Consider the following 55,563-nt stretch of genomic DNA (forward strand, 5'->3'; position numbering starts at 1 on the left):
CTACCGCGGGGCCCCGCTGGACGGGGCCGAGGACGCCCTCGTCGGGACCACGGAGCACGGCGTGCTGGGCCGGCGGTGGGTCTACGACGGTGTGCACGACCCGGTGCTGGGCACCGAGTTGCTCGCGCTGCTCCAGGGCCGCGCCGAGCCCCAGGCGCAGAGCCTGACCGACACCCCCGACCCCACGGTGGCCGTCCGCTTCGACGGGGCGGAGGTGGTGACCGGTCCCCTCGCGACGACGGTCGCCGACGACGCGGACGGCACCCGTATGACGATGGCCGTCGGGACGGACGCGGGGGACGCGCGGCTGACCGTCCAGGTGTCCCGGGTCCTGCGGCCCGGGGCTCCCCCGCCCGGCGCCGCGACGGGTCAGGTCACCGCCGGGTGGCGGCACACCGACGGGGAGGAGATCCGCGCGGTCTTCGCCTCCCTGCATGTCACCGCGTCGACCGGAGGATGACGCGGTGACATGACGTGGCGTCCGGGACGGGGGGCGGCGGCGGTCCGTGCGCGGGACCGGGTCAGACGCCGGTGCCCGCCTGGAAGACCGTCAGGCGCACGGAGGAGGCGTTCCCGGAGACGGGCACCACCCCACCCGACCAGGCCACCTTCAGGGAGGCCTTCTCGTCGGGCGGCGTGATGAGGAGCGCCGCGGGCCGGGCCGTGCGGGCGCCGCTGACCTCCGGGTTGGAGAAGGTCAGCCCGGCCCAGGCGCTCTTGCCCGGCGCCAGCGTGATCCTCGTGGCGCCGCCGGAGGTGCGCTGGGGGTCGGGTCCCAGCTGCTTGCCCACGGCGTCCACGAAGGCGGCGCCCGGGAAGCCGGTGACGGTGCAGGTGCGGCCGGAGCGGTTGGTCAGGACGAGGGGGAAGTTCTCCTGCCCGGCGCCGGGGTTGTCGGCGCCGACGGAGGCACGCAGCTCGGACGTGTGGCAGCGGGTGCCGGCACCGGCGCCGCCACCACGGGTGGCGCTCGCCGAGGACCCGGTGCCGGAGCCGCCGGACGTCCTGGTGGCCGAGGAGGCCCCGGTGCCGCTCGTGTCGCCCGCGCCGCTCGTGTCGCCCGCGCCGCCGCCGGCGCTCTTGTGGTCGCCGGAGACCGGCTGCGCCGTGCCCGGCAGCTTCTGCGGGGTGCCCGCGGCCCCCTGGCCGGTGCCGCAGGCGGCGGTGAGCAGCGTCAGGGCGGCGACCGCGCCCAGCGCGCCGGCCGCACGTCGTGCCGTGGGAGAGAGGGTCGTGCCGTCGGGGGCCGGACTGGTCGTACCGCGCCGGAAGGTCACCATGTGCGTTGCTCCTTGCCACTCACCGCCCGCGTCGGGCGCGTTCGGACGGTGCCGTGTGCCCCGTCCTCCTTGTCCGATGCTCGGGCGCGCGGAAAAGTTCGCGCGCGTTCGGGCGAGTCCGCGTCGGCGCCGTCGCGGCCGGGCCGCGCGGCGGGACGGGCGTGCACGTCCGGTCCGCCGGCCATCGTGACCCGGCCGCCGCCGCCCCGCAACAGGACGGCGCCGCGATCGACCTCCTGACCAGGGACTTCTCAGGGGAGGACGGCCCGGGGCACGCCACTGTCGGGGGCGGGAGCCCGCGTCCGGCGTCAGCCGGTGACCCGGAGCGAGTCCAGGATCCGGTCGGTCCGGTCGGTACCGCTGTCCTCGCGCACCTGTACGTACACCTGCGTCTTGTCCGGGCCGTGGGCGGGCCGGAGCGCGGCTTCCGTGAGCCGGCCCCCGCCGTCGCAGTCCCGCCAGGTGCGCAACCGCCCCTGGAGCGTCGTGCCGCGGTAGTCGCGGCCGCTCTCCTCGCGGCAGCCGGTGTGGCTGAGTGCCGCCACCGCCCCGCCGAGGTCTCCGTGCTCGCTCAGCGCGACGAACACGCCGTTCACGGGGGCGCCGAGGTCGGGCCAGCGCGAGAGGTCGCCCGCGACGGCGAGGGCGGGCTCCTGCCCGGCGGGCAGGCCGAGGGTCTTCGGGTTCCAGCCGCCGTCGCGGATCTGGTGGGTCCAGGACGCGGGCACGGCGGCCCGCAGGCGCCCGGTGACGTCCTGGACCCGCACGTCCGCCGCCGGGGGCCGCCGCAGCGCCTGCGTGGTGACCACCGCCGCCGAACCGGCGACCACCAGCGCGGCCAGGGCCAGGACCAGGGGCGTGCGGCGCCGGCGGGGCCGACCGGGTGACGGCGCGTGGGCCCGACCCGCCAGCCGGTCCAGTTCGTCCGCGTAGGCCTCGGCGGTCGGCCAGCGCCTGTCGCGGTCGGGTTCCATGGCCCGCATCAGTGCGCGCCCGACCTCGGCGGGCAGGTCGGGGCGGAGCCGGTCGGGGCTGCGCACCCGGCCCGGTGGGGCGGGGACCGTGCCGGTGAGGAGTTCGTAGCCGAGGGCGCCGAGGCTGTAGACGTCGGCGCGGGCGTCGATGCCGGAGCCGGGTTCGATCTGCTCGGGCGGCGCGTACCCGGCGGAACCCGCGGCCATGGTCAGTCCGGACGCCTGCGCCAGGCTCTTGGCCAGGCCCAGGTCCGCGAGGAGCAACCGGGTGGAGCCGTCGGGCCCGGTCCGCACGAGGACGTTGGTCGGTTTGATGTCGCGGTGCACGATCCCGGCGTCGTGCAGCGCCGCCGCGCCGCGGGCCGCCTCGGCGGTGAGGCGCAGGGCCTCGGCCACCGGGAGCGGGCCGTCGGCCAGCCGGTCGGCGAGGGTGCCGCCGTCGGCGTACTCCATGACGAAGTAGGGCCTGCCGTCGGGTAGTTCCCCGATGTCGTAGACCTGCGCCACCCGGCTGGAGCCGGCCCGGCGCAGCAGCCGCGCCTCGGACAGGAAGCGCTCCCGGACGTCGAGCCGGTCCGCCCAGTTCTCGGCGAGCACCTTGACCGCCACGGGCGCTTCGAGGACGTCGTCGTGGGCGAGCCAGACCACACCGAAGGCTCCGCTGCCCAGACGTCGTTCGAGGCGGTAGCGGTCGATACGCTCCAGGGAGTGCATGGAACCATCATGCCTGGCCGACGAACGGGACCGGGAGGAGCTTGCCTTGGGGGACGCGGCGGACACCGAGGAACTGGCCCGGCGCGCGGCCGCGGGGGACGCGGCGGCTCTGGACGCGTTGCTGACCTGCGTGCGGCCCGATGTCGTGCGGCGCTGCGCACGGTTCCTGCCGTGCCGCGAGGACGCCGAGGAGGCGGCGCAGGACGTGCTGCTCCAGGTGGCGCGGAAGATCACCACGTTCCAGGGCCGCAGCCGGTTCAGCACCTGGCTGTACACGGTGGTCGCCAACTGCGCCCGGCAGAAGTACCGGGAGCTGAGGCGGCGGGCCGCCGAGCAGCCCGCGGCCATCGACGCGAGCCGGTACGTGGACCCGCGCACGACGAGTGTCATCGCCGGGTCGCGCATCGATCTGCTGGAGGCCCTGGAACGCCTGGAGCGCGAGCATCCGCACCTGGTGGCGCCGCTGGTGTACCGGGACATCTGCCAGCTGGACTACGCGGAGGCCGCGGAACGGGTGGGTGTTCCGCTCGGCACCCTGAAGTCCCGTCTGCACGAGGCCCGCAAGCAGGTGCGGCCGTGGTTGTCGGGGTCGGCGTGGGGGTGAGGGGGCGGAGCCGCCAGGTCGGCCGGGCCGGGCGGGGCCCGGGGGGCCTGGGATGCCGCCGGGCGGCGGCCCTCGTCAGTGTCCCCTGGTGATCCAGTCCCCGAGGTGCGGGGCCTCCGCCGCGATCGTCGTCGGCGCCCCGTGCCCGGTACGCACCACCGTGTTGGGCGGCAGCGTGAGCAGCCGGTCGCGGATCGAGTCGATGATCGTCGGGAAGTCCGAGTACGAACGCCCGGTGGCCCCGGGGCCGCCCTGGAACAGGGTGTCCCCCGTGAAGACCGTGCCGAGCCCCGGCGCGTAGAGGCAGACGGCGCCGGGCGCGTGCCCCGGGGTGTGCACCACCGTCAGATCCGTCCCCGCCGTCTCGATGACCTGGCCGTCGGCCAGCCAGCGGTCGGGCAGACGGTCGGGGTGGGTCATCCGCCACAGCGGCAGATCGTCGGGGTGCAGCCAGATCGTCGCCCCGGTCCGGTCGGCGAGCGCGGGGGCCGCGTCGATGTGGTCGTCGTGGGCGTGGGTGCACACGATGGCGCGCAGCCGCCGGTCGCCCACGGCCTCGGCGATGGCGTCGGCGTCATGGGCCGCGTCGATGACGACGGCCTCGTGGTCGTCGCCGACGATCCAGACGTTGTTGTCGACCTCCCAGGTGCCGCCGTCGAGGGAGAAGGTGCCGGAGGTGACGAGATGGTCGATGCGCGCGCTCACGTGCCCACTCTCTCATGCGGGCTCGGCGACCCGGCCGATCGTCCGCGACCGGTCACGGGTGGCGTCGCGGCCGGTGCCACGACGCCACCCGCGTCACGCCGCGTCCGGGCGGGTGCCGGTCAGAGCACGACCACCGAGCGCAGCACGTCGCCCTGGTGCATCCGCTCGAACGCCTTCTCCACCTCGTCCAGCGCGATGGTCTCGGTCACGAACTTGTCGAGCGGCAGGCGCCCTTGGAGGTGCAGGTCGATGAGCAGGGGGAAGTCCCGGGTGGGCAGGCAGTCGCCGTACCAGGAGGACTTCAGGGCTCCACCGCGCCCGAACACGTCCAGCAGCGGAAGGTCCAGCCTCATCTCGGGCGTGGGGACCCCGACGAGGACGACCGTGCCCGCCAGGTCGCGTGCGTAGAAGGCCTGTTCGTAGGTCTCCGGGCGGCCGACCGCCTCGATGACGACATCGGCGCCGAAGCCCTCCGTGAGCTGCCTGATCGCCTCGACCGGGTCGGTGTTCCCGGAGTTGACGGTGTGGGTGGCGCCCAGTTCCTTCGCCGTGCCGAGTTTGCGGTCGTCGACGTCCACCGCGATGATCTTCGACGCGCCCGCCAGCCGTGCCCCGGCGACCGCCGCGCCGCCGACGCCGCCGCAGCCGATGACCGCGACCGAGTCACCGCGGCCGACGCCGCCGGTGTTGATGGCCGCGCCGATGCCCGCCATCACGCCGCAGCCGAGCAGGCCCGCCACGGCCGGGGAGACGGACGGGTCGACCTTGGTGCACTGCCCGGCCGCGACCAGGGTCTTCTCCGCGAAGGCGCCGATGCCGAGGGCCGGGGAGAGTTCCTGACCGGTGGCGGCGAGGGTCATCCTCTGCCGTGCGTTGTGGGTGTCGAAGCAGTACCAGGGCCGGCCGCGCCGGCAGGCACGGCACGTCCCGCACACCGCGCGCCAGTTGAGGATCACGAAGTCCCCGGGGGCCACGTCCTCGACGCCGTCGCCGACCGACTCGACGACGCCGGACGCCTCGTGGCCCAGCAGGAAGGGGAAGTCGTCGTTGATGCCGCCCTGCTTGTAGTGCAGGTCGGTGTGGCACACGCCGCAGGCCAGGATGCGCACCACCGCCTCACCGGGACCCGGATCCGGTACGACGATGGTCTCGACCCGGACCGGCTGGTCCTTGCCGGGGGCGATCACGCCGCGTACTTCCTGAGCCATGGGGATGCTGCCTTCCTTCGGTGGTCCGGGCGTTCACCCCACCCGGGCGCGGGCCACCGCGGCCCGCCTTCCCATGATCCTCGCGCGGTCGGCGCCTCCTGTGCACGTGTTCCGCGCGCATTGCGCATGTCCGGTGCGGGGCGGCGGTCCGCCGGACGTGCGTTTGCCGAGGGTCCCGGGGCGGGAGAGGCTCAAGGGGTCAGGCCCTCGGGCGGCCCGGGACGCGGAGGCGGTCACCATGCGAGGACGCCGGCGGCTGACCTTCCAGGTCGGCTCGCGGCTCTCCTGGAGCTTCTCGGCACGGGCGGGACTCGGCCGCCGGGGCCGGGCCCCCCTCTCCCCAGCCGTGCGCTCGGCGGGCGTGCGGGCGTCCCTCGCCCTGCTGCGGTCCGTGCTGCGTGCGGGGCGGGCCCGCCCGTGCCCGCCGCCGCCCGTGGCCCGAAGGCGCCGCCGTGCACTGCGCCGCTGAGCGCCCACGCCCTGCGCACGGCGGCGGGGTGGTCACCGCATCCAGGCGCTGTACGTCAGCACGTCACCGGACCGGAGACCGAACGCCGGGTCGTCGCGGGTCGCGGTGGTCTCCAACCCGAGCACGGCGCCGGTCGCGGGGTCGAGGATCAGCATGCCCCGGCCGGCGTGGGCCGCGTCGTCGTACACGTACGCCTGTCCGGGACGCCCCAGCCGGTCGGTGACCGCGCCGGCCGGCCGCAGGCCCTTCGCCTGCGCGAGGACCCGCAGCAAGGCGGTGGTCTCCGGTGAGCCGAGCGTCCAGTTGTCGAGCAGCTGGGACACCGCGTCCAGGAGCGCGGGCGTGTCGTCGACGCTCGTAGTGGTGTCGATCTCCTCCAGGTAGGAGCGCAGGGTGGACGCGCTGTGCGGCGGCTGCGCCTGGGGCGGGGCGTCGCTCCAGCTCGGCCCGTACGTCTGCCGGTGCAGGACGTGGCCGTCCCGTACCAGGCGGGGGCCGCCGTCGGCGTCGCTGAGGACGGGCTTGCCCGGCTTGCGCGGGTCGGTCGCCACCACGAGTTCGCTGTGGCTGCCGTCCGCCTCCCAGCGGACGATCCGCTCCTCGGGAAGGGTGATCGGGGGCCGCGATCCGGCGCCGTCGCTCAGCCCGAGCGACCAGGTCTGCACATGGGTCCCCTGGCGCAGCGGCAGTGAGCCGTGCCCCGCGGCCACCCGGGAGGCCAGTCCCGCCAGGGGCAGGGGCCGGGATCCCGACCGGATGCTCAGCGGGGGCGGTGCCGCCGCGGCGGGGGTGCCGGCCGGGCCGGTCAGCGGGAGGACGAGGGCGAGGACGGCACCGGCGGCGGTCGCCGCGAGGACCCAGGTCCTGCGGCGTGCCAGGGGGTGCCGGCGCGTGGGCGCGCGATCGCTGTGCAGCAGCCGGTTCAGGGCACGTTCGGCCTCGTGGCCCAGGGGTCCGTCCTGGTAACGGGGGTCCAGGGCGGGCACGGGGTTGGCGTGGCGCAGGGCCGCGAGGTCCTCGGCCATGAGTGCGGCCTGTTCGTCAGCCATGGTCGTTCTCCTTGAAGGCGGCACGGACGCACGCGGCCGGGCGCGCGAGTGGGCTCGGGGTGTCCCGCCGGGGGGCCGGGATGCCGGGGCTCGGGGCGGGGCCGGTGGGGCCGGTGGGGTGGGCGGCGCCCCCGGGTGCCGGAGCGGCACCCGGGCCACCGGGCCCCGGAGCGGGATCAGCGGCTCCCCCACCGTGCTCCGGAGCCGGAGCGGCACCCCGACCATCGGGCCCCGCGGCCGGGTCAGCGCCCCGATCGTCGGGCCCCGGAAGCGGGCCGGCGCCCCATGGGGCAGGAACCGGATCGGGGTCGGTTCTTCGGCTGTCGGGGCCCGGCGCCTGACCTGTCGTTCCGCCGCCGGAGGCCCGGGCGGGGCCGGTGGAGTGGTTGGGGTGGGGGTGGTCGATCTCGGCTCTCAGGCGTTTTCGGGCGCGGTGCAACCGCATCGCCGCCGCCCGGCTGCCGCAGCCGAGGGCGACGGCGAGCTCGTCGACGCCGAGTTCCTCCCACGCCGTCAGCCGCAGCACCTCCTGGTCGGCCGGGGAGAGCCGGGCCAGCGCCTCGTGCACCCAGGCGCCGGCGGGCTCGGTGTCCGGGCTCGCCACGAGGTGCCGGCCGTGCGCGGTCTCGTCGTTGCCCAGGCGGTCGAGGAGCCGTCTGCGGCGGCCCAGGCCGCGTACGGCGTTGGCCAGGCACTTGCGCGCCACGCCGTACAGCCAGGGCAGCGGGGGGTCCGGCAGGTCGTGGCGGCGCCGCCAGGCCACGGTGAACACCTCGGCCACCACCTCCTCGACATCGCTGCTGCCGCCGTCCAGCCGCCGTGCCACGTAGCGGCTGACAGCCCAGTAGTGCGCACGGTAGGCAGCGGCGAAGATCTCGTCGTCGCTCATGTCCCGTTGGTGTCCGAGGGGCCGGGGATCGTCACACCCGCCGGTGTGACGCTCGTCGCGTGGCGCGCAGGTGACGGGTGAGGCGGTGGCGGACAGGGGCGGGGCGGTCGGGGCACGGTCGGCCACTCTCGCACGGCGCGCCCGGCCCCGGGTGGTGGGGGGCTGGGCGGACTGGGACGGTGGTGAGGGGCGCGGGACCGTGACCGTGGGAGCGTGTGATGCGAGAGATCCTTCCGTCGCTGAACGGCTGGTACGCCGCCGGTCGGCCGTTCGGGCTCGCCACGGTCGTCGGTGTCAGCCGCAGCGCCCCGCGCGGGCCGGGCGCGGCGATGGCCGTCGGCCCGCGGGACGAGGTGGTGGGCAGCGTCTCCGGCGGCTGCGTGGAGGGGGCGGTGTTCGAACTGGCCCGGGAGGTCCTGGAGTCGGGCCAGGCCCGTACCGAGACCTTCGGCTACAGCGACCAGGACGCGTTCGCCGTGGGGCTGACCTGCGGCGGTGAGATCACGCTGCTCGTGCGCCGGGTGGCGCCGGAGGAGGATCCGTCCTTCGGGGCCCTGGCCGAGGCGGTGGCCGAGGGAAGGCCCGTGACCCTGGCGACGGTGGTCGACGGCCCGGCGCCGCGCGGGGCGGGGCTCGCCGTGTGGGCCGACGGGGTGACGGGCTCGCTGGGCGCGGCCGGGCTGACCGCGGCGGTCACCGCCGACGCGCGCGGCGGGCTCGCGCTGGGCGCCACCGGGCGACGCCACTACGGGGCGCACGGCGAGCGGCGCGAGGACGACGTCACGGTCTTCCTGCAGTCGTTCGCCCCGCCGCCCAGGATGCTGGTGTTCGGCGCCATCGACTACGCGGCGGCGGTCGCCCGTATCGGGGACTTCCTCGGCTACCGGGTGACGGTGTGCGACGCCCGTCCGGTGTTCGCCACGCCGAAGCGGTTCCCGCCGGGTGTGGAGGTCGTGGTGGACTGGCCGCACCGGTATCTGGGGTCCACGCGGACCGACGGGCGCACGGTGATCTGCGTGCTGACGCACGACCCGAAGTTCGACGTGCCGCTGCTCACGGAGGCGCTGCGCCGGCCGGCCGCGTACATCGGCGCGATGGGCAGCCGCCGTACGCACGAGGACCGGATGGCACGGCTGGGCGAAGCCGGGCTGACCGGGCCCGAACTGGCCCGGCTGCGTTCACCGATCGGCCTGGACCTCGGGGCGCGCACCCCGGAGGAGGTGGCGGTGTCCGTCGCCGCGGAGATCGTCGCGCTGCGCTGGGGCGGCAGCGGGACACCGCTCGGGGCCACGGCCGGGGCGATCCACCAGGACCACACCCCCCGTGAGCTCTCCGGGCGGACGGCGGCGGGAGAGGGCACGTCGTAGCGGGTGGTCGTGCGCCGCGTGCCGGCGTCGGCTCACCCGCGCGCGCCGTCCGCCGGTCCGCGCGCCACGGCGATCTCCGCCCACACCTGCTTGCCGCCGCTGACGGGAAGCGTGCCCCAGGTCACCGACACGGCTTCGACCAGCAGGACGCCCCGGCCGCCCGTGGCCTCCCAGCCGATACGGGTCGGCTTGACCGGCGTGCGCGGCGAGGAGTCCGCGACCGCGATCCGCAGCCGGTGGTCCAGGAGGGTGAGGTCGAGCCGGACCGGTCCGTCGGTGTGGACCAGGGCGTTGGTGACGAGTTCGCTGACGATCAGGAGTGCCGCGTCCGGGTCCGCCGCCGTGCCCCACCCGCGCAGGGTGCGCCGGGTGAAGCGGCGCGCGTGCCGGACCGCCTCGGGCAGGCGCCACACCGCCCAGCTCTCCCGCAGCGGGCGCAGGTCCATCCCGTCGTAGCGCGTCAGCAGCAGGGCCACGTCGTCGCCGCGGTTCGCCTCGGCGAGCACCGCGTCGGCGACGAGCCCGAGGTCCGCGGGGTCCGCGGCGGACAGCCCGGCGGCCAGCCGCGCGAGCCCGGTCTCCAGGTCGACGTCGGCGGACTCCACGAGGCCGTCGGTGGTCAGCGCGAGGACCGTGCCGGGGGTGAGCCGCAGGGGGCTCATCGGGAAGTCGGCCCGGGCGACGACGCCGAGCGGGGGGCCGCCCTCCGACTCGGGGATGTGCGTCGAGCCGTCGGGCAGCCGCAGCACCGGCGGGAGGTGGCCGGCGCGGACGTACCAGGCGGAGCCCTCCTCCATGTCGACGTCGACGTAGAGGCAGGTGGCGAACAGGTCGGACTCCATGCCGACCAGGAGCCGGTTGGCGTGCGAGACGACGACGTCGGGCGGGTGGCCCTCGACGGCGTAGGCGCGCAGCGCGGTGCGCATCTGGCCCATGAGCGCGGCGGCGGCGGCGCTGTGGCCCTGGACGTCGCCGATGACGAGCGCGACGTGGTTGTCCGCGAGGGGGATCACGTCGTACCAGTCGCCGCCCAGTTCCAGGGCCGCGGTGGTGGGCAGGTAGCGGGCGACGGCGTCCGCCCCTGGCAGCCGGGGCAGTCTGCGCGGGAGCAGGGACCGCTGGAGCATGCCGATCAGTTCGTGTTCGGCGTCGAAGGCGTGGGCGCGCACGAGGGCCTGCCCGGCGAGCCCCGCCACGGCGGTCAGCAGGGCACGCTCGTCGGTGCCGAACTCGTGCGGGCTGTCCCAGCCGATCAGGCAGGCGCCCGCCATGCTGCCCGCCGCGGGCAGCGGCAGCACGGCGAGCCCCCCGGGGCCGACGTCCGCGAGGGCGGCTTCCAGGTCGGTGCCGGCGGGCCAGACGGCCGGGCGGCCCTCGCGCAGCGCGGCGGCCAGGGTGGGCATGGCGCGTACGGGCGCGTCGGGCCAGTCCGAGCGCCACTCGGTCCGCCACAGCTCGGGCCATGCCTCGGATTCGGGCGGGTCGAGCACTCTGACGACGAGGCGTTCGGACTCCAGCTCGGCGACGGCGATGCGGTCGGCGCGCAGCGGCCCGCGCAGGGCGGCGACCAGGGCCTCGCTGACGTCGCGGACGGTGCCCGCGGTGGCCAGGGACGCGGCGAGCCGCTGGATCCGGGTGACGTCGCTGACCGCGGGGCGCAGGGTGGAGGCGTCGGCGACGGTGCCGGCGATCCGGGCCGGGCGGCCGTCCTCGGCGGGCAGGACGTGGGCGCGCAGGCGCAGCCACGCGGGTTCGCCCGAGGGTCCGAGGATGCGGAACTCCAGCTCGCGGTGTTCCAGCTCGCGGTCTCCGATGGTCAGGTGGTCGGCCTCGACCACCGACATCAGGGCGGGCAGGTCCTCGGGCACGGTGCGGGCCAGGAGGGTCTCCACCCGGCCGTCGAACGCCTGCGGGTCGATGCCGAACAGCTCCAGCACGTCGTCGTCGACCTCGACCCGGCCGGTGTCCATGGCCAGGGTGAAGGAGCTGCCGCCGGTCTCGTGGGTGACTGTGACGTCCTGGGCCGAGGCCTGGCCGGGGACGGCGTCGGCGATCAGCTCCAGGCAGTCGCGCTCGCCGGCGTCGAAGCCCTCGGGGCGGTCGCTGACGGCGAGGAGGGATCCCCCGTCCTGCAGCGGCAGGACGAGCAGCGTGAAGCTCTCGCCGGGCGGCCGGTCCGCGTGCGCCGTGCGGCCGAGGTCCTCGGCGGCGAGCCGCCGGGGCCGCCCCGAGCGGTGTGCCCTGGCCACGGGGTCCTTGCCGGAGAGCGGGTAGGTGTCGCGCAGGCCGTAGAGCGTGCGGGGCACACCCACCGCCGCGGCCAGGGACAGGCGGTCGGCGTGCTCGTCGGCACTGTAGACGGCGGCGCAGCTCGCCCCGGCGAAGACGAGCACCTGTTCGAGGACGCGGCGCAGGCGCTCCCGCGGATCGGTGTCGGGGCCAAGGGCTCTGAGCGTCTTCAGGGCAAGTCCGGCACGGAGCGTCCTCGATCTGCGTCCCGCAGCGCCCTCACCGCCCACCCCGTCATTACAGCAATTCCCGGCCGCCCGCGCAGCCCCTGTGCACAACCCCGACCCGCCGTGTCGGCACACGGCACGGCTCCCGGTCCGGGCGCTCGGGTGCGGCCCGGCGTCCATCCGCCGTGCGCGATGCCACGCCAGGCGAGAGCCTTGTTGAACGGGGGGCACGTCACAGTGCCCGCCGTGCGAGGAGGTGGTCGGCGTGTCCGACCGGCCGGTGCCGACGCGGGAGCGGTCTTTGACCGCGCCCGTGGCGCACCCGCTGCTCTCGCTGAGCCTCACCGCCCTGCTGGACGACGTCCACGGCCACTCGGGCGCGGTGTATCTGCTCTCCCCCGACGAACCCGTCCTGGAGATGGCGGTCAAGGCGGGGCTCCCCCGCGCCTTCACCACCCCCTGGGAGAGGATCAGTATCGGTGCCCCGCTGCCGGTCGCCGAGGCGCTGCGGCGACGGCGGCTGGTCTGGGTGAGCGGCGAGGAGCAGATGGCGGCCCGCTTCCCGCGGATCGCGGTGGTGCTGCCGTACCCGTTCGCCCTGGCGGCGGTGCCCCTGGTCACCGAGGACACGGCGTTCGGGGCGATCTACGTGACCTGGCCGAGCTCCCATCCGCCCGAGCTGTCCGACTGGGAACGGAACCATCTCACCGCGGCCTGCGCACGCCTGGCCCAGCGCCTGGAGCGGGCCGATGCGGCGAGCCTGCCGATCGGCTCCGAACCCGAGCTGCGCGACCCCCTGACCATGCCGGCCCCCGCGGCCCTGCCCGGCTCGGCCGAGGCGGCCCGGATGGTGGCGCGGCTGCCGTACGGGATGTGCGCCCTCGACATGCACGGCCGGATCGAGTACGCGAACCCCGCCGCGCTCAGCCTGCTGGGTGTCCCGGCCGGCTCCCTGGTCGGCGCGCCGCTCTGGGCCGCGGTGCCGTGGCTGAACGACCCGATGTACGAGGACCGCTACCGGGCGGCCCTGATCAGCCAGCAGACGACGTCGTTCGTGGCGCTGCGCCCGCCGGGCGACTGGCTGTCCTTCCGGCTGTATCCGAGCGGCGACGGGCTGAGCCTGCGGATCACCCGGGCGCGGGCCGTCTCCGAGATGAGCCGCGCCGGGGCACGGCCGGGTGAGGGGCCCCCGCGGCTGGTGACCATCTCGCAGGTGCTGAACCTCGCCAGCGCGCTCACCGAGGCGGCCGGGGTGCAGGACGTGGTGCGGCTGGTCGCCGACGAGATCTCGCCGGCGGTGGGCAGCAGCGCGCTCGCGATCCTCGGGGCGCACGGCGGGCGGCTGCACGTGCTCGGGCACCAGGGGTACGAGGACGCCTCGGTCATCGAGCGGTGGCACGGTGTGCCGCTGACGGAGCCGCTGCCCGGCACGCATGTCCTGACCACCGGGGTGCCCGCCTTCTTCGACTCCTGGCAGCAGCTGGAGCACCTGTATCCCCGGCGGCGGGACTTCCCGGACGGGATGGCCTCCTGGGCGTTCCTGCCGCTGATCGCCTCGGGCAGGCCGGTGGGGACCTGTGTGCTCGCGTACGCCGAGCGGCATGTGTTCCCGGCCGACGAGCGGGCGGTCCTGACGAGTCTGGGCGGACTGATCGCCCAGGCCCTGGAGCGTGCCCTCCTCTACGACGCCAAGCACCAGTTGGCGCACGGGCTCCAGGAGGCGCTGCTGCCGCACTCGCTGCCGCGTCTGCCGGGTCTCCAGGCGGCCGCCCGCTATCTGCCCGCCACGCTGGGCATGGAGATCGGGGGCGACTTCTACGATCTCGTGGCCAGCGGCGCCGGAGCGGTGGCGGTGATCGGTGACGTCCAGGGGCACAACGTGACGGCGGCGGGCCTGATGGGCCAGATCCGTACGGCCGTGCGCGCGTACACGACCGTGGGGCAGTCACCCGCGGAGGTGATGCGCGGGACCAACCGGCTGCTGATCGAGCTGGGGGCCGAGCTCTTCGCCAGCTGTGTCTATCTGCGGCTGGACCCGGGGCGGGGCCGCGTGGTCATGGCGCGGGCCGGGCATCCGCCGCCGCTGCTGCGCGGACCGGACGGGCATGTGAAGGTGCTCGATCTGGCCGGCGGGCCGTTGCTCGGCATCCAGGGGCCTGTCACCTATCCGACCAGCGAGTTCACCCTGACCCCGGGGTCGGTTCTGGCGCTCTACACCGACGGGCTGATCGAGTCGCCCGGCGTGGACATCGAGGACGCCCTGGCGGAGCTGGGTGAGCGGCTCGCCCAGGGCGGCGACGAGCCGCTGGAGTCGTTGGCCGACCGGTTGGTGCGGGACACCGCGACGGCCGACGAGCGGCTGGACGACGTGGCCCTGCTCCTGCTGCGCGCACCGCTGCCCGCGTGAGACGGCGGCGGTCCGGCCCTCCCCGGGGAGGGCCGGACCGCCCGCGGATCCGGCGGCGCCGGACTCCGTCAGTTGCCGGAGGTCAGCGCGGAGCCGTCGCTCGCGCCGTTGCCCATGGACTGGCCGGACTGGTCGCCGGCACCGGACTGGTCACCGGCACCACTCTGGTCGCCCGCGCCGCTCTGGTCGCCCGCGCCCGCACCGCTCTGGTCGCCCGCGCCCGCACCGCTCTGATCACCGGCACCGGCACCGGACTGGTCGCCCGCACCCGCACCTGACTGGTCACCAGCGCCGGCACCGGACTGATCGCCCGCACCCGCACCGGACTGATCACCGGCACCCGCACCGCTCTGGTCGCCCGCGCCCGCGCCACCGCCCGCGCCGAGTGTCGCGCCGGTCGCCTGGAGGGCGGCCGTCACCGGCTGGAAGAAGGTCTCGCCCCCGCTCTTGCAGTCGCCGCTGCCGCCCGAGGTCAGGCCGACCGCGCTGCCGTCCTGCGTGAACAGGGAGCCGCCGCTGTCTCCGGCCTCGGCGCAGACATCGGTCTGGATGAGGCCGGTGACGGTGTCCGTGCCGCCCGGGTTGGTCTCGCTCTGGAAGTTGACGGTGGCGTCGAGGCCGGTGACGGTGCCGTTGTGCAGTCCGGTGGTGCTGCCCATCCGGAAGACCTGCTGGCCCACCACCGCGTCGGCGGCCTTGGTGATCTGGACCGTCTGCCCGTTGCCGGCGTTGACCTCGCTCGGCGCCTGGGTGCCGGGGTCGTCGTACTTGACGAGGGAGAAGTCGTTGCCGGGGAAGGTGGCCTTGTCGACGGTGGCGACCGGCTGGCCGTTCTGCGAGTCGGACCACTGCTTGGCCGCGACGCCGCAGTGACCGGCCGTCAGGAAGGCGGGGCTGCCGTCGCTGGCGGTGACGTTGAAGCCGAGGGAGCAGCGGACGCCGCCGCCGTTCGCCTGGGCGAAGATGGCGTCTCCGCCCGACACCAGCGTCTTGAACGAGCCGCCGGACCTCTTGACCGTGGCCACACCCGAGCCGAGGCTCTTGACCGTCGACTGCAGCGAGTCCCAGTGGGAGCCGCTGACCGTGCTGTCGGCGCTGACCTTGATCTCGTTGGTCCTGGGGTCGACGACCCACGCGGTGCCGGGCATCGTGGCCTTGGCCCGCAGGGTCTTCGCCGCGGCCTTGAGGGCGGCGGTGCTGTTGCGCACCTGGTGCGGGATCGCGCCCGCCTTGGTGATGGCGTCGGCGACATTGCTGTCGCTACCGACCATGTTGACGACCATCTGCTTCTTGCCGGCGTCGTAGTACGCCCCCGCGTAGGCGCCGCCCAGCTGGGACGACAGCTGGGAGGCGAGGGTCGGGACGTCGTTCGCCCGGAACGTCTTCGGAGTGGCGTCGCCCGCCCCGCCCGTCTGGGACGCGTTGGCGTTGGGGAGCAGAAGGGCCGCAGCTCCGAGCGCCGCCACGCTTCCAACCGCGATCGCGGCCTTGCGCTTGGGTATGCGTTTGTGACTCAACTCTTGACCTCCTGGGGACAAGGTCCGTGCCGCCGTGCGGCGGCCGACTGGGGCGCCTGGATGCCTGTTGATACGCACGCCGCGCAGGGGGCGTTCAACGCTGCGCGCAACTGGCCGAGTTGGCGTATGCGAAAGGATGAAATAGGCGGCAAACGCGTCCGCCGGGGCCGCACGGAGGACAGGCACCGACCCCGTTCCGGCCAGACGCTCCGCGTGATCGCCCAGTCACGTTCCGTGCGGCAAACGAAGCGGAATCCATGCTTCAGGGAATCTACACATTGAATACGCAACCAAGTCACCGCGGCGGGGCTATCTCCACAGACATGCGCCGGGCTGCGCGCCATTGGAGCGGACTGTCCCATTCCGCCTACCGGGCGCAAGGGCGCCGGGTACGGCGAGGGCGCCCGGGGTGTGAAGAAGTCGCCGCCAAGCGGTGCGCACTCCTGCACGTCTGACGGCCCCTGGCCCTCAATTGCGCAGGTGGGAGCGTTGCTTGAGTGGAGTCGGCGCGCGGCCCCGTGCTTTGATCCCTAACGCCGCGGGGCCGCTCCACGGGATCCCGGTACCGGGTTCCCCAGTCCTCGCGGCGGCGGCCGACCGTCTGTCCCCCAGAGGGGGGCCGCTCTCCCCCTTGTGAATACCCATATGAAGGGAAGTTCCATCATGAACTTCAACCAGGTTGAGACCGCTGAGATCTCGGACGCCGAGCTGGACGCCGTGTCCGGTGGTCTGCAGCTGAACGCCGTGGGCACCGTCACCGGCCTGGTGGACGGCGTCGCCCCGGTTTCGGCGCTGGCCGGCACGGCCGTCGGCACGGTCGAGGGTGTCACCGGGCTGAACACCGCCCCGGTCACCCAGCTGGTCTCCGGTCTCTGACCGAACCCGTGCACCGCTGAGTCCCGGAACCACTCCCCGGTTCCGGGACTCTCGGACGCCATGACCCTCTTCGACCGCAGGACAGGTGAGGGATAGTCCCGTGCAGTTCCGCCAACAGGCCCTCGCCAAGCTCCAGTCACCCGAGGATCTGGACCTCCCCGTGCGCTTCGCGCGCCCCCAGGGCTGGTTGGTGCTCGCCGTCACGGTGCTCGCCACGGCCGCCGCCGGCGTATGGGCCGTGACCGGCTCGGTGAACTCCACGGTCGGCGCCCCCGCCGTCTTCACCCACGGACAGGGCAGCTACATCCTGCAGAGCCCGGTGTCCGGACAGGTCACCGCCGTCCTGGCCAAGGAGGGCGAACGGCTGCCCGCCGACGCGCCCGTGCTCAAGGTCCGTACGAGCCAGGGCGACTCGCTGGTGCGCACGGTCGCCGCGGGCCGCGTCTCCGCGCTCGCCGCCACCATCGGCCAGATCATCCGCACCGGCGCGAACGTCGCCTCGGTGGAGAAGGTCGCCCACGCCTCGGACCCGCTGTACGCGACCGTCTACGTCCCCGCCCAGAGCGCCGCCTCCATCCCGGCGAACGCCGCCGTCGACCTCACCGTGGAGTCGGTGCCCGCCCAGCAGTACGGGGTACTGCGCGGGCATGTGCGCTCCGTGGACCGTGCGGCGCAATCGGCGCAGCAGATCTCCGCGTTCCTCGGGGACGACCAGCTCGGGCGCCAGTTCACCCGTCAGGGACGGCCCGTGGCCGTCCTCGTGCGCCTCGACCGGTCCTCGGCCACGAAGAGCGGCTACCGGTGGTCCACCGCGGACGGCCCGCCCTTCACCCTCTCCTCCATGACCCTGGCCACGGGTTCGATCCGGATGGCCCCTCAGCGTCCCGTCGATTGGCTGCTGCCATGACCGCACCCCAGGACACCCTGCCCCCGGTGCGGGGCAGACGCCGCGCCGCGCCGCCGCGGCGCACCGTGCCGAAGGGCGGGCACAGGACCGTCCGCACCCCCACCGTGCTCCAGATGGAGGCCGTGGAGTGCGGCGCGGCCTCCCTGGCGATGGTGCTCGGCCACTTCGGCCGCCATGTCCCGCTGGAGGAGCTGCGCATCGCCTGCGGTGTCTCCCGTGACGGCTCGCGTGCCAGCAACCTGCTGAAGGCGGCGCGGAGTTACGGCCTGACGGCCAAGGGCATGCAGATGGACACGGCCGCGCTCGCCGAGGTGAAGGCGCCCGCGATCCTGTTCTGGGAGTTCAACCACTACGTCGTCTACGACGGCATGGGGCGGCGGTTCGGCCGCCGGGGCGTCTACGTCAACGACCCCGGCAAGGGCCGCCGTTTCGTGCCGATGGAGGACTTCGACACCAGCTTCACCGGGGTCGTCCTGGTGATGGAGCCGGGCGAGGGCTTCTCGCGCGGCGGGCGCAAGCCGGGCGTCCTCGGGGCCATGCCGGCCCGGCTGCGCGGCACGTCGGGCACCATGCCCGCCGCCGTCCTGGCGAGCCTGCTGCTGGTCGCCGTCGGTGCCGCGGTGCCCGCGCTCAGCCGCACCTACATCGACACGTTCCTGATCGGCGGTCAGACCTCGCTGCTCGGCGTGCTGTTCACGTCGATGGGCGCGTGTGTCCTGCTCACCCTGCTGCTCACCTGGCTCCAGCAGGCGAACCTGCTGCGCGGCCGGATCATCTCCTCCACCCTGTCCAGTGCCCGCTTCCTGCGGCATCTGCTGCGGCTGCCCGTCACGTTCTTCGCCCAGCGCAGCCCCGCCGACCTGGTGCAGCGCCTGCAGTCCAACGACGCGGTCGCCGAGACACTCGCCCGCGACCTGGCGGCGGCGGGGGTGGACGCGGTCGTCGTCGTGCTCTACGCGGTGCTGCTCTACACCTACGATCCCCAGCTGACGTTCGTCGGGATCGGGGTGGCCCTGCTGAACGTGGTGGCGATGCGGGTGGTCGTACGCCTGCGGGCCACCCGCACCGCGAAACTGCGCGCGGACAGCGCGCGGTTGACCAACACCGCCTACACCGGGCTCCAGCTGATCGAGACGATGAAGGCGACGGGCGGTGAGGACGGCTACTTCCGCAAGTGGGCCGGCCAGCACGCCACCACGCTGGAGGAGCAGCAGCGCCTGGGGGTGCCGAGCGCGTGGCTGGGCGTGGTGGCCCCGACGCTCGCCACGTTCAACAGCGCGCTGATCCTGTGGATCGGCGGACTGCGGGCGATCGAGGGCCACATCTCGGTGGGCCTGCTGGTCGCCTTCCAGGCGCTGGTGACCCGGTTCACCGCGCCCATCACCCGCCTCAACGGCGTCGCGGGCCGCATCCAGGACTTCGCCGCGGACGTGGCACGCCTGAAGGACGTGGAGAACTTCCAGGCCGACCCGCTCTACGGCCGCTCCGGCTCGGGCGACTCGGCCCGGCGGCTGCACGGCCATGTCGAGCTGGAGAACATCACCTTCGGCTACAGCCCGCTCGACAAGCCGCTGCTCAGCGGCTTCAGCCTCACGGTGGGGCCCGGGCAGCAGGTCGCCCTGGTGGGCGGCTCGGGCAGCGGGAAGTCGACGGTGTCCCGGCTGATCTCGGGTCTGTACACCCCGTGGGAGGGCGTGATCCGCATCGACGGGCAGCGCCTGGAGGACATCCCGCGCGGCGCGCTCGCCGCCTCCGTGTCCTTCGTGGACCAGGAGGTCTTCCTGTTCGAGGGGTCGGTCCGCGACAACGTGGCCCTGTGGGATCCCTCGATACCGGACGAGGCGGTGGTGGCCGCGCTGCGGGACGCCGCGCTGTACGACGTCGTCATGCGGCGGCCGGGCGGCATCCACAGCCGGGTCGAGCAGGACGGGCGCAACTTCTCCGGGGGGCAGCGCCAGCGTCTGGAGATCGCCCGTGCCCTGGTGCGCGACCCGAGCATCCTGGTCCTGGACGAGGTGACCAGCGCGCTGGACGCCGAGACGGAGCAGTGGGTGATCGACAGCCTGCGCAAGCGGGGCTGCGCCTGTGTGGTGATCGCGCACCGGCTCAGCACCGTGCGCGACAGCGACGAGATCGTGGTGCTCCAGCACGGCACGATCGTGGAACGCGGGCGGCACGACGCCCTGGTGGCGGCCGGCGGGGTGTACTCCGCGCTGGTCAGGGAGCGATGAGATGACGGCGGTCCACGAGACGGCGCACGAGGGCGACCTCGTGCTCCAGGCCCTCGGCCAGATGGGCACCCCCCTGGACTGCTCCGGGACGGGGCGGCTCGACCTTCAGGGGCCGCAGGTGCTGTGGCTCGTCGCGTCCGGCGCGCTGGACCTGTTCGCGGTGGACGCCGCCGCCCAGGGCCACTGGCACCATCTCGGCCGGCTGGAGGCGGGCTCGCTGCTGCTCGGCCCGGTCGCGGGCCCGCAGCACACCCTGGTCGCCCGGCCCGTACGCGACTGCGTGGTCCGGCGCATCCAGCTGCGGGAGCTGTACCAGCCCGTCGACACCCAGACCTGGTCCTACGACGCCTACGGGAACCCGCAGTACGTTCCGCCCACGACGAGCCCGCTGGAGCACGCCCTCGCGCTGGGCGTCGGCCGCGGGCTGTCCATCCTCTTCCAGGCGCCGATGGCCACCGAGCGGGCCGCCGACATCACCGACGACGACGTGTTCTGGATGCAGGTGCCGCCGGGCAGCGTCCAGTACGGCTCCCTGTACGGCGCGGACGCCGCGGCCGACCTGCTGATGGATCCGGCGATCTGGCAGAGCATGGTCGACCAGCAGTACCGGCTGCTGGCGACCCTCGACCGGTGGATCGAACAGGTGGAGCGCACCCACGAGAGCCGGACGGCCGCCGGGATCAAGGCGGGTGAGGCCGTACGCGTCGAGGCCGACCGCACGCTGCTCGCCTCCATCGGCAAGTCGTCGGCGACGCGGACCACGGCGGCCGACGCCGACGCCACCTACGCGGCCTGCCGACTGGTGGCGGGCACCGCCGGGATCACTCTCGCGGAGCCCTCGCGGGCCGGCGCCGACAGCGACCGTCTCGACCCGGTCGAACGCATCGCCCTGGCGTCCCGGGTCCGTACCCGGGCGGTACGGCTGGACGGGCGCTGGTGGCGCGACGACATCGGGCCGATGGTGGGCCACCGAGCCCTGTCCGGCGCTCCCGTCGCGCTGCTGTGGCGGCGCGGCGGCTATGTCGCCGTGCAGCCGTCCTCGGGCCGGGAGACTCCCGTCGAGAAGGCGAACGCCCCCGAGTTCGAGCCACGGGCCGTGATGTTCTACCGGCCGCTGCCCGAGCGGGGGCTGAGCCCGCTGCGGCTGATGCGCTTCACCCTGTCCGGCACCCGGAGCGATCTGCTCGCGCTGCTGCTCAGCGGACTGGTGACCGTCGCCATCGGCGCGCTGGTGCCGATCGCCACCGGCAAGGTGCTGGGCGCGTACGTGCCGCGGGCCGAGCAGGGTCCGATCGTGCGGGTCTGTCTCGCGCTGATGGTGACCGGTGTGGTGGCGGCGGCGTTCATGCTGCTGGAGAACCTGACGATCCTGCGCCTGGAGGGGCGGATCGAGGCGACGCTGCAGCCCGCTGTGTGGGACCGGTTGCTGCGGCTGCCGACGAAGTTCTTCGCCGAGCGGTCCACGGGCGAGCTGGCCGGGGCGGCCATGGGCATCAGCGCCATCCGGCGGCTGCTCGCGGGGGTCGGGCCGGTGGTGGCGCAGTCGGTGACCGTGGGCGCGATGAACCTGGGGCTGCTGCTGTGGTACAGCGTGCCCATGGCGCTGGCCGCGATCGGCATGCTCGTCGTGATCGGCGGGGTCTTCCTCGGGCTCGGGCTGTGGCAGGTGCGCTGGCAGCGGCGCCTGGTCAAGCTCTCCAACAAGCTGAACAACCAGGCCTTCCAGACGCTGCGGGGGCTGCCCAAACTGCGGGTGGCGGCGGCCGAGAACTACGCCTACGCGTCCTGGGCGCAGGAGTTCGCGCGCAGCCGGGAGCTCCAGCAGAAGGTGGGCCGGATCAAGAACCTGACCACGGTCCTGGGCTCGGTCTATCTGCCGCTGTGCTCACTGCTGCTGTTCATGCTGCTCGCGGGACCGGCCAGGGGCGCGCTGTCGGCGCCGGACTTCCTGACCTTCACCACCTCGGTGACGATGCTGCTGACCTCGGTCACCCAGCTCACCGGCGCGTTCGTGTCGGTGGTGGCGGCGCTGCCGCTGTTCGAGGAGATCAAGCCGGTCCTGGACGCCGTCCCGGAGGTCCGCACGGCGAGCACCCGACCGGGTCCGCTGTCCGGCGGCATCGAGGCGCGCAGGCTGTCCTTCCGCTACTCCGACGACGGCCCGCTCGTCCTCGACGACGTCTCCTTCGACATACGGCCCGGCGAGTTCGTGGCGATCGTCGGCCCCAGCGGCTGCGGCAAGTCCACCTTGCTGCGCCTGCTGATCGGCTTCGACAAGCCGGTCTCGGGCAGCGTTTTGTACGACGGCCAGGACCTGGCCGCGCTGGACCAGTCGGCGGTGCGCCGCCAGTGCGGGGTGGTGCTGCAGCACGCCCAGCCGTTCAGCGGTTCGATCCTGGACGTCATCTGCGGCACCGAGCCCTACACGCCCGAGGAGGCGATGGAGGCGGCCCGCATGGCGGGGCTGGCGGAGGACATCCAGCGGATGCCGATGGGGCTGCACACCATCGTCCAGGGCAGCGGCGCGGTCTCCGGCGGACAGCGGCAGCGCCTGATGATCGCGTCGGCGCTGATCCGGCGGCCGCGCATCCTCTTCTTCGACGAGGCGACCAGCGCGCTGGACAACGAGACCCAGCGCACGGTCATCGAGTCCACCCGGGCCCTGAACGCCACCCGCGTCGTCATCGCCCACCGGCTGTCCACGGTGCTGGACGCGGACCGGGTCATCGTGATGGCGGACGGCAAGGTCGCCGAGCAGGGGCCGCCCGCCCGGCTCCTCGCGGACCCGACGGGCCGGCTGCACGAGCTGGTGCGACGCCAGCTCGCCTGACCCTCAGGTCTCCTGGCCCGGTACGGGCGCGCCCGAGGGCGTCCCGGCCGCGACGTACGCCGCGTAGAACTCCTTCCAGGTCGTGCCCGGCCCGTCGTGCGGCCCCGGGGAGTCCTCGCCCCGGACCACGGCGTCCAGGGCGGCGAGGCACACCTCCCACCCCGCGGCGTTGCGTGCCGCGGCGTTCCCCTGTGCGAGCACGTCGGTCAGCGTGAGGCGGGTCCGCGCCCGGCCCGGTTCCTCCAGGTCGAACCGCAGTTCGTCCCCTCCCCACGCGAAGGAGAGGTGCCGGGGCTCGTCGACGGCCAGCACCGTGCCCGTGGACTCGGGCATGTGCGGGTCCCCGCTGAAGCGTGCGGCGCCGCCGGGGCGCAGCTCGAACTCGGCGCGGGAGGGGAACCACCGGGCGAGGGCGTCCGGATCGGTGACGAGCCGCCAGACGCGGCCGAGGGGCTGGTCGTAGACCCGGTCGAACCGGACGGCGGGCCGGCCGTCCTGAAGGGTGGTGTACGTGCCGGTGAGCTCGACGCCCATGGCGGGTCAGCCCTCGCCCTCGTACGCGCGCCTCAGGGCCGCGATGTCGAGCTTGCCCATCGCGTACATGGCCCGGGTGGTGCGGGTCGCCTTCAGCGGGTCCGGGTCGCCGATCATGTCGACGAGGCCGTCCGGGACGACCTGCCAGGACACGCCGAACCTGTCCTTGAGCCAGCCGCACTGGCCCGGCTCGCCGCCGTCCTCGGTGAGGCGGGCCCAGTAGTGGTCGACCTCCGCCTGGTCGCGGCAGTGGATCTGGAAGGAGACCGCCTCGCTGAACGTGAACAGGGGGCCGCCGTTCAGGGCGACGAACCGCTGGCCGTTCGCGACGAAGTCGACGGCGACCACGGACCCTGCCGGGCCGGGGCCGGCCTCGGTGTAGTGGCCGACCCGTCCCATGCTGGAGTCCTTGAAGAGGGACACGTAGAACCGTGCGGCCTCCTCCGCGCGACCGTCGAACCAGAGACAGGTGGTGAATCCCTCGGCAGCCATGGGTACCTCCCGGAGTGAGATGCGGTGTCACCTGTACAGACCGATACTCCCTCCGGAACTCATCGGCCCGGCACGACACGGCCTGCGGCCCGCACCATGACCGCCCCGGCACGCCAGGGGCGCGGGGAACCGCGCGACCACCCCGAACAGGGGCACGGGGAACTGCGCGAGAACCCCGACCCCGCCCGCGGGACAACGCCACCCTCAGGCACACCCCGCCACCCGCGCGGAGCGCCTAGCATCCGCCCCATGATCTCCAAGCCCGCCACCGCCGCCGTCCACCCCTTCACCCTGTCCGTCCCCCAGGCCGACCTGGACGACCTGCACGACCGTCTCGACCGGACCCGCTGGCCGGACGAGCTGCCCGGCGTGGGCTGGGCCTACGGCGTGCCTCGCGGCTATCTGCGGGAGCTCGTGCGCCACTGGCGGCACGACTACGACTGGCGTGCGGCCGAGGCGCGGCTGAACGAGTGGCCGCAGTTCACGACGGAGATCGACGGCGCCCAGGTGCACTTCGCCCATGTCCGCTCCCCCGAACCGGACGCCACCCCCCTGGTCGTCACCCACGGCTGGCCGGGCTCGATCGTGGAGTTCCTCGACGTGGTCGGCCCCCTGACCGACCCGGTCCGCCACGGCGGCGACCCGGCCGACGCGTTCCATGTCGTGCTCCCGAGCATCCCGGGCTTCGGGCTGTCCGGGCCCACCCGTGACACCGGCTGGGAGGCGGGCCGGATCGCGCACGCCTGGGCGGAGCTGATGGACCGTCTGGGCTACCGGCGCTTCGGCGCGCAGGGCGGCGACTGGGGTGCGGCGATCTCCCGCGAGCTGGGCCGGGTCCGCCCGGACCGGGTGCTCGGCGTCCATCTCAACCTGCTGCCGGGCGCGCAGGCGGTGACCGAGCCGACCCCGGAGGAGCTTGCCGCGCTGAGCCCCGAGGAGCGGGAGCGCGCCCTCACCTCGTGGCGCCGCTGGTCGCAGTGGCAGCGGGAGGGCACGGGGTACGCGGTCCTGCACGCCACCCGGCCGCAGACCCTCGCCTACGCGCTCACCGACTCGCCCGTCGGGCAACTCGCCTGGATCGTGGAGAAGTTCAAGGAGTGGACGGACTGCGACGAGCTGCCGGAGGACGCCGTCGACCGGGACCGGCTGCTGACGAACGCCTCGCTCTACTGGCTCACCGGCACCGCCGGTTCCTCCTCCCGGATCTACTACGAGCGGGCGCACGCCTCGGGCCGGGCCGCCGCTCCGGGCGAACCGTCCACGGCGCCGACCGCGCTCGCCGTCTTCCCGGCCGAGGTGCAGGTCCCGTTGCGCCACCGGGCGGAGCGCACCGAGAACATCGTGCGCTGGACCGAGTTCGACCGCGGCGGGCACTTCGCCGCGATGGAGGAGCCCGACCTGCTGGTGGACGACGTCCGGGCCTTCTTCCGGCAGCTGCGCGAGAAGGGCTGAGCGGGCGCTGCGCTCTCGGCGAATCTGCCCCGGGCAGAGAAACCGTCCGCGAGCACCGCACCCGGTCGACAGTGGGGTCGAGAGGGCATCCGTGCCACGACGACAAGGAGATCCGGTGATGACTGCACCGCCCCCGCTCACGCCCCTGGCCCAGGACGGCGACACACCGCCCAGCCGGTACGACGACCACCTCGCGGCCCAGCTCCTCGCCCAGCGCATCGTGCTGCTGGGCACCCAGGTGGACGAGGTCTCGGCGAACCGGGTGTGCGCCCAGCTCCTCCTGCTCTCCGCGGAGGACCCGCGCAGCGACATCAGCCTGTACATCAACAGTCCGGGCGGCTCGGTCACCGCCGGGCTCGCCATCTACGACACCATGCGGCTCGTCCCCAACGACGTCTCCACGCTGGTGATGGGCTTCGCCGGCAGCATGGGCCAGTTCCTGCTCACGGTGGGCACGCGGGGGAAGCGGTTCGCCCTGCCGAACGCGCGGATCATGATGCACCAGCCGTCGGCGGGCATCGGCGGCACCGCGGCGGACATCGAGATCCAGGCCGAGAACCTGGAGTTCACCAAGAGGGCCATCGAGCGGATCACCGCCGAGCACACGGGACAGGACCCGGAGACGATCGCGCGGGACGGCGACCGGGACCGCTGGTTCACCGCGGAGCAGGCCAGGGAGTACGGGATGGTGGACCAGGTGGTGACGTCGCTCGCCGACGTCCGCCCGGCCGCCGCGCGCCGACGGGTGGGACTGTCATGAGTTCCTACACGGTTCCCCATGTCGTCGAGCGCACCGCGCAGGGCGAACGGTCGTACGACGTCTTCAGCCGGCTGCTCGCCGAGCGGATCATCTTCCTCGGGACGGAGATCGACGACGGGGTGGCGAACGTCGTCATCGCGCAGCTCCTGCATCTGGAGTCGGCGAACCCCGAGCAGGAGATCTCGATCTACATCAACTCCCCCGGCGGATCGTTCACCTCGCTGATGGCGATCTACGACACGATGACGTTCGTGCGGGCGCCGATCTCGACGTTCTGCGTCGGGCAGGCCGCCTCCACCGCGGCCGTGCTGCTGGCGGGCGGCGAGCCCGGGCGCCGGTTCGTGCTCCAGCACGCACGCGTCCTGCTCGGTCAGCCCGCCAGCGGGGGGCGGCAGGGCACGGTCGCCGACCTCAGCCTCCAGGCCAAGGAGATGGTCCGCATCCGCGCCCAGGCCGAGGAGGTGCTGTCCCGGCACACCCACCACGAGGTGCGGATCCTGCGCGCCGACATGGACCGGGACAAGGTGTTCACCGCCGAGGAGGCCGTCGCGTACGGGCTGGCCGACGAGGTGCTCAGCCGGCGGCTCGCCCTCGTCTGACACCACGACGGCCGTCGGGGAGGACGACGGCACCGCCGGTCAGGCGGCCAGGCAGAGCCCGTCCCGGCGTGCCGTGGGCGCGGTGCCCCGGCCCGTCGGACGTGTCACGACGCTGTGCCGCACCAGTTCCCGCTGGGCGAGCGAGAGCAGGTCGGCCAGGCCCAACCCGAGTGCCCGGGCGGCGGCCGCGAGGACCTCCGAGGAGGCCTCCTTGCGGCCGCGCTCCACCTCGGACAGGTACGGAAGGGAGATCCGGGCCTGGTCGGCCACGTCCTGGAGGGTGCGCTCCTGGGCGAGTCGGCGGCGCCGCAGCACCTCGCCGACGACGTCGCGCCACAGGGGCTCCTTGGCGGCCGGGCTCCGGGGCGGTGCGGAGCGCAGGGGGATGGCACGGGCATCGTTCGGCGTCGGGTTGCTCACCCCACTCAGCCTAGGGACAGCGGGCGCCGAGGGAAGGCATCGGCGTTCCGCCCTGGGTGAAGCGGCTTTCGCCCCGGGCGCGCCGCGTGGGGTGTGACGCGCACGACGTGACCAGCGCCACCCGCTCAGGGGAAAATCGCCTGGCATGAGATCCCGGCGACGGGGTAGGCGGGGGTCACGACGCGTGGACAGCGGCCGAGAGGCCGGAAGGCCGAGACTCCCGGGAGAGCCGATGGACACCGCCACGAGCTGGCCGACAAGGACCGCTGTCGCGGTCAGGACCACGACGAGTGAGCAGGACCTGCCGACCGTCGCGGACCCAAGGTCCGTGGCGCCCCGTGACGCGCGGGAGCTGTCCCGTCGGTTCTTCCAGCGGCTGAGCACCCTGGAGGAGGGCACGCACGAGTACCAGTACGCGCGCAACACCCTCATCGAGATGAACATGTCGCTGGTCCGCTTCGCGGCCGGCCGCTTCCGCAACCGCGGTGACGACATGGAGGACATCGTCCAGGTCGGCATGATCGGGCTGATCAAGGCGATCGACCGGTTCGAGATCTCCCGCGAGGTGGAGTTCACCTCCTTCGCCGTGCCGTACATCGTCGGCGAGATCAAGCGGTTCTTCCGCGACACGACCTGGGCCGTCCATGTGCCGCGCCGCCTCCAGGAACTGCGCGTCGAGCTGGCCAAGGCACGGGACGAGCTGGCGACCCGCCTGGACCGCGAGCCGACCGTGGCCGAACTGGCCACCCTCATGAACCTGCCCGAGAACGAGGTGGTCGAGGCGCAGATCGCGGCCAACGGCTACAACTCCTCGTCGCTGGACGCGACGCTCTCCGGCGACGACCAGGTGGGCGAGGCGGTCCTCGCCGACTTCATCGGCGAGGAGGACGACGGCATGCGCCTCGTCGAGGACTTCCACACCCTCGCCCCGCTGCTGGCCGGGCTCAGCGAGCGCGACCGGTCGATCATCCACATGCGGTTCGTGGAGGAGGCCACGCAGGCGGACATCGGGACGCGGCTCGGCTGCTCGCAGATGCACGTCTCGCGTCTCATCAAGCGCATCATCGACCAGCTGCGCAGCGGCATGCTGGACGACGTGCGGCGGGTCGACGCCACCTGACAGGCGGCGACACCGTCGGCGGACGGCTGGGTGATGGTGCGGGAAAGCCCGTGGGCCGACGAGCCCACGGGCTTTCCCTTGCCGCTTCCGTCCTGCGGTGTCGCCTCAGCCCTGCGGCTTCACGAGTTCGACCACGGCCTTGACCAGCTTGCCGACCGGCACGCGCTCACACGTCACCTGCGACGACAGCGCGTGGACGATCTCCAGGCCATGGCGGCCCACGCGCCCCGGGTCCCTCGGATAGCGCAGGGGCAGTGCGGCGCTGCTGTCGTAGACCGACACGGTCACGGCGGTGTCGGTGCCCTCGAGTTCGAGGATGTAGGGGCCCTGGCTGTGCCGCTGCGCGTTGGTCACCAGCTCACTCACCACCAGGAGCACGTCTCCGCAGGTGCGCGCGTCGATGTCGGCGCACCACTCGGACCGCAGCTGCTCCACGAACAGCTCGCCGAAGGTCCTGGCCTCGGCTATGGACCCCGGCTCCCCGGCGTAGTGCGCCGCCCGTCGCAAAGGCTCAACGGGCATGTCGAACTCGGTCGGTATCACCGCTCCGTCCAGGTGCTCCATCATGCGGTCTCTCTCGGCCAGCCGGGTCTCGTACGGCGCGGCGCCCCTGGACGGAGCACCGCATCAGTGCTCGTACCCAGCCACGCGCCCCCCACTCACCGGTCCCTGTGACCGGTGAGAGTGAAGACGCGCACACCCGGCCGCGCGGTTGCGCATCTTCATCCCCGTGCAGGGCATTCGCAGGGTACGGCGCCGGCCGGATGCCGCCGGAGCCGGGGTACCGGAGGTGGCCGTGAGCTGGTGGATGTGGCCGGTCCTCGTGGTGGTGGCGGTGGCGGTGCTCGGCGGGCTGCTCCTGTGGGTGCAGGCGCGCCGGCGTGCGGGCACGGTGATCGCCGTCCGACGAGGTGGCAAGCCCTGGGGACGGGGCGCGGGATGAACGAGCTGATGGGAGCGCGTGGGCTGTCCGGACGGCCCGTGGTGACGCTGGGCGGCGACGCGGTCGGCCAGATCAAGGACACGGTGTTCGACGGGGCGGCGGGCCAGGTGTCCGGGTTCACGCTCAGCGGCCGGGGCCTGCTCGCGGGACCGCTGCGCGAGAGCCTGCCGTGGGCCGCCGTGCACGCGCTGGGCCGCGACGCGGTGATGATCCGCGACCGGGAGGCGCTCGCGGAGCGGTCGGTGGTGGTGGCGCGGGGGGAGGCGTCGCACGGCGGGGTGCTCGGCGCGCGGGTCCTCACCGACGAGGGCGCCGAGATAGGGGTGGTCCTGGACGTCGTGGTCGAGGCGGGCACGAGCGGCCGGGTGGCCGGCTTCCGGATCCAGGCACGCCGCTCGCTGGTGCCGGGATCGCGCAGGCGGCGGCGCGACGTGTTCGTGCCGCGCGGCGAGGCCCTCGCCGTGTCCGGGCGGGCCCTGGTCGTCCCCGCGGACGCCGTGCGGTTCGTCGCCGACGACCTCACCGGGTTCGCCGCACGGGTGGCGGCCTTCCGTGCCCGGGGCGCCGACGAGAAGGCGGCACCCGAGCCGGCCGCCCCGGACCCGCTGGATGGGGCGGCCCCCGGCCGAGGGACGCGGAAGGAACCTCTGTCATGACGGCGCTCTCCGAGGTGCGCGGGCTGCCGGTGGTGACCCTCGACGAGGCGCGCGAGGTGGGGGTGTTCGACTCCGTGGCCCTCGACGCGCCGGCCGGACGGATCACCCATGTGCGGGTGACGGGACGGCGCCGTGGCAGCCGGACGGCGCTCGCCTGGCACTGCCTGCACGCGATCGGGCCGGACGCGGTGCTGGTGGAGTCGGAGGTGCCGCCGGGCTCCGAGCAGCCCGCCGCACCGGGCGAGGTGCTGGGGAGCCGGGTGCTGTCCGAGGACGGTGACGACCGCGGGACGGTCCGGGACGTCGTCTTCGACCCGGCCACGGGCCGGGTGGAGAAGGTCCTGACCACGCTGGGCGAGGTGTCGGGCGACCGGCTGCTGGGCCTTGGGGAGTACGCGCTCGTCGTACGGCGGGACTGATCCCGAATGCGGCCGGCGCCGTGGACGCGGTCGGCCCTCCCGGCGGGCGGAACACGGACGGGCTGCTTAGCGTGGCAGGATGAGCGCCCCGACCCCGTCCGACGCAGCCGTCGTCCGCGGCGGCCCTCGACCCGGCGTTTCGCACGGCTGGGTGCGGGCCGTGGCGACGGTGCTGGCCGGGCTGTTCGCCATGGGTGTGCTCGCCGCGCTCGGACTGTGGGCGGCCGGGGGGACGGACCTTCCCGAGGGCGGCTTCCCCCGGGCGGTCGTGGCCACGGTCGTCGTCGCCGTGGGAGGCACCGTCAGGCTGGCGGGCGACGCGGGCGCCCTCGCCGACACGCAGGCGGAACTGACCGCGATGCCGCTGTCGGTGACGCTCGCCGGGGCGCTGGTGATCGCCGCGGGGTTTCTGCGTCCGCTGCGCCACCGGGCGGTGGCGGGGGCGCGCGAACTGGCCCTGTGGGCCGGTCGGATCGGCGCGGTGTGGCTCGTGGCCCTGATCGCCCTCGCACGGGGGGCGCGCCAGACGTTCACGGTCCCGCTCGGTGACGGGGCGATCGGCGATCTCGGTGACCTGTTCGGCCTCAGCCCGAAGATCGGCTACACGACGGATCTGCCGCTCACCCTGCTGTTCGGACTGCTGTGGCTGGCGGGCGTGTTCGTCCTCGCGCTGCTGGTGTCGCGCGGGGCGCCGCTTCCGCCCCGGCTGGTCAAGCCCCAGGAGTCGGTGCGGCCCGCCGCGTTCGCCATGGTGGCGCTGCTGCTGGCGTGTGTCGCGCTGGGCGTGGTGATCGCGCTGGTCGTGGCGGTGACGCGGGAGCGCCCGGCCGAGACGGTCGCCGTGATCCTGCTCGGGCTGCCGAACGTGGTGTGGCCGGCCTTCACTCTCGGTCTCGGGGCGACCTGGACCGGCCGCGTGGACGGGCCTCTGGCGCTGCCGCTGCCGCATCTGCTGGACGAGGTGCTGCGCACCAGGGACCTGGCGACCCTGGACCTGGGCACGCTCGCCGCGCACGACGGACGGGTGTGGTGGCTGGTGGTCGTGGACACGGTGCTGGTCCTCGCGGCGGCCGTGGTGATGGCCGTACGGTCGCCGGCCCGGATCCGGCCCTGGCGGCACGCCCTGCACATGGCCGCGGCACTGGCGCTGACCGCGCTCGTGATCGGTCTGGTCTGCCGGGTGTCGGCGCACTACGGGCTGTCGTTGATCGGCGTCGGTGACCTGAACGGCGGGCTGTCGGGCGTGCTGTTCCTCACGGCGCGGCTGTGGACCGCGATCGGGTTCGCCGCGCTGTGGGGACTGGTGGCCGGGTTCGTCGGGGCGCTGCTCGCTCTCGGGGTGCGCCGCCGGGGCGAGGTGCCCTGACGGGGGCGGTCCCGGACGCCGCTCGTGGTGTCACGGTGTCACCTCCTCATGACCGCGGGTTCGTGGCGGCGCAGCAGGCGCACCACGGCGAGGGCGCACAGGGCCGAGAGGGCGGCGAGCATGCCCATGTCGCGAAGCCACGCGCCCGGTTCGCGCCGGAACAGCGGATCCGTCCGGTCGGGTGCGAGGCGCGCGAGGTCGGTCGTGCCCGCCATCGCGCCGAACGCCCAGCGCGAGGGCACCAGCCAGGACAGCTGGTCGAGCACGGCCACCCCGTCGAGCGTCAGCAGCGCGCCGCAGAACACCACCTGGACGATGGCGAGGAGCACGAGGAGCGGCATGGTGACCTCCTCCTTGCGCACCAGGGCGGAGACGACCAGGCCGAGTGTCATCGCCGTGAAGGCCAGCAGGGCGACGGCCAGGGTGAGTTCCACCAGGGGCGGCATCAGCACCCCCTCGCCCCGGGGCACCCCGAGGTCGACGCCGAGCAGCGCGACCAGGGTGAGCACGACGGCCTGGAGCACGGTGACGGCGCCCAGTACGACGATCTTCGACATGAGGTACGCCGATCGGGACAGGCCGACGGCGCGCTCCCGCTGGTAGATCACGCGTTCCTTGACCAGTTCGCGCACGGCGTTGGAGGCGCCGGTCAGGACGGCGCCGACGCACAGGATCAGCAGCGCGTTCAGCGCCGTCTCCTGGGTGAACCGGCCCTTGGCCAGGGCTCGGGCCATGGCGCCCATCACGAACGGCAGGGCCACCATGATGACGAGGAAGGTGCGGTCGGCGCCCAGGGCGGCCGCGTACCGCCGGACGAGGGTGCCCAGTTGGGCACCCCAGCTCTGCGGCTTCGGCGGTGCGGCGACGGCCGGCGCACGGTCGGGGGCGCGCAGCCGGGGCTGCGCGGAGGAGCCCACGACGTACTGGCGGTGGAGCGCCGACCGCCGGTACTCCCCCGCCCAGTCCCGCTCCCGGTCCCGCTCGAAGGCTTCGAAGGCCTCCGGCCACTGGGGGAACCCGAGGAAGGGCAGGGCTTCGTCGGGCGGCCCGTAGTAGGCGATCCTGCCGCCGGGCGCGAGGACGAGCAGCCGGTCGCACCCGTCGAGGCTGAGCACGCTGTGGGTGACGACGATGACGGTGCGCCCGTCGTCGGCCAGCCCGCGCAGCATGTGCATCACCGAGCGGTCCATGCCCGGGTCGAGGCCGGAGGTCGGCTCGTCCAGGAAGAGCAGCGACGGCTTGGTGAGCAGTTCCAGGGCGACGCTGACGCGCTTGCGCTGGCCGCCCGAGAGGCTGTGGATGGGCTGGTCGGCCCGCTGCCCGAGGCCGAGTTCCTCGATGACCTCCTCGACCCGGGCCCGGCGCTCCTCCTTCGCCGTGTCCTGCGGGAAGCGCAGTTCGGCGGCGTACAGGAGAGCGCGGCGCACGGTGAGTTGAGTGTGCAGGATGTCGTCCTGCGGGACGAGCCCGATGCGCTGGCGCAGTTCCGCGTAGTCGCGGTACAGGTCGCGGCCGTCGTACAGGACGGTGCCGCTGTCCGCGGGGCGCTGCCCGGTGAGGGCGCCCAGCAGGGTCGACTTGCCCGCGCCGCTCGGGCCGACCACGGCGAGCAGGCATTTCGCGCCGACGGGGAACGACACGCCGTCCAGCAGGGTCCTGCGCCCTCGGTCGACGGCCACGGTCAGGTCCTGCACGTCGAGGGAGACCTCGCCGGTGTCGACGTACTCCTGGAGTTCGTCGCCGACCAGGCAGAACACCAGGTGGCCGATTCCGACGATGTCACCGGCGGTGACGGGGGCGCGGCTGACGGGCCGTCCGTTGAGGAAGGTGCCGTTGTGGCTGTCGAGGTCGACGATCTCGTAGGCGCCGTTCGCGTGGGCCCGCAGCTCCGCGTGGCGGCGTGAGACGACGAGGTCGTCGATCACCATGTCGTTGTCGGCGCCGCGGCCGATGCGGATCGTGCGGCTGAGCAGGGGGCGTACGTTCGTCGGCTGCTTGAAGGTGCCGGTGGCGGCGGGCTGGGAGACGAGGGAGGGCCACCGGGTGCTGCGGTCCACGAGGACGGCGCGGGGCCCGTCGGCCGGATTGCCGAAGTGCACCACCGTGCCGGCGCCGACGGCCAGTCGGTGGACGCGGCGGCCTTCGGTGAAGGTGCCGTTGGTGCTCTGTTCGTCCCGGAGCACCCAGTGGCCGTCGGCGGCGTGCAGGGTCGCGTGCCGCCAGGAGACCCGGGCGTCGTCCAGCACGATGTCGTTGGAGGGGTCGCGGCCTATGCGGTAGGCGCGGTCAGGACTCATCACCGTGGAGCCCGTCTCGGTCTCCAGGACCAGGACGGGCGCGGTCGGGGCGGCCGGCCGCTCGATCATGTCCGGAATTCTAGCCATTCGCTCCCATGAACGCCCCTGTTTCGACGGAACCTTCGGGCTCAGGCGGCCGGCGCGGAGAGCGCGGGGACGAACCGCTGCATCCGGAGCGCGTCCACGGACTCCGCGAGCAGCTCGTACTCCGTGGTGTCGTCGCTGACGGCGACACGGATGAGCCGCCCCGCGGCCAACTCATCCGCGGCCCGACCCTGTTGGCGACGGTCGACGCACCAGCCGCGCAGGATGCCCGGCACGTCGGGGACGGTGGCGGCCACCGGAGCCAGGGAGCCGGGCGGGAAGGGAGGTCCGCCGGGGCGCGGGTCGAGGCGTTCGGCGATCCAGGTGGCCCGATCGCGCATCCACCACAGCGCCAGGGCGAGGGTCGGGGCGCGATAGGTGCCCAGCGGCACGCCGACGCGGTGACCGCCGCAGATGCCGTACGCCGTGACATGGCACAGGAATTCGTCGTGCACGATCGTCCCCAATGCGGGTACTCGATGCCGCTCTTCGGGCGTGGCCGCCTCACCCTGTCGCTACGAGTATCGACACTCCTGACACAGTGTCACCACGCCATTTCGGCCAGTCTCGTGGCATATTCACGGGCGCGGTCCGGGTCCGCGCTTACCTGGCGGGTCATCGACGCCCCGTGCGCGGCCGGGCAGAGTGGCGTCACCGGCTCCCGACGGGCACCGCGCCCCGGGTTCCGGTTTCCGACCAGCGCACACGACCTCGTTGGAGGCTGATCCGCCATGTCCGCAGACACCGACCGCTACGAGTCGGCCGCCGCCCGCTACCTCAGGGCGTGGAACGCCGCCGACCCGGGAGCCCGCCGCGAGGCCGTCGCCGCCGCCTGGGCCGAGGACGGCGGCTACACCGATCCGCTGGCCGACGTCCGGGGGCACGCGGAGATCGCCGCCGTGATCGCGGGGGCCCGGGAGCAGTTCCCCGGATTCGGCTTCCGGCTGTCGGGCCGGGTCGACGGGCATCACGACATCGCCCGGTTCGCCTGGGAGTTGGTGAGCGAGACGGACGGGTCGGCGCCTGTCGCCGGGTTCGACGTGGTCACCCTGGACGAGGAGGGGCGCATCCGGTCGGTGCACGGGTTCCTGGACCGCCTTCCGTCGTGATCGACCGGAACCTCACTCCTCGGGCGTGGGCTTGAGGGACAGGGCCAGGTCGTCGTCCTTCACGTCGGCGACGACCGTGTCGCCCGGGCTGAGCGTGCCGTCCAGGAGCATGTTCGACAGGCGGTTGTCCAGTTCGCTCTGGATGGTGCGGCGCAGCGGACGGGCGCCGAACTCCGGCTGGTGGCCGTGCTCCGCGAGCCACTCCTTGGCGGCCTCGGTGACCTCCATGCCGACGTCCTGCGCGCGCAGCCGGCGCCGGGTGCCGTCCAGGAGCAGGTCCACGATCTGCACCAGGTCCTCGCGCACCAGCGCGTGGAACACGATGACCTCGTCGATCCGGTTGAGGAACTCGGGGCGGAAGTGCGCCTGGAGCTCCGCCATCAGATCGTCCCTGATCTCCTCGACGTCGCCCTGGTGGTCCAGGATGTGCTTGGAGGCGATGTTGCTGGTCATGATGACGACGGTGTTGCGGAAGTCGACGGTGCGGCCCTGGGCGTCGGTGAGCCGCCCGTCGTCCAGGACCTGCAGGAGCAGGTTGAACACATCGGGGTGGGCCTTCTCCACCTCGTCGAAGAGCACCACGCTGTACGGCTTGCGGCGCACCGCCTCGGTGAGCTGCCCGGCCTCCTCATAGCCGACGTATCCGGGCGGGGAGCCGACGAGCCGGGAGACGGTGTGCTTCTCCTGGAACTCGCTCATGTCGAAGCGGATCATGCGGTCGGGGTCGCCGAAGAGCAGTTCGGCCAGGGCCTTGGCCAGTTCGGTCTTGCCGACGCCGGTCGGGCCGAGGAAGAGGAAGCTTCCGGTGGGCCGGTCGGGGTCGCCCATGCCGGCCCGGCCGCGCCGAACGGCCTGGGCCACGGCCATGACGGCCTGGTCCTGGCCGATGACGCGCTCGTGCAGCAGGTCCTCCAGCTTCATGAGCCGCTCGCGCTCGGTCTCGGTGAGCTGGGAGACCGGGATGCCGGTCCGCGCGGAGAGCACCTCCGCGATGTCGTCGACGGTGACGGTGAGGGCGGGGGCGCCCTCCTCGCCCTGGTCGGCGAGTTGCCGCTCCAGTTCCGCGATCTGCCGCTTGGCCTCACCGGCCCGCTCGAAGTCCTCGGTGCTGACGGCCTCGTCCTTCTCCCTGCGCACCCGGGCGAGGCGCTCCTCCAGCTCCGAGGTCTCGTCGGTGGCGCCGACGCCGCGCAGCCCGACGCGGGCGCCGGCCTGGTCCATCAGGTCGATGGCCTTGTCGGGCAGGAACCGGTCGCTGATGTAGCGGTCGGAGAGGGCGGCCGCGGCGTCCAGCGCCTCGTCCGTGTACCGCACCTGGTGGTGGGCCTCGTAGGAGTCACGCAGCCCGCGCAGGATCTCGACCGTCTCGTCCACGCTCGGCTCGGGCACCATGACCGGCTGGAAGCGCCGTTCGAGCGCGGCGTCCTTCTCGACGTGCTTGCGGTACTCGTCGATGGTGGTGGCGCCGACGACGCTGAGGTCGCCGCGGGCCAGTGCGGGCTTGAGGATGTTGCCCGCGTCCATGGAGCCGTCGCCGGTGGCGCCGGCGCCCACGACCTGGTGCATCTCGTCGATGAAGAGGATGATGCCCTTCTGCGCCTGGGTGACCTCGTCGATGACCTTCTTCAGGCGTTCCTCGAACTGCCCCCGGTACTGCGCGCCCGCGACGAGGCCCGCCATGTCCAGGGAGACCACGCGCCGGTCCTTGAGCGCCCTCGGCACCTCGCCGCCCACGATGCGCTGGGCCAGGCCCTCCACGATGGCGGTCTTGCCGACGCCCGGGTCCCCGATCAGCACGGGGTTGTTCTTGGTGCGGCGGGAGAGGACCTCCACGGTCTGCTCGATCTCGCCGGCCCGGCCGACCACCGGGTCCAGACGTCCGCCGCGGGCCTCCTCGGTGAGGTCCCGCCCGTACTCGTCCAGCGTGGGCGTGTCGGAGGGACCGCCGCTCTGCTGACCCGGGCGTCCGGTGCCGCCGAGCGCCCCCGGCGAGGCGCCCTCCGCCTTCAGGAGCCGGGCCAGCGGGGAGCGCGGATCGTCCAGGAGGCCGGCGAGGATGTGCTCGGGGCCGATGTAGGAGGCCCCGGCCGCCTGGGAGCGGGCGTGGGCGGCCAGCAGTGCGCGCTTGGCCGCCGGCGTGAGCGCGGGCTCCCCCTCGCCGGTGCCCGAGGGCAGTGCCTGTTCCAGGTCGGTGGCGAGCCTGTGCGGATCCGCTCCCGCCTGCTCCAGCACCTGGCGCGCCGCCGGGACCTGGGTGGCCGCCCACAGCAGGTGGGTGGCGTCCAGGTCGCTGCCGTCCGCCGCCGCCCGCGCGCCGGCGGCGGCGAGCAGTTCCTGCGAGGAGTCGCTGAGCAGGCGTCCGATGGGGACGCGCTGCACCGCCGGCGGGGAGGTGGCCGGGCTCATGCCGAAGAACCGGTTGAAGAGTTCGGAGAACGGGTCGCCAGACCCGAAGGGCGAGATCGTCACGATTGACCACCCGTCCGGCGGGCGACACACGGCCGCGCGTCGCCCGCCGTAGTCGATGTGCCCCTACCCGTCCAGTCTTGGCCAGCGCGTGGCGTCCCACAACCGCACACGGGTGCGGCGCGCGTCGGCCGCCCGCGTCCTCACGCGTGCGGCCGCGGCCGCTCCAAGGGCCGCACGATCGCGTCGACGCGCGCGAGCTCCTCCGCGTCGAAGTCCAGGTTGCGGACGGCGGCGACGCTGTCCTCCAGCTGCCGGGCGCTGCTCGCGCCGACCAGGGCGGAGGTCACCCGGCCGCCGCGCAGGACCCAGGCGAGGGCCAGCTGTGCCAGCGACTGGCCGCGCTCCCTGGCGATGCCGTCGAGCGCGCGCAGCCGCCGTACGAGGTCGTCGGTGACCGCGTCCGAGGTCAGGAAGGGGCTGTCGCTCGCGACGCGTGAGTCCGGGGGGACGCCGTCCAGGTAGCGGTCGCTGAGCAGTCCCTGTTCCAGCGGCGAGTAGACGATGGAGCCCATCCGCAGCTCGTCCAGGGTGTCCAGGAGGCCGTCCTCGGGGCGGCGGTCGAGCATCGAGTAGCGCGGCTGGTGGATCAGCGCCGGGGTGCCCAGCGCGCCGAGGACGCGGGCGGCCTCGCGGGTCTGCTCCGGGGAGTAGTTGGACAGGCCGACGTAGAGCGCCTTGCCCTGCTGGACGGCGGTGTGCAGGGCGCCCATCGTCTCTTCCAGCGGGGTCCGGGGGTCGGGGCGGTGCGAGTAGAAGATGTCGACGTACTCCAGGCCCGTCCGCCGCAGGCTCTGGTCGAGGGAGGACCGCAGGTGCTTGCGCGAGCCCCATTCCCCGTGGGGGCCGGGCCACATGAGGTGGCCGGCCTTGGTGGAGACGACGAGTTCGTCGCGGTGGGACGCGAAGTCGGCCCGCAGCGCGTCGCCGAGGGCGGACTCGGCGGCGCCCGGCGGGGGCCCGTAGTTGTTGGCGAGGTCGAAGTGCGTGACACCGAGGTCGAACGCGCGGCGCAGGATCTGCCGCTGGGTCTCCACCGCTCGGCCGGGGCCGAAGTTGTGCCACAGGCCGAGGGACAGCGCGGGCAGGTCGAGGCCGCCGCGTCCGGCACGGCGGTAGGGCATGGTCCGGTAGCGGGCGGGGTCTGCCGTGTACAACGTGCGCTCCCTGTTCCATGTGGGGGTGGCCTTCGACGATCCGCCCCCACTGTGGCCCGCCGCCCGAGCAGCGGTCCAACAGGAGAATCGGATGAGATTGAGCGGTTAGGCTGCTCAATCATGGAACTGCGCCACCTTCAGCACTTCGTCGCCGTCGCCGAGGACCGCCACTTCACCCGGGCGGCGGAACGGCTGATGGTGTCCCAGTCGGGCCTGTCCGCCTCCGTGCGCGCGCTGGAGCGGGATTTGCGGGCCCCGCTGTTCGTCCGCACCACCCGCAGCGTCACGCTCACCGAGGCGGGCCGGGCCCTGCTGGTGGAGGCCGAACGCGTGCTGGCGCAGGTGCGCGCGGCGCACGAGGCGGTGGCCGCCGTCCAGGGCGTGCTGCGCGGCACGCTCGCGCTGGGCACCGAGCAGTGCATCGCCGGGGTGGACGTGGCACGGCTGCTCGCCCGGTTCCGGCGCGGCCACCCCGATGTGGAGATCCGGCTGCGGCAGGCGGGGTCGGGCGCGCTGGCCGAGGAGGTGGCGGCGGGCCGGCTGGACCTGGCGTTCGCGGTCCGTACCGGGGACGGCGGCGAACAGCTGCGCTCGGTCGCGCTGACGAGCGAACCGATGACCGTGCTGTGCCGTCCCTCGCACCCGCTCGCGCGGGCAGGCACGGTCACGCCCGAGGATCTGGGCGGTGAGGCGTTCGTGGACTTCCACCCGGACTGGGGGCCGCGCCGCACGACCGACGCCGTCTTCGCCGGGGCGGGTGTGCGGCGGACGGTTCCGCTGGAGGTCAGCGATGTGCACAGTCTGCTGGAACTGGTCCAGGAGGGGCTCGGTATCGCCGTCGTGCCCCGCCACTTCGGGTCCAAGCGGGAGGCCGCGGGCCTGGTGTCGCTTCCGGTGAAGGGCGCCGCCGTCTACGAGACCGTGGCCGTGCTCCCCCCGGAGGAGGCCACCAGTCCGGCGGCCCGGGCGCTGATGGGCCTGCTCACCGGCGACACCGAGGACGGTTCGGGCGCCGCGTGACCGGTCGGCCGCACGAGGGGTCCGCGGGCGCGGCCCCGCGGCACGCGCGGCCCGCCGGCCGGGAACGGCGGACGGGGACGGTCTTGATGCGCGATGGTGGAGGCATGCTCGCAAAGGACATCCTCATCGACGCGTACGGCCGCATCCAGGAAGAGGTCCACTCCGCGGTCCAGGGCCTGGACCCGGACGCGCTGTGCCACCGGCCGGGAGGCAGCGGCAACTCCATCGCGTGGCTCGTCTGGCACCTGACCCGTGTTCAGGACGACCACGTCGCCGATGCCGGCGGCTTCGAACAGCTCTGGCTCTCGCAGGACTGGGCCGAGCGCTTCGGACTCGACCTGCCCCGCGCGGACACCGGGTACGGGCACACCTCGGGGCAGGTGGCCAGGGTGCGGGTGGAGTCGGGCAGTCTGCTCACCGGGTACCACGACGCGGTGCACGAGCGCACGGTCGACTTCCTGCGCGGGCTGACCGCCAAGGACTTCGAGCGCGTCGTGGACGAGCGCTGGGACCCCCCGGTCACCCTGGGCGTGCGCCTGGTCAGCGTCCTGTCCGACGATCTGCAGCACGTCGGACAGGCCGCCTATCTGCGAGGGCTGCTTCAGAGCGCGGCCTCGTAGCCGGGCAGGATCACCTCGCGGAGGAGGGCGTTGCGCTCGTCGAACGGGATGAAGGCGCTCTTGACCGCGTTCACCGTGACCGTGCGCAGGTCCTCGACCGTCCAACCGGCCTCCTGGACCAGCAGGGACATCTCGCGGGTCATGCTGGTGCCGGAGACCAGACGGTTGTCGGTGTTGAGGGTGACCCGGAAGCCGAGGTTCTTCAGCTCCGTGATCGGGTGGTCGGCGATCGAGGTGGCGGCGCCGGTCTGGAGGTTGGAGGTCGGGCACATCTCCAGGGCGACGCGGCGGTCGCGCACCCAGCTCGCGAGACGGCCGAGCTTTCCGTCCACGATGTCCTCGGTGATGCGGACACCGTGGCCGATGCGCTGGGCCCCGCAGACCTGGAGGGCCTGGTGGATGCTGGGCAGGCCGTGCGCCTCACCGGCGTGGATCGTGAACGGCACGCTCTCGGCGCGCAGGTGCTCGAACGCGGCGAGGTGGTCGGCGGGCGGGAAGCCGTCCTCGGCGCCCGCGATGTCGAACCCGACCACACCGGCGTCGCGGTAGGTGACGGCGAGTTCGGCGGCCTCACCGACGCGGTCGAACATCCGCATGCCGCAGAGCAGGGTGCCCACCCGGACGGGGGTGCCGGCCGCGGCGGCCTTGGCCATACCGGTGGCGAGGCCCTCCTGCACGGCCTCCACGACCTCGCCCAGCGACAGCCCGCCGTTGGTGTTGAGCTCGGGGGCGTAGCGCACCTCGGCGTACACGACGCCGTCGGCGGCGAGGTCCAGCACGTACTCCTCGGCCACGCGCAGCAGGCCCTCGCGGTTCTGCATGACGGCGAGGGTGTGCTCGAAGGTGGCGATGTAGCGGACCAGGTCGCCGGAGTTCGCGGCCTCGTAGTACCAGGCGGCCAGCTCGTCGGCGTCGGTGGTGGGCAGGGTGTGCCCGACCTCGGCGGCGAGCTCGACGACGGTGGACGGACGCAGTCCGCCGTCGAGGTGGTCGTGCAGGACGACCTTGGGGAGGCGGCGGATCACGTCGGCGTCTACGCGCGTAGCAGTCATGGTGGGTCTTTCCTTGGGCGGGCGGTTCGAAACGGCGGGAGGGCGGGTCAGCCGGCGGGCTGGAGCAGGTCCCAGCGGTTGCCGTGGAGGTCCTCGAAGACGGCGACGGTGCCGTAGGGCTCGTGCCGGGGCTCCTCCAGGAAGGTCACGCCGGCCGCGACCATGCGGGCGTGGTCGCGGGAGAAGTCGTCGGTGTGCAGGAAGAAGCCGACGCGTCCGCCGGTCTGGTCGCCGACCCGGCCGCGTTGGCCGTCGTTCTTGGCGCGGGCCAGCAGCAGGCCGGTGCCGTGGCCGGGCTCGCCGGGCTCGACGACGACCCAGCGGGACCCGTCGGGCCGCGGTTCGTCGGCGGCGAGCCGGAAACCGAGGGCGTCGGTGTAGAAGCGGATGGCCTCGTCGTAGTCGTCGACGAGGAGGGTGACCAGGGCGATACGACGCATCGGACCTTCCAGGGCGGCGGGGTTATACGTAACACGTAGCGTACGACATCCAGCCGCCGAGCCGGGCGCGCGGGGTGTGCGATGCGGCACAGCGCCGACCCGGCCCCCAGGGCCCCGGCCCGGCCGGGACGACGGCGAGCCGCGGTCGGGGCCGGTGTCCGGCGTCTCGGGAGGGCCACGGCGAGCGTGAACGGCCACGGCGGGACCACGGGTGGCGGCATCGCGGACGGGTGCGCCGCAACGGGTGCGTCGAGGGGGCTGCCGCACGCGAGGGGCGTCACGGACGGCGGGAGGGAGGCGCGGAAGGGGCGGAGGTCACCCCTCTTCGGGTTCCAGCAGGTCCCGCAGGACCCGCTCGTCGTCCTCGGTCAGCTGGGCCACGAAGCGGGCCAGCACCGTGCGCCGGTCGCTGTCGCGGTCGAGTTCGGTGTGCATGCGCCGGGCGGTGAGGCCGTGGGCGTCCTGGACGGGACGGTAGGCGTAGCCCCGGCCCTGACGGCTGCGGTCGACGACGCCCTTCTCGTGCAGCCGGGACAGGATGGTGGTCACCGTCGTCCGGGCGAGCCCCGCGCCGAGGCTCAGCTGCACCTGCCCGGGGGTCTGCGGGACGCCCGCGGCCCACAGGGCGGCCATGACGCTCGCCTCCAGTTCGCCCGCCGGACGGCGCTCGTCCTTCGCTTCGGCCATGGGAACCTTCCTCACCCCGCATTCGTCTACATCTCCGTAGACCGTCTACAGAATTGTAGTCTTCATGGACCCGGCCGTGACCGGTCCGTCCACCATTATGAGAGGAGCCCTATGACCAGGGGTGCGGCTTCGCGCACGGCGGCGGTGGTCGCGCTGGTGGCGTTCGTGCTGCTGACGGCGGCCGTGGCGGCACACGGCGGAGCGCCGGTGTACGGCGACGAGGCCCTGCTGCGCTGGTCCGTCGGCCATCGCCCGTCCACGGCCCTCGCGGCGGCCCGCGCGCTGACCGCCACGGGCACGGGGCTGGTCCCCTATCTGCTCGCGGTCCTGGCGGGCCTGCTGGCGGCGCGCTCATGGCGGGGGCGCGCCGGCGCGATCGCCACCTGCGTCGCCTGCCTCGCCCTGGGCCAGCTCGTGCGCTACGGCCTGATGTCCCTGATGGCGCGCCCCCGCCCGGCGACGGCGGACCGGGCCGTCGAGACCTGGGGCTCGTCGTTCCCCTCCGGGCACGCGACGACCGCGGCGATGGCCGCAGGCCTGGTCGTCCTGGCGGTCCTGGCGCGCGCGCCGCGCGGCGGGCCCTTCATCGTGGCCGCGGTCGTCGGCTGGGGCGCCCTGATCGGCCTCACCCGGGTGTACCTGGGAGTCCACTGGCTCTCCGACGTGATCGGTGGCTGGCTGCTGGCCGTGAGCTGGCTCGGCTTGTGGGCCTACGCCGCCCGCCGGCTGCCGCGCCCCCGCGAACCCGGCGGGGGGAAGCCGGGCCCGGCACACCGCGCACAGCACCACGACACGCCCACGGACTAAAGTGCTGGCGCACACGCAGGTACGCGTGCGGCCCGTTCGCGCCGCACGCCGACCGACCCACACGATCGAGGAGCAACCGTGACCGACCTGGCGTCCATATCCGTGCAGCAGGACATCGCCCGGGACCTCCAGGTGAGCACGTCCTTCGACGCGGAGCGGGAGATCGAGCGCCGGGTGGCCTTCCTCGCCCACCAGCTGACCTCGACCGGCCTGCGCTCGCTCGTGCTGGGCATCAGCGGCGGCGTGGACTCCACGACCACCGGCCGCCTGTGCCAGCTCGCGGTCGAGCGGGTGCGGGCGGAGGGCGGGCAGGCGACGTTCGTCGCGATGCGGCTGCCGTACGGCACCCAGGCCGACGAGAAGGACGCGCAGCTCGCGCTGGAGTTCATCCGGCCCGACCGGACGCTGACGGTGGACGTGCGGCCCGCCGCCGACGCCGCGCTGCTCGCCGTGGTCGACGCCGGCACCGCCTTCCGCGACGAGCACCACCGGGACTTCGTGCACGGCAACATCAAGGCCCGGCAGCGCATGATCGCCCAGTACGCGGTCGCGGGCGCGCAGGAAGGCCTGGTGGTGGGCACCGATCACGCCGCCGAGGCGGTCTCCGGCTTCTTCACCAAGTTCGGGGACGGCGCGGCGGACGTCGTGCCGCTCACCGGCCTCACCAAGCGGCGCGTGCGGGCCGTGGCACAGGCTCTCGGCGCACCGTCCGAGCTGGTCGGCAAGACCCCGACCGCGGATCTGGAGACCCTGGACCCGGGCAAGCCCGACGAGGACGCCCTCGGCGTGTCCTACGACGACATCGACGACTTCCTGGAGGGCAAGCCGGTCGGCGAGGCCGCCTTCTCCACCATCGCCGGGCGCTACCGGCTGACCGAGCACAAGCGGCAGCCGCCGATCGCGCCCTGACCGGTCCCGGTGCCGCGCCGGGCGACGTTCGCCCCCCGTCGCGGTGCCCGGCACGCTCCCCCGAGCTCCACGCGCAGGAGATCCCCCTCGCCGCGCCGGCCGAGAACCCGAGTACGACCCGTACGAGGGCTTCCGGCCGGGCGCGCCGGGAGCACCCACCGGGCACCGCTCCCCGACGGGCGAACCGTGCCTGCCGCGGCCCGGGGACGCGGTGCGAGACCGGGCCGGGGCCCGCGAGCGGACCCGGCTGCCCTCCTCTCACCGCCTGACGGCCTCCGCTCAGGCCGCGGGGGCCTGGGGTCGTGCGGCGGCGAGGCGCGTCAGGTCGTCCTGGGTGAGTCGCAGCTCGCCGGCGGCCACGTTCTCCCTCAGATGCTCCGGGTCGCCGGTGCCCGGGATGGCCAGCACCTGGGGTCCCAGCTGGAGCGTCCACGCCAGCCGGACCTGCGCGGGCGTGGCCCCGTGCGCCCGCGCGACGGCGGCGACCGCCTCGTCCACGCCGCCCTGGGCGGCCTCGGCCGCGCCGTGCTCGGCGCCCTGCCCGGCGAGAGCGAAGAAGGGTACGAACGCGATCCCCTGCTCGCCGCAGAGCCGCAGCAGTTCCTCGGTGCCCGGGTCGGGCGCGTGGAGTCCGTACTCGTTCTGCACGCACACCACCGGTGCGATCCGCTGCGCCTCGGCGAGGTGCCGGGGCTCGACGGCCGAGACGCCGAGGTGCCGGATCAGCCCGGCCTCCCGCAGTTCGGCGAGCGCGCCGAAGTGCTCCGCGATCGAGTCCCAGCTGCGGGCCCTGCGCAGATTGACCACGTCCAGGTGGTCCCGGCCCAGCTGGCGCAGGTTCTCCTCGACCTGTCCGCGTAGTTGGTCCGGCCGGGCCCAGGTGCCCCACTCGCCCGAGGGGTCGCGGTGCGGGCCGACCTTGGTGACGATGACCAGATCGTCCGGGTAGGGCCCGAGGGCGCTGTTGATCAGCTCGTTCGCGGAGCGCAGCGAGGAGAAGTAGAAGGCGGCCGTGTCGATGTGGTTGACGCCGAGCTCGACGGCCCGGCGCAGCACGGCGATCGATCGCGTACGGTCGCTCGGCCTGCCGAGGTGGAAGGCGGCGCTGCCCGTCAACCGCATCGCGCCGAAGCCGACGCGGTGGACGGGCAGGTCGCCGCCCAGGTTCCAGGTGCCCGCGGCTCTCGCGGTGATCATCGTCGAGGACATCAGCGGATGATGGCACATCAGGACCGCCGTGGCACAGGCGTCGCGCGGAACCGGGCACCCGGCGGGACGGGGACGGAACCTGACGGAGCCTGACGGAACCTAGGGGTAGGTGTAGGTGTTCAGGAGGTTCACGGCCGACGTCGGGTCGCCCAGGTCGTAGCGGTCGACCGCCAGGTAGTTGGGCTTCCTGCGGGCGGCGGGCTGGCAGAACCGCCGGGCCCGGTCGGCCAGTTTGGTGTTGTCGGTCTGCGCGGTGGGCGCGATGGTCACATCGCGGAAGTGGTTCATGACGAACAGCGGGTCGAAGCCGGGCTCGGTGCGGGTGAGGGGCACGCCGCCCCAGCGGCTCACGCAGGTCCAGTCGGAGGTGCCGATGCCGGACCCCATGGACCAGTAGTTCTCCACCGTCCAGTCCCGCTGGTACATCACCCCGAAGCTGTCGCGGGTGAGCCCGGCGGCCTCGTCCGCAGCCCGGTCGTGGTCGCTGAAGATCAGCAGCCGGTGGCCGGAGGCGATCATGTCGGCCACCTTCGGCCAGCCGTTCTGGCGCACCCCGGCCTGGTCGGGCCTGAAGAGCACGTCCTGCAGTCCGTTCACCCGGGTGATCTCGCCCCGCAGGACGCCCGGGTCGACGTAGTCCTCCAGGAAGACGGTGGCCACCTGGTCGGGGTGCGCCTTGAGGAAGGACACGATGCGCTGGAGGTCCACCCACAGGGCGACCGGCCTGCTGACCAGGAAGCAGCTGTCGTGGCAGAGGATCGCCCCGTCGGGGGTCTGATGGATGTCCAGCATGAACCCGCGTACACCGTCGGCGAGTTGCCGGTCGATACCGCGTGTCTGGTTGGGCACCAGGTTCACGAAGGGGGGTGCGAAGCCGCCGTCGACGCCGTTGGCGTACGCGTTGTGGGCGGTGAGGAAGGTGACCTGGTCCAGGGTGCGCCGGTCGGCGGAGGGCATGGGGCGCGTGGGCGGGTCGACCGGCGTCAGGTACCAGGAGGCGAGGTCGCCCGGGGAGCCGACGGCGAGTTGCGCCGGGGAACCGGCGCCCACGGTGAGATAGCGGTCGCCCGCCGGGTCCTTGAGCGTGTACCGGTCGTTTCCGACGGGTGCGATGTCCCAGACCGCGTCCGGGCTCGCGCAGGCGACGGTGCGGGCCTGGTCGCCCGAGCGGCCGAGGCAGCTGCCCGCGGTGTCCGCGTTCTCCAGGACGGAGGACGTCGCCGGGGACGGCGCGGGTCTCAGGTTCCACCGCTGGTGGTCCTCGTCGCCCTTGGGGCTGTGCTGTTCGACGGTTGCCCCGTTGGCGGCCGCGTCGAGGCCGGTGACGGCGCTCTGCACGTAGTAGCCGCCCGTGGTGGGGACCGCGGCGGCGGCGGTGACGGCCGGGGGCGCCGCGATCGCGGCGGCCAGCGCGGCGGCCGCGGCGATCAGGGCGTGGGGAGTGCGCATGTGGTGCCCCTTCGTTCGGCTTTTGGTCAGGGGCATGACATCACGGGCACCGGGTGGACGTCAGCAGTCGTGCGTGGCATACCAGGCCGGACTCTCCGGGTGGTCGCCCTTCGGGGTGAACGGGCTCAGGAGCCGGGAGCCGTCCACCGTGCGGCCGTTGACCCGGACGAGGGACAGATCGACGTAGCTGAAGGGCCCGCGACTTCGGAGGTCCGAGATGCGCGTTCGTTCCCGTACCGGCTGCGTGGTCCCCCGAACTGACGGTGCGCGTGGAGCCTGGTCGCTGCCGTAAAGCCTGCGCCTGGGTGACCTGACCTATATTCAGTTGACGACGTGCAATCAGCGATGAAACGCTGATACAGCGTCACAAATGGGGCGCTCGTACAACACCAACTCCTCTTGACCACGAGGAGAACAAAGGGGGAACACATGCTCCACAAAACTGCGGCCAAGGCAGGGCTTGCTGCTACTGCCGCCTTATCGGCTCTGCTGATCCCGGCAGCCGGTTCCGCGTCCGCCGCGTCCCCCGTCGGGGCTTCCGTCACCGCACGGGCCGACAGCTATGACACCACGTGCAGGAGTCACAGCCGCACCTATGTCCTGAAGAAATACTACCGTCGGGTACCCGTTGGCCCTCCCACCTTCTACACCCTGCGCTGTGGCACAAGCACGTGGGGATGGAAGCACATCAAGGCGCGGCACGGCTGGAACAGCACGATGGACCGGAAAATAAGCGCTGCCATCGGCAACGGGAGCCCCAACGGCCGCGGCGGTTACTCCACCTACCTCAATCAGTGCCCGCGAGTGGAGAAGTTCCGCACCATCATCGGTACCCCGGCTGGGAGCAACGACCTCCTGACGGCCTACAACGTCGACCAACCGGCCGCCGCCGGCGCAGCTCGCTGCTGACTACGGTGCCGGAGGGCGGGCCGAGGCGAAAGGGCGGATACCCATGGAGGAACAGACACCAGCCGAGCAGGCTCTGAGCCGTTCGTACGTCGCCGCTGACGGACTCCGGTTCGAGGTCATCAGAATGACGGTCGAGCATCATCCGGACCGCAGCGCGACGTTGAGGTACTGGCTGACTGTGCGCCGCCAAGACCAGCCGGATGAACGTTGGGTCGTCACCCTCCTCTGGGAGGACAAGTCCTGGGCGGATGTGCTCGGCTCACCCGCGCCCCCTCCCGACCGGCTGCTGCAGCTCGTGCACCTCGTCCACGCCCATCTGGAAGAGTGGTGGGACACGAAGGGACACAACCGGCAGTCAGCAAAGATGGGACGGCGGCTTACCTGACCCGTCCCGCCCACGCAGCACCGCTCTCCTTCTTCCTTCCGCCGAAGTCGCCTGCCCGGCGCTCTGCGGCTTCGAGGCCTCTACGGGCGGGCCACGTCATGGCTCGCCCGTAGAGGCGATGGCCGGGCTGCGGGGCAAGATCGGGCTGTTACTCGCTTCCAGGTGACGTCCCTGGCGGCAGAGGCCGCCGCAGGGGTGCCGCCCGGCCTGTGCAGTCCAGCGCCAACACGGACCCGGCGCCTTAAGGGCTGTCCCGCAACGTTGAGGTGGTCGGTTGAGAGACCGAGAGGTTCGCCGCTTATCGTCCTGTTGTGCAGTTGCCTCGGGATCCGTCGAACGCCGCCCACGTCCTGATGGCGGCGTTTCCGACCCGTCTTGCCCGTGACGTGCAGAGTGTCCTGGCGGTCATGCCAGAGGCCAGCTCCGCACCGATGACGCCCTTCGAGGTCGAGGTGCGGGGCGAGACCGTGGTCATCCCGTCGCGCATCTACAACGAGGAACCGGCCACCGGATTCGAGCGGGCCCTGTCCGGAACCCAGCAGATGATTCTGCACGGCCTGTACTCCCGGCACCACGATGGCCGGGTCCGCCAGCGGCACCTCGAGCAGATCACGGCGTCGGGTGAGCCGTGGGCGGTCCCGTTCGTGGTGCAGTTGGCTGGCGAGTACGTGCTGGAGATCATTGAGTCGATCGAACGGGGGCTGCCCGGGCTCGCGGAGCCGGGCTCGACCCAGCGCAAGCTCTACGGCGAGTTCATCGCTCGCAACCCGGCCTTCTTCGCACGCATTGAGCGGCGCGTGGTGAGCTACTGGTCGTGCTATTACCGCTGGAAGTACGGAGCGTTTGGGATGTATCCCGGATGCGTCCTCTTGGAGGCGTTCCGGGCCGCTGTCGTGGAGCAGGTGGGCGCGCAGTGGCCGAGGCACACGCCGCCCCCACTGGCGGACGCGAGTGGGAGACCTGCGTGAGCAGTTTATGATCATCCTGCCCCCGCCCCGTGCGCGGTACGCCCTCCGCTATCGGGCTTTGCCCCAAGGCCGTCCTCACCCTCCATTTGACCGGCTCGGAGTGAAGGGCTCAGAGTGAAGATGGAAAGGCTCAGCCCCAACTCCTCCTCCCCGTCCATGACCGCAAGTCGGCGCGAAGCCGGCGTCATCTGGTTCTCCGCGATTTGCGTATCGCGATCGCGACGCCTGCCCCGGCGATAATTCCAAGGACGACCAGGATTCCGAGTGGAAATTTCGGCATCGCGAGGTGAGCCAGATAGATGCCGCTCACGCCAGCAATGGCAGCGACAAGGGATCCGATACGGTCCGGTTTACGATCTGGTGAGCGCATTCGTGTCGTCTTTTCAGCCCCATCGGTAACTGCCCATTCCGGCTGCGCAGCCGGAGCCGCCGGTGACCCCGGCCAAGCCCCAGTCGACTGACCCAGCCCGGAAACCATATGTGATGACCGGCCCAGCTCCGGCTCAGCCCCACCACGCGGATTGCGCAGCACACGGCCGCCCCAGCCCACAACACCGTCATAGGCTCGACGCACCTTGAGGACTGTGGGCGCAACCGAGGTGTCGCCGCGCAGGTTGGCGAACTACACGTCACGCGCCCACCCGGGACGGCAGGGCCCGGCCGCGGGCCCGCGGGGCTCTGTCTCCACCGGTCCGGGGCCGGACGCCGACGGCAGGGCCCGGCGGCCGACCCGCGCGGCCCTGTCCCTGCCGGTCCGGGGCCGGAGGCGGGCGTCATGCTGCCCCTCCCGGCGCCCTGAACGGCCGGGCGGCGCACCGGATGTGACCGCTGGTCAGTCGCCCTCGCGGGCCGGGACCACCACCAGGAACGCGTCCGACTTCAGGTCCATGACGACCTTGGCGGGCTCTCCCTCGGCGCGGCGCGCCGCCGCGTACTCCTCAGCCGGCCACGACCCGCGGGGAGACCCCGCGGGAAACTGCTCCAACACCTTCGCACCCATGGCGGAACACACCTCCATCGTCCGTGGACGGACTCGCCCGAACGACCGCTTTCGTGGGAATCCGGTTGCCCCCGCTCGACGCGAACATGTCGTACGGGGGCGACCTGACTCCGGGCGCCACCCCGCCAGGTGGCGTAGGGATGCATCCGCGGCGGCCCCCGGCGGGGAAGAGGTTCACGAGGGCGGCATACACGGCACGGGAGGAACGGGACCGATGAACGGCGACGAGGCACGACCGGGGCCGCTGTGCCTGGTGACCGGGGCGACGGGCTACATCGGCGGCCGGCTCGTCCCGGAGCTGCTCGACGCGGGCTTCCGGGTGCGCTGCCTGGTCCGCTCGCCGAGCCGGCTGCGTGACCATCCCTGGGCACGTGAGGTCGAGGTGGCGGCCGCCGACGTCTGCGACGCCGACTCGGTGGACCGGGCGATGGAGGGCGTCGACATCGCCTACTACCTGGTGCACTCCCTCGGCACGGGCAGGGACTTCGAGAAGACCGACCGCGAGGCCGCGCGTGTCTTCGGCGGCCGGGCCCGGGCGGCGGGCGTGCGCCGCATCGTCTACCTCGGCGGGCTCACCCCCCAGGGCGTCCCGGAGCGGGAGCTGTCCCCGCATCTGCGCTCGCGCACCGAGGTCGGGCGCATCCTGCTGGGCTCCGGGGTCCCCACCACCGTGCTGCGGGCCGCCGTCATCATCGGCTCGGGGTCGGCCTCCTTCGAGATGCTGCGCTACCTCACCGAACGCCTGCCCGTCATGGTCACCCCGAGCTGGGTGCACACCCGGATCCAGCCCATCGCGGTGCGGGACGTGCTGCGGGTGCTCGTCGGCAGCGCGACGATGCCCGAGGAGGTGAACCGCGCCTTCGACATCGGCGGACCCGACGTGCTGACCTACCGCGACATGATGATCCGCTATGCGGCGGTCGCGGACCTTCCGCCCCGGGTCATCCTCTCCGTGCCGGTCCTCACCCCCGGCCTGTCCAGCCTCTGGGTGGGCCTGGTGACGCCTGTGCCGAGGTCCATCGCCCGACCGCTCACCGAGTCCCTGCGCCACGAGGTCGTCTGCCACGAGCACGGCATCGAGGAGTACGTGCCCTCGCCCGCCGGGCATCCCGTCCCGTTCGACGAGGCGGTGCGCCTCGCGCTGCGGCGGGTGCGGGAGGCCCGGGTGACGACACGCTGGTCCTCGGCCTCGCTGCCCGGCGCGCCCAGCGATCCGCTGCCCACCGACCCGGGCTGGGCCGGCGGCAGCCTCTACAGCGACCGGCGCCAAATCCTGGTCGACGCGCCGCGCGAGGCCCTGTGGCGGGTGATCGAGGGCATCGGCGGCGACAACGGCTGGTACTCCCTGCCCCTGGCCTGGGCGGCGCGCGGCTGGCTGGACCGGCTGGCCGGCGGGGTCGGGCTGCGCCGGGGCCGGCGCGACGCGCAACGGCTGCGGGTCGGCGACTCGCTGGACTTCTGGCGGGTGGAGGAGATCGAGCCCGGGCATCTGCTGCGGCTGCGGGCCGAGATGCGGCTGCCCGGGCTCGCCTGGCTGGAGATGTACGCCGAGGGGAACGGCGACGGCGCTTCGCGCTACCGGCAGCGTGCCCTGTTCCATCCGCACGGGCTGCTCGGGCACGCCTACTGGTGGAGCGTGTCCCCGTTCCACGCCGCCGTGTTCGGGGGCATGGCCCGCAACATCGCCCGCGCAGCCGCCCGGTACGAGAGCGCCCGCCAGGAGGAGCACCGGACGGCGCGCTGACGTCCGCATCCGCCGGGGGCCGCCGTACGGAAGCAGTCCACAGTCCACCGTCCGCGTACCCGGAGCACCGCCATGAACGTCTCGGTCGTCCTGTTCACCGCCGATCTGCGCCTGTACGACCACCCCGCGCTGCGGGCGGCCCTGGACGGCTCGGAGCAGGTGGTGCCCCTGTTCGTACGGGACCCGGCCGTGGACGCCCTCGGGTTCGCCGCCCCCAACCGGCTGGCGTTCCTCGCCGACTGCCTGGAGGACCTCGACCGCGGTCTGCGCGCCCGCGGCGGCCGTCTCGTCGTCCGCTCGGGCGACGTCGTCGACGAGGTGTGCCGGGTGGTGGCCGAGGCGGACGCGGACGAGGTGCACATGGCGGCCGACGTCAGCGCCTACGCCCACCGGCGCGAGGCGCTGCTGCGGCGCGCCCTGGAGGAGCGGGGCCGCCGGCTGCACGTCCACGACACGGTGACCGGCGTCGTGCCGCCGGGCGCGGTGACCCCGGCGGCCCGGGACCACTTCGCCGTCTTCACCCCGTACTTCGGGCACTGGTCCCGGCAGCACCCCCGCGACGTCCTCGGCGCGCCGCGCGTCGTCCGGGTACCGGAGGCGGTCGGCTCGCAGGGGCTTGGCTCGCGCCGCGAGCTGACGGGGCTGTCGCCGGGGCTCGCGCGCGGCGGGGAGCGGGAGGGCAGGGAGCGGCTCACCGCCTGGCTGCGCGACGGCGTCGCCGGCTACGAGGACCGCCACGACGACCTCGCGGGCGACGCCACCTCCCGGCTCTCGCCGCACCTGCACTTCGGCACCCTCTCCCCCGTCGAACTCGTCCACCGGGCGCGGCGTGCGGGCGGCCCGGGCGCCGACGCCTTCGTACGGCAGCTGGCCTGGCGCGACTTCCACCGCCAGGTCCTGGCTGCGCGACCGGACGCGTCCGGCACCGACTACCGCACCCGGCACGACCACTGGCGGTCCCCGCGCGAGGCGCGGAGCGACATCGAGGCGTGGAAGCAGGGCCGGACGGGCTACCCCGTGGTCGACGCCGCGATGCGGCAGCTGCTCCACGAGGGCTGGATGCACAACCGGGGCCGGCTGCTGGTCGCGAGCTTCCTGACCAAGACCCTGTACGTCGACTGGCGCGTCGGCGCCCGCCACTTCCTCGACCTGCTGGTGGACGGCGACGTGGCCAACAACCAGCTGAACTGGCAGTGGACCGCCGGAACCGGCACCGACACCCGCCCGAACCGGGTCCTCAACCCCCTCGCGCAGGCCAGGCGGTTCGACCCCGACGGCGCGTACGTGCACCGCTGGGTGCCCGAGCTCGCCGGGCTGGACGCGCCCGCCGTGCACGAGCCGTGGAGGCTGCGCGGTGCGCGGCGGGCCGCCTACGACGCCTATCCGGACCCGGTCGTGGACCTCTCCGAGGGGCTCGCACGGTTCAAGCGGGCCCGCGGGCGCGCCTGACGCGCCCGCGCTGTCCGCACCCCGGGAGCGGCCGGGTCACCTCGGGGCCGGCGGCTGGGTGAGGCGGCCCTCGTGCCCGGCGGTGAGCACGGCCAGGGCCTCCGGCAGCCCGGTCGGGCGCACGAAGCCCTCCAGCGGGCACCCCGCCCAGCCGGGACCGCCGAGCACCACCAGGGGCCGGCGCCGTGCGCCCTTGAGCCCCCACTCCGCCGCCGCCATGTGCCGGGCCAGCGGCACGCTCGCCGTCCCGCGCGCCTGGGCCCACAGGACCAGGGCCGTCGGGCCCAAGCGCCGTACCGCCGCGACGAGCGCCTCGGCGGGGACCGACGCGCCGAACATGCGGGTGGGCACGCCCTGTTCGCACAGCCCGGCGTTGAGCGCCTCCAGCGGCAGGGTGTGCTCCTCGCCCGGGGCGCAGGCCAGCACGACCGGACCCGCGCCCGGGCCGGTGAACGGCGCGGGCGGCGGGGTGCGGCGCCGCAGCGCCGTGGAGACATGCCAGGACAGCAGGTGCTCGACCTCGACATAGCGGTCCTGGGACGAGGCCCATCGGCGGCCCACGGCGTGCAGGGTGGGCACCATGACCTCCTGCCAGGCGACGGTCAGCCCGTGCCGGGTGAGGGCGGACGCCAACTGCTCGTCCACGGCCGCGGAGTCCAGCCGTACGGCCGCCCGGGCCAGGCCCCGGCACTCCCGCCGGACGTCGCCGAGCGGGAGGGCGCCCGCGGCCCGCGAACGGGGACCCGGTACGGGCGGATCGTGGTCCGCCTCCTGCGGCGCGCCGTCCTGCGGCCGCTCCCGTGCGGCGCGCGCCGCCTCCGCGGGCGGCACGCCGGCCGAGGTGAGCCGGCACATCGCCTCCAGCATCGCCACGTCCCCCGGCGTCCAGCGGCGGTGCCGTCCCTCGGACCGGACGGCGGGCCCCAGACCGTAACGGCGGTCCCAGGAGCGCAGCGTGGTGGGTGAGACCCCGAGCCGGCGGGCGAGCGCACCGGTCGTCATCGACGGGTCCGTCTCCCTGCCGAGGGGGCCGGTCCCGTCGCCGTCGTGGACGCTGTCGGGAACGCTGTCGGATGCGCGCATACCACGACTGTACGACGCAGAATCGATGCGAGTTGTCCTCACGCACGGCGGGCGCGGACCATGGCAGCACACCGGGGCGTGTCGGCGCGCCTCGGTGCCACAGCACGGTCCGGCCGCCGCCGGCCGCGCGAGGTGAGGAGCCGTCGTGATGCCCGTTTCCGCTGGTCCCGCCGGTGCGGAGCGCCTCACCGACGAGGAGGTGGCCCTGGGCCTGAGGGCAGGTGACGAGGCCTGCCTCACCGAGGCCTACCGCCGGTGGTCGTCCCTGGTGCACACGCTGGCCTGGCGCGCCCTGGGGGACGCCAGGGAGGCCGAGGACGTCACCCAGCAGGTGTTCCTCGGGGTGTGGCGGGGCCGGGGCGGCTACCGGCCGGACCGCGGCACGCTTCCCGGGTGGATCGTCGGCATCGCCCGGCGCAAGAGCGCCGACGCCCTGTCGGCGCGGACACGCCGGGGTGAGCTGGTCGACTGCGTGGCATCGGCACTCGAAGCGGCCGAGCCGCCCGGCACGCGCCCCGAGGCGGTCCTGGACCGGGTGGTCGTACGCCGTGAGCTGACCCGGCTGCCCGCGCCGCAGAGGCGGGTGCTGTGCCTGGCGTTCTACGAGGATCTGACGCAGACCCAGATCGCGGCGCGCACCGGCTGGCCGCTCGGGACGGTCAAGAGCCACGCCCGCAGGGGGCTGCTCCGGCTGCGCCTCACCCTCGCGCAGGAGGTCTCCTGCTGAGGGCCGCCCGGGTGACACGGCGGCCCTCCACGAGGCCTTTCCCCGCCCGGTGAGGGAATGCGGTGGAGGGAGAGCGCCGCTTCGCCCGGGACCGGACGCGCACTCGGCGGACGCCGGCGGCGGCACGCACAGCGGCACGACGGCCACGCGCGGCGTGGCACGGAAGGAAGGACAGGCGTGGAAGGACACGCTTCGCTGCCTCGCAGGAGGCGGCCATGGCTTCGGCGGGTCGGCGCGCCGTCCGGTATCCGTACACCCAGGAGCGTCGCGCACGCGTTCGCCCAGGCCCGCCCCTCGGGACGGACCCTGTGGCAGGCGCTCCGGCGCACCCCGGTGGCCCTGTGGCGGGACGACGTCTCGGACTGGGCCGCCGCGCTGACGTACTACGCGATCCTCGCCCTGCTGCCCATGCTGGTGATGACCCTGTCGCTGATCGGCGCGATCAGCCCCCAGCTCATGGACGCGCTGATCGCGCAGGTCACGGCGTGGGCCCCCGCGGAGGCGGGCACCGCCCTGCACACCACGCTGCTCCGGCTGGCCGGTGAGCGGTCCGCGGCGGTCACGGTGGCCGTGGGCGGCGGCGCGAGCGCGCTGTGGTCGGCGTGCAGTTACCTCGCCGTCTTCCGCCGAGCCCTGCACGACCAGCACGACGTGGCCGACACCCGGCCCGCCCTGCGCAAGGCGCACCGCATCCTGCTCACGGCGGTGACCCTGCTGGCCCTGTGGTTCTGCAGCGCGCTGCTGCTGG

At 73.5% G+C, this 55,563-nt stretch carries 51 protein-coding genes and 1 pseudogene (2 of these 52 only partly in view); 29 read left to right on the forward strand and 23 right to left on the reverse strand.

Translation table 11 applies throughout. From position 1 onward, the window contains the following. Positions 1–460: the 3' portion of a 1,4-alpha-glucan branching protein gene (locus tag AB0C59_RS24315; RefSeq protein ID WP_363007944.1), read on the forward strand. The gene continues 221 nt to the left of window position 1, outside the view; only the last 460 of its 681 coding nucleotides appear in the window; its start codon lies off the left edge, out of view; it ends in the stop codon at positions 458–460. Between the two features lie 61 nt (positions 461–521). On the opposite strand, the gene AB0C59_RS24320 is transcribed toward AB0C59_RS24315, so the two are convergent. Next, the gene (locus tag AB0C59_RS24320) at positions 522–1,280 is read right to left on the reverse strand and encodes a DUF4232 domain-containing protein (protein WP_363007946.1); all 759 of its coding nucleotides are present in this window, start codon (positions 1,278–1,280) and stop codon (positions 522–524) included. 308 nt (positions 1,281–1,588) lie between these two features. Continuing rightward, the gene (locus AB0C59_RS24325) at positions 1,589–2,968 is read right to left on the reverse strand and encodes a serine/threonine-protein kinase (protein ID WP_363007948.1); all 1,380 of its coding nucleotides are present in this window, start codon (positions 2,966–2,968) and stop codon (positions 1,589–1,591) included. Positions 2,969–3,014: 46 nt separating this feature from the next. Here AB0C59_RS24325 and AB0C59_RS24330 point away from each other — a divergent pair, with 46 nt between their 5' ends. Continuing rightward, a complete protein-coding gene (locus tag AB0C59_RS24330; protein WP_363008055.1) occupies positions 3,015–3,572 on the forward strand; it encodes a sigma-70 family RNA polymerase sigma factor in 558 nt (185 codons plus the stop codon). Between the two features lie 75 nt (positions 3,573–3,647). Here the strand turns inward: AB0C59_RS24330 and AB0C59_RS24335 are convergent, their stop codons facing one another. Then, positions 3,648–4,277 carry an MBL fold metallo-hydrolase gene (locus tag AB0C59_RS24335; protein ID WP_363007950.1) on the reverse strand — a complete coding sequence of 210 codons (630 nt, stop codon included), beginning with the start codon at positions 4,275–4,277 and terminating at the stop codon, positions 3,648–3,650. A 119-nt stretch (positions 4,278–4,396) separates the two neighbouring features. Beyond that, the gene (locus AB0C59_RS24340) at positions 4,397–5,485 is read right to left on the reverse strand and encodes an S-(hydroxymethyl)mycothiol dehydrogenase (RefSeq protein ID WP_363007952.1); all 1,089 of its coding nucleotides are present in this window, start codon (positions 5,483–5,485) and stop codon (positions 4,397–4,399) included. Positions 5,486–5,723: 238 nt separating this feature from the next. On the opposite strand from AB0C59_RS24340, the gene AB0C59_RS24345 reads away from it, so the two are divergent. Continuing rightward, the gene (locus AB0C59_RS24345; protein ID WP_363007954.1) at positions 5,724–5,954 is read left to right on the forward strand and encodes a hypothetical protein; all 231 of its coding nucleotides are present in this window, start codon (positions 5,724–5,726) and stop codon (positions 5,952–5,954) included. Positions 5,955–5,986: 32 nt separating this feature from the next. Here AB0C59_RS24345 and AB0C59_RS24350 read toward each other — a convergent pair whose 3' ends face one another. Both AB0C59_RS24350 and AB0C59_RS24355 read right to left on the reverse strand, forming a co-directional pair. Further along, positions 5,987–6,979, reverse strand: coding sequence for a CU044_5270 family protein (locus AB0C59_RS24350; protein WP_363008057.1), 993 nt, complete (start codon positions 6,977–6,979; stop codon positions 5,987–5,989). Between the two features lie 424 nt (positions 6,980–7,403). After that, positions 7,404–7,892: pseudogene (locus AB0C59_RS24355) on the reverse strand (sigma-70 family RNA polymerase sigma factor); the annotation flags it as partial. 218 nt (positions 7,893–8,110) lie between these two features. Between AB0C59_RS24355 and AB0C59_RS24360 the strand changes: the two are divergent. Continuing rightward, positions 8,111–9,259 (forward strand): XdhC/CoxI family protein, encoded by a 1,149-nt coding sequence (locus tag AB0C59_RS24360; RefSeq protein ID WP_363007956.1) that lies wholly within the window; start codon positions 8,111–8,113, stop codon positions 9,257–9,259. Between the two features lie 32 nt (positions 9,260–9,291). Here the strand turns inward: AB0C59_RS24360 and AB0C59_RS24365 are convergent, their stop codons facing one another. Continuing rightward, positions 9,292–11,778 carry a SpoIIE family protein phosphatase gene (locus AB0C59_RS24365; RefSeq protein WP_363007958.1) on the reverse strand — a complete coding sequence of 829 codons (2,487 nt, stop codon included), beginning with the start codon at positions 11,776–11,778 and terminating at the stop codon, positions 9,292–9,294. A gap of 202 nt (positions 11,779–11,980) precedes the next feature. Between AB0C59_RS24365 and AB0C59_RS24370 the strand changes: the two genes are divergently transcribed. Then, positions 11,981–14,122, forward strand: coding sequence for a SpoIIE family protein phosphatase (locus AB0C59_RS24370; RefSeq protein ID WP_363007960.1), 2,142 nt, complete (start codon positions 11,981–11,983; stop codon positions 14,120–14,122). 68 nt (positions 14,123–14,190) lie between these two features. On the opposite strand, the gene AB0C59_RS24375 is transcribed toward AB0C59_RS24370, so the two are convergent. After that, a complete protein-coding gene (locus AB0C59_RS24375) occupies positions 14,191–15,639 on the reverse strand; it encodes a S1 family peptidase (RefSeq protein ID WP_363007962.1) in 1,449 nt (482 codons plus the stop codon). 663 nt (positions 15,640–16,302) lie between these two features. On the opposite strand from AB0C59_RS24375, the gene AB0C59_RS24380 reads away from it, so the two are divergent. The 4 genes from AB0C59_RS24380 (at position 16,303) to AB0C59_RS24395 (ending at position 22,483) form a co-directional block, all read left to right on the forward strand. Continuing rightward, a complete protein-coding gene (locus AB0C59_RS24380) occupies positions 16,303–16,515 on the forward strand; it encodes a type A2 lantipeptide (RefSeq protein WP_363007964.1) in 213 nt (70 codons plus the stop codon). Positions 16,516–16,615: 100 nt separating this feature from the next. After that, positions 16,616–17,422 carry an HlyD family efflux transporter periplasmic adaptor subunit gene (locus AB0C59_RS24385; RefSeq protein WP_363007966.1) on the forward strand — a complete coding sequence of 269 codons (807 nt, stop codon included), beginning with the start codon at positions 16,616–16,618 and terminating at the stop codon, positions 17,420–17,422. Then, the gene (locus tag AB0C59_RS24390; RefSeq protein ID WP_363007968.1) at positions 17,419–19,653 is read left to right on the forward strand and encodes an NHLP family bacteriocin export ABC transporter peptidase/permease/ATPase subunit; all 2,235 of its coding nucleotides are present in this window, start codon (positions 17,419–17,421) and stop codon (positions 19,651–19,653) included. The genes AB0C59_RS24385 and AB0C59_RS24390 overlap by 4 nt, the downstream gene beginning before the upstream one ends. A 1-nt stretch (position 19,654) precedes the next feature. Beyond that, entirely contained in the window at positions 19,655–22,483 is a 2,829-nt protein-coding gene (locus tag AB0C59_RS24395; RefSeq protein WP_363007970.1) for an NHLP bacteriocin export ABC transporter permease/ATPase subunit, read from the forward strand. Positions 22,484–22,486: 3 nt separating this feature from the next. On the opposite strand, the gene AB0C59_RS24400 is transcribed toward AB0C59_RS24395, so the two are convergent. Then, complete coding sequence (locus tag AB0C59_RS24400; protein WP_363007972.1) at positions 22,487–23,017, reverse strand: SRPBCC family protein; 531 nt, start codon at positions 23,015–23,017, stop codon at positions 22,487–22,489. A gap of 6 nt (positions 23,018–23,023) precedes the next feature. Continuing rightward, positions 23,024–23,509 (reverse strand): VOC family protein, encoded by a 486-nt coding sequence (locus AB0C59_RS24405; protein WP_363007974.1) that lies wholly within the window; start codon positions 23,507–23,509, stop codon positions 23,024–23,026. 249 nt (positions 23,510–23,758) lie between these two features. Here AB0C59_RS24405 and AB0C59_RS24410 point away from each other — a divergent pair, with 249 nt between their 5' ends. The 3 genes from AB0C59_RS24410 to AB0C59_RS24420 all read left to right on the forward strand — a co-directional run bounded on the left by AB0C59_RS24410 (position 23,759) and on the right by AB0C59_RS24420 (position 26,320). Then, a complete protein-coding gene (locus tag AB0C59_RS24410) occupies positions 23,759–24,961 on the forward strand; it encodes an epoxide hydrolase family protein (protein WP_363007975.1) in 1,203 nt (400 codons plus the stop codon). A 118-nt stretch (positions 24,962–25,079) separates the two neighbouring features. Further along, positions 25,080–25,721, forward strand: a complete 642-nt coding sequence (locus AB0C59_RS24415; RefSeq protein ID WP_363007976.1) for an ATP-dependent Clp protease proteolytic subunit — start codon at positions 25,080–25,082, stop codon at positions 25,719–25,721. After that, entirely contained in the window at positions 25,718–26,320 is a 603-nt protein-coding gene (locus tag AB0C59_RS24420) for an ATP-dependent Clp protease proteolytic subunit (RefSeq protein ID WP_363007978.1), read from the forward strand. Before AB0C59_RS24415 ends, AB0C59_RS24420 begins: the two co-directional genes overlap by 4 nt. A gap of 39 nt (positions 26,321–26,359) precedes the next feature. On the opposite strand, the gene AB0C59_RS24425 is transcribed toward AB0C59_RS24420, so the two are convergent. Continuing rightward, the gene (locus AB0C59_RS24425) at positions 26,360–26,740 is read right to left on the reverse strand and encodes a helix-turn-helix transcriptional regulator (RefSeq protein ID WP_363007980.1); all 381 of its coding nucleotides are present in this window, start codon (positions 26,738–26,740) and stop codon (positions 26,360–26,362) included. 232 nt (positions 26,741–26,972) lie between these two features. Here AB0C59_RS24425 and AB0C59_RS24430 point away from each other — a divergent pair, with 232 nt between their 5' ends. Further along, positions 26,973–27,860 carry an RNA polymerase sigma factor SigF gene (locus AB0C59_RS24430; RefSeq protein ID WP_363007982.1) on the forward strand — a complete coding sequence of 296 codons (888 nt, stop codon included), beginning with the start codon at positions 26,973–26,975 and terminating at the stop codon, positions 27,858–27,860. Between the two features lie 105 nt (positions 27,861–27,965). On the opposite strand, the gene AB0C59_RS24435 is transcribed toward AB0C59_RS24430, so the two are convergent. After that, entirely contained in the window at positions 27,966–28,427 is a 462-nt protein-coding gene (locus AB0C59_RS24435; RefSeq protein ID WP_363007984.1) for an ATP-binding protein, read from the reverse strand. A gap of 229 nt (positions 28,428–28,656) precedes the next feature. Between AB0C59_RS24435 and AB0C59_RS24440 the strand changes: the two genes are divergently transcribed. The 4 genes from AB0C59_RS24440 (at position 28,657) to AB0C59_RS24455 (ending at position 31,244) form a co-directional block, all read left to right on the forward strand. Continuing rightward, positions 28,657–28,803 carry a hypothetical protein gene (locus AB0C59_RS24440; protein WP_363007986.1) on the forward strand — a complete coding sequence of 49 codons (147 nt, stop codon included), beginning with the start codon at positions 28,657–28,659 and terminating at the stop codon, positions 28,801–28,803. Beyond that, positions 28,800–29,459 (forward strand): PRC-barrel domain-containing protein, encoded by a 660-nt coding sequence (locus AB0C59_RS24445; protein WP_363007988.1) that lies wholly within the window; start codon positions 28,800–28,802, stop codon positions 29,457–29,459. Before AB0C59_RS24440 ends, AB0C59_RS24445 begins: the two co-directional genes overlap by 4 nt. After that, complete coding sequence (locus tag AB0C59_RS24450; RefSeq protein ID WP_363007990.1) at positions 29,456–29,878, forward strand: PRC-barrel domain-containing protein; 423 nt, start codon at positions 29,456–29,458, stop codon at positions 29,876–29,878. Before AB0C59_RS24445 ends, AB0C59_RS24450 begins: the two co-directional genes overlap by 4 nt. 79 nt (positions 29,879–29,957) lie before the next feature. Further along, the gene (locus AB0C59_RS24455; RefSeq protein ID WP_363007992.1) at positions 29,958–31,244 is read left to right on the forward strand and encodes a streptophobe family protein; all 1,287 of its coding nucleotides are present in this window, start codon (positions 29,958–29,960) and stop codon (positions 31,242–31,244) included. A 38-nt stretch (positions 31,245–31,282) separates the two neighbouring features. Here the strand turns inward: AB0C59_RS24455 and AB0C59_RS24460 are convergent, their stop codons facing one another. Both AB0C59_RS24460 and AB0C59_RS24465 read right to left on the reverse strand, forming a co-directional pair. Continuing rightward, positions 31,283–33,610, reverse strand: a complete 2,328-nt coding sequence (locus AB0C59_RS24460) for an FHA domain-containing protein (RefSeq protein ID WP_363007995.1) — start codon at positions 33,608–33,610, stop codon at positions 31,283–31,285. Positions 33,611–33,669: 59 nt separating this feature from the next. Continuing rightward, the gene (locus AB0C59_RS24465; RefSeq protein ID WP_363007996.1) at positions 33,670–34,080 is read right to left on the reverse strand and encodes a hypothetical protein; all 411 of its coding nucleotides are present in this window, start codon (positions 34,078–34,080) and stop codon (positions 33,670–33,672) included. Positions 34,081–34,356: 276 nt separating this feature from the next. Between AB0C59_RS24465 and AB0C59_RS24470 the strand changes: the two genes are divergently transcribed. Further along, positions 34,357–34,734: a nuclear transport factor 2 family protein gene (locus tag AB0C59_RS24470; protein WP_363007998.1), complete on the forward strand. Its 378-nt coding sequence runs from the start codon at positions 34,357–34,359 to the stop codon at positions 34,732–34,734. A 12-nt stretch (positions 34,735–34,746) separates the two neighbouring features. Here the strand turns inward: AB0C59_RS24470 and AB0C59_RS24475 are convergent, their stop codons facing one another. Both AB0C59_RS24475 and AB0C59_RS24480 read right to left on the reverse strand, forming a co-directional pair. Continuing rightward, positions 34,747–37,203, reverse strand: a complete 2,457-nt coding sequence (locus AB0C59_RS24475) for an ATP-dependent Clp protease ATP-binding subunit (RefSeq protein ID WP_363008000.1) — start codon at positions 37,201–37,203, stop codon at positions 34,747–34,749. A 140-nt stretch (positions 37,204–37,343) separates the two neighbouring features. Further along, the gene (locus tag AB0C59_RS24480) at positions 37,344–38,357 is read right to left on the reverse strand and encodes an aldo/keto reductase (RefSeq protein ID WP_363008002.1); all 1,014 of its coding nucleotides are present in this window, start codon (positions 38,355–38,357) and stop codon (positions 37,344–37,346) included. A 120-nt stretch (positions 38,358–38,477) separates the two neighbouring features. Here AB0C59_RS24480 and AB0C59_RS24485 point away from each other — a divergent pair, with 120 nt between their 5' ends. Further along, entirely contained in the window at positions 38,478–39,377 is a 900-nt protein-coding gene (locus AB0C59_RS24485; RefSeq protein WP_363008004.1) for a LysR family transcriptional regulator, read from the forward strand. Between the two features lie 104 nt (positions 39,378–39,481). Continuing rightward, positions 39,482–39,997, forward strand: a complete 516-nt coding sequence (locus tag AB0C59_RS24490) for a DUF664 domain-containing protein (protein WP_363008006.1) — start codon at positions 39,482–39,484, stop codon at positions 39,995–39,997. Here the strand turns inward: AB0C59_RS24490 and AB0C59_RS24495 are convergent. From AB0C59_RS24495 to AB0C59_RS24505, 3 genes are all read right to left on the reverse strand, one after another. Continuing rightward, positions 39,979–41,049, reverse strand: coding sequence for an adenosine deaminase (locus AB0C59_RS24495; protein ID WP_363008008.1), 1,071 nt, complete (start codon positions 41,047–41,049; stop codon positions 39,979–39,981). The genes AB0C59_RS24490 and AB0C59_RS24495 overlap by 19 nt on opposite strands. A gap of 47 nt (positions 41,050–41,096) precedes the next feature. Then, entirely contained in the window at positions 41,097–41,489 is a 393-nt protein-coding gene (locus tag AB0C59_RS24500; protein WP_363008009.1) for a VOC family protein, read from the reverse strand. Between the two features lie 315 nt (positions 41,490–41,804). Continuing rightward, complete coding sequence (locus AB0C59_RS24505) at positions 41,805–42,176, reverse strand: BlaI/MecI/CopY family transcriptional regulator (RefSeq protein WP_363008010.1); 372 nt, start codon at positions 42,174–42,176, stop codon at positions 41,805–41,807. A gap of 111 nt (positions 42,177–42,287) precedes the next feature. On the opposite strand from AB0C59_RS24505, the gene AB0C59_RS24510 reads away from it, so the two are divergent. After that, complete coding sequence (locus AB0C59_RS24510; protein WP_363008012.1) at positions 42,288–42,983, forward strand: phosphatase PAP2 family protein; 696 nt, start codon at positions 42,288–42,290, stop codon at positions 42,981–42,983. Between the two features lie 78 nt (positions 42,984–43,061). Further along, positions 43,062–43,892, forward strand: coding sequence for an ammonia-dependent NAD(+) synthetase (gene nadE / locus AB0C59_RS24515; RefSeq protein WP_363008014.1), 831 nt, complete (start codon positions 43,062–43,064; stop codon positions 43,890–43,892). A 279-nt stretch (positions 43,893–44,171) separates the two neighbouring features. Here the strand turns inward: nadE and AB0C59_RS24520 are convergent, their stop codons facing one another. Both AB0C59_RS24520 and AB0C59_RS24525 read right to left on the reverse strand, forming a co-directional pair. Continuing rightward, positions 44,172–45,101 carry an aldo/keto reductase gene (locus tag AB0C59_RS24520; RefSeq protein WP_363008016.1) on the reverse strand — a complete coding sequence of 310 codons (930 nt, stop codon included), beginning with the start codon at positions 45,099–45,101 and terminating at the stop codon, positions 44,172–44,174. 99 nt (positions 45,102–45,200) lie between these two features. Further along, positions 45,201–46,550: a PI-PLC domain-containing protein gene (locus AB0C59_RS24525; RefSeq protein WP_363008018.1), complete on the reverse strand. Its 1,350-nt coding sequence runs from the start codon at positions 46,548–46,550 to the stop codon at positions 45,201–45,203. Between the two features lie 429 nt (positions 46,551–46,979). Here AB0C59_RS24525 and AB0C59_RS24530 point away from each other — a divergent pair, with 429 nt between their 5' ends. From AB0C59_RS24530 to AB0C59_RS24540, 3 genes are all read left to right on the forward strand, one after another. Continuing rightward, positions 46,980–47,459, forward strand: coding sequence for a hypothetical protein (locus AB0C59_RS24530; RefSeq protein ID WP_363008020.1), 480 nt, complete (start codon positions 46,980–46,982; stop codon positions 47,457–47,459). 43 nt (positions 47,460–47,502) lie between these two features. Then, entirely contained in the window at positions 47,503–47,844 is a 342-nt protein-coding gene (locus AB0C59_RS24535; protein ID WP_363008022.1) for a hypothetical protein, read from the forward strand. A 311-nt stretch (positions 47,845–48,155) separates the two neighbouring features. Then, positions 48,156–48,812: a hypothetical protein gene (locus tag AB0C59_RS24540; RefSeq protein WP_363008024.1), complete on the forward strand. Its 657-nt coding sequence runs from the start codon at positions 48,156–48,158 to the stop codon at positions 48,810–48,812. A gap of 832 nt (positions 48,813–49,644) precedes the next feature. Here AB0C59_RS24540 and AB0C59_RS24545 read toward each other — a convergent pair. Further along, complete coding sequence (locus tag AB0C59_RS24545; RefSeq protein WP_363008026.1) at positions 49,645–49,812, reverse strand: hypothetical protein; 168 nt, start codon at positions 49,810–49,812, stop codon at positions 49,645–49,647. A 214-nt stretch (positions 49,813–50,026) separates the two neighbouring features. Between AB0C59_RS24545 and AB0C59_RS24550 the strand changes: the two genes are divergently transcribed. Together AB0C59_RS24550 and AB0C59_RS24555 are read left to right on the forward strand one after the other, a co-directional pair. Then, entirely contained in the window at positions 50,027–51,556 is a 1,530-nt protein-coding gene (locus tag AB0C59_RS24550; protein WP_363008028.1) for an SDR family oxidoreductase, read from the forward strand. Positions 51,557–51,628: 72 nt separating this feature from the next. Continuing rightward, positions 51,629–53,005, forward strand: coding sequence for a deoxyribodipyrimidine photo-lyase (locus tag AB0C59_RS24555; RefSeq protein WP_363008030.1), 1,377 nt, complete (start codon positions 51,629–51,631; stop codon positions 53,003–53,005). Between the two features lie 36 nt (positions 53,006–53,041). Here AB0C59_RS24555 and AB0C59_RS24560 read toward each other — a convergent pair whose 3' ends face one another. Next, positions 53,042–54,007 (reverse strand): cobalamin B12-binding domain-containing protein, encoded by a 966-nt coding sequence (locus AB0C59_RS24560; RefSeq protein ID WP_363008059.1) that lies wholly within the window; start codon positions 54,005–54,007, stop codon positions 53,042–53,044. Positions 54,008–54,236: 229 nt separating this feature from the next. Here AB0C59_RS24560 and AB0C59_RS24565 point away from each other — a divergent pair, with 229 nt between their 5' ends. Next, entirely contained in the window at positions 54,237–54,815 is a 579-nt protein-coding gene (locus tag AB0C59_RS24565; protein WP_363008033.1) for a sigma-70 family RNA polymerase sigma factor, read from the forward strand. A gap of 177 nt (positions 54,816–54,992) precedes the next feature. After that, a protein-coding gene (locus AB0C59_RS24570; RefSeq protein WP_363008035.1) for a YihY/virulence factor BrkB family protein crosses the window boundary here: on the forward strand, positions 54,993–55,563 show its 5' portion. Its footprint extends 431 nt past the window's final position; only the first 571 of its 1,002 coding nucleotides appear in the window; the start codon lies at positions 54,993–54,995; the stop codon falls past the right edge of the window.

The sequence above is a fragment of the Streptomyces sp. NPDC048664 genome (assembly GCF_040650555.1).
Lineage (GTDB): Bacteria > Actinomycetota > Actinomycetes > Streptomycetales > Streptomycetaceae > Streptomyces.

Excerpts from the sequence above, each read along its gene's own strand:
- AB0C59_RS24325 (WP_363007948.1), bottom strand. The coding sequence starts at position 2,968 with ATGCACTCCCTGGAGCGTATCGACCGCTACCGCCTCGAACGACGTCTG.
- AB0C59_RS24360 (WP_363007956.1), top strand. The coding sequence starts at position 8,111 with ATGCGAGAGATCCTTCCGTCGCTGAACGGCTGGTACGCCGCCGGTCGG.
- AB0C59_RS24500 (WP_363008009.1), bottom strand. The coding sequence starts at position 41,489 with ATGCGTCGTATCGCCCTGGTCACCCTCCTCGTCGACGACTACGACGAG.
- AB0C59_RS24320 (WP_363007946.1), bottom strand. The coding sequence starts at position 1,280 with ATGGTGACCTTCCGGCGCGGTACGACCAGTCCGGCCCCCGACGGCACG.
- AB0C59_RS24470 (WP_363007998.1), top strand. The coding sequence starts at position 34,357 with ATGTCCGCAGACACCGACCGCTACGAGTCGGCCGCCGCCCGCTACCTC.
- AB0C59_RS24420 (WP_363007978.1), top strand. The coding sequence starts at position 25,718 with ATGAGTTCCTACACGGTTCCCCATGTCGTCGAGCGCACCGCGCAGGGC.
- AB0C59_RS24345 (WP_363007954.1), top strand. The coding sequence starts at position 5,724 with ATGCGAGGACGCCGGCGGCTGACCTTCCAGGTCGGCTCGCGGCTCTCC.
- AB0C59_RS24485 (WP_363008004.1), top strand. The coding sequence starts at position 38,478 with ATGGAACTGCGCCACCTTCAGCACTTCGTCGCCGTCGCCGAGGACCGC.
- AB0C59_RS24435 (WP_363007984.1), bottom strand. The coding sequence starts at position 28,427 with ATGATGGAGCACCTGGACGGAGCGGTGATACCGACCGAGTTCGACATG.
- AB0C59_RS24530 (WP_363008020.1), top strand. The coding sequence starts at position 46,980 with ATGCTCCACAAAACTGCGGCCAAGGCAGGGCTTGCTGCTACTGCCGCC.
- AB0C59_RS24555 (WP_363008030.1), top strand. The coding sequence starts at position 51,629 with ATGAACGTCTCGGTCGTCCTGTTCACCGCCGATCTGCGCCTGTACGAC.
- AB0C59_RS24560 (WP_363008059.1), bottom strand. The coding sequence starts at position 54,007 with ATGACGACCGGTGCGCTCGCCCGCCGGCTCGGGGTCTCACCCACCACG.
- AB0C59_RS24445 (WP_363007988.1), top strand. The coding sequence starts at position 28,800 with ATGAACGAGCTGATGGGAGCGCGTGGGCTGTCCGGACGGCCCGTGGTG.
- AB0C59_RS24390 (WP_363007968.1), top strand. The coding sequence starts at position 17,419 with ATGACCGCACCCCAGGACACCCTGCCCCCGGTGCGGGGCAGACGCCGC.
- AB0C59_RS24460 (WP_363007995.1), bottom strand. The coding sequence starts at position 33,610 with ATGATCGAGCGGCCGGCCGCCCCGACCGCGCCCGTCCTGGTCCTGGAG.
- AB0C59_RS24550 (WP_363008028.1), top strand. The coding sequence starts at position 50,027 with ATGAACGGCGACGAGGCACGACCGGGGCCGCTGTGCCTGGTGACCGGG.
- AB0C59_RS24430 (WP_363007982.1), top strand. The coding sequence starts at position 26,973 with ATGGACACCGCCACGAGCTGGCCGACAAGGACCGCTGTCGCGGTCAGG.
- AB0C59_RS24400 (WP_363007972.1), bottom strand. The coding sequence starts at position 23,017 with ATGGGCGTCGAGCTCACCGGCACGTACACCACCCTTCAGGACGGCCGG.
- AB0C59_RS24520 (WP_363008016.1), bottom strand. The coding sequence starts at position 45,101 with ATGTCCTCGACGATGATCACCGCGAGAGCCGCGGGCACCTGGAACCTG.
- AB0C59_RS24510 (WP_363008012.1), top strand. The coding sequence starts at position 42,288 with ATGACCAGGGGTGCGGCTTCGCGCACGGCGGCGGTGGTCGCGCTGGTG.
- AB0C59_RS24505 (WP_363008010.1), bottom strand. The coding sequence starts at position 42,176 with ATGGCCGAAGCGAAGGACGAGCGCCGTCCGGCGGGCGAACTGGAGGCG.
- AB0C59_RS24410 (WP_363007975.1), top strand. The coding sequence starts at position 23,759 with ATGATCTCCAAGCCCGCCACCGCCGCCGTCCACCCCTTCACCCTGTCC.
- AB0C59_RS24495 (WP_363008008.1), bottom strand. The coding sequence starts at position 41,049 with ATGACTGCTACGCGCGTAGACGCCGACGTGATCCGCCGCCTCCCCAAG.
- AB0C59_RS24340 (WP_363007952.1), bottom strand. The coding sequence starts at position 5,485 with ATGGCTCAGGAAGTACGCGGCGTGATCGCCCCCGGCAAGGACCAGCCG.
- AB0C59_RS24525 (WP_363008018.1), bottom strand. The coding sequence starts at position 46,550 with ATGCGCACTCCCCACGCCCTGATCGCCGCGGCCGCCGCGCTGGCCGCC.
- AB0C59_RS24535 (WP_363008022.1), top strand. The coding sequence starts at position 47,503 with ATGGAGGAACAGACACCAGCCGAGCAGGCTCTGAGCCGTTCGTACGTC.
- AB0C59_RS24565 (WP_363008033.1), top strand. The coding sequence starts at position 54,237 with ATGCCCGTTTCCGCTGGTCCCGCCGGTGCGGAGCGCCTCACCGACGAG.
- AB0C59_RS24380 (WP_363007964.1), top strand. The coding sequence starts at position 16,303 with ATGAACTTCAACCAGGTTGAGACCGCTGAGATCTCGGACGCCGAGCTG.
- AB0C59_RS24405 (WP_363007974.1), bottom strand. The coding sequence starts at position 23,509 with ATGGCTGCCGAGGGATTCACCACCTGTCTCTGGTTCGACGGTCGCGCG.
- AB0C59_RS24545 (WP_363008026.1), bottom strand. The coding sequence starts at position 49,812 with ATGGGTGCGAAGGTGTTGGAGCAGTTTCCCGCGGGGTCTCCCCGCGGG.
- AB0C59_RS24450 (WP_363007990.1), top strand. The coding sequence starts at position 29,456 with ATGACGGCGCTCTCCGAGGTGCGCGGGCTGCCGGTGGTGACCCTCGAC.
- AB0C59_RS24455 (WP_363007992.1), top strand. The coding sequence starts at position 29,958 with ATGAGCGCCCCGACCCCGTCCGACGCAGCCGTCGTCCGCGGCGGCCCT.
- AB0C59_RS24415 (WP_363007976.1), top strand. The coding sequence starts at position 25,080 with ATGACTGCACCGCCCCCGCTCACGCCCCTGGCCCAGGACGGCGACACA.
- AB0C59_RS24350 (WP_363008057.1), bottom strand. The coding sequence starts at position 6,979 with ATGGCCGAGGACCTCGCGGCCCTGCGCCACGCCAACCCCGTGCCCGCC.
- AB0C59_RS24490 (WP_363008006.1), top strand. The coding sequence starts at position 39,482 with ATGCTCGCAAAGGACATCCTCATCGACGCGTACGGCCGCATCCAGGAA.
- AB0C59_RS24395 (WP_363007970.1), top strand. The coding sequence starts at position 19,655 with ATGACGGCGGTCCACGAGACGGCGCACGAGGGCGACCTCGTGCTCCAG.